The organism is Kushneria phyllosphaerae (genome assembly GCF_900312995.1).
GTDB classification, from domain to species: Bacteria; Pseudomonadota; Gammaproteobacteria; order Pseudomonadales; family Halomonadaceae; genus Kushneria; species Kushneria phyllosphaerae.
On the sequence record NZ_ONZI01000005.1, the window covers coordinates 1 to 52,087 of the forward strand.

68 protein-coding genes, 3 tRNA genes and 1 pseudogene (1 of these 72 cut by a window edge) are annotated in these 52,087 nt (G+C 59.6%); 24 read left to right on the forward strand and 48 right to left on the reverse strand.

Annotated elements, in window-relative coordinates:
- Window positions 1–186: 186 nt before the first annotated feature.
- Window positions 187–1,254 (reverse strand): histidinol-phosphate transaminase, encoded by a 1,068-nt coding sequence (hisC, locus tag KSP9073_RS16100; protein WP_108844007.1) that lies wholly within the window; start codon window positions 1,252–1,254, stop codon window positions 187–189.
- 128 nt (window positions 1,255–1,382) lie between these two features.
- Between hisC and KSP9073_RS16105 the strand changes: the two genes are divergently transcribed.
- From KSP9073_RS16105 to mnmH, 6 genes are all read left to right on the forward strand, one after another.
- Window positions 1,383–2,993: a sulfatase-like hydrolase/transferase gene (locus KSP9073_RS16105; RefSeq protein ID WP_165814285.1), complete on the forward strand. Its 1,611-nt coding sequence runs from the start codon at window positions 1,383–1,385 to the stop codon at window positions 2,991–2,993.
- Window positions 2,994–3,114: 121 nt separating this feature from the next.
- Window positions 3,115–4,224, forward strand: coding sequence for an alkene reductase (locus tag KSP9073_RS16110; protein WP_108844009.1), 1,110 nt, complete (start codon window positions 3,115–3,117; stop codon window positions 4,222–4,224).
- A gap of 127 nt (window positions 4,225–4,351) precedes the next feature.
- Window positions 4,352–4,834: a copper resistance protein NlpE N-terminal domain-containing protein gene (locus KSP9073_RS16115; RefSeq protein WP_108844010.1), complete on the forward strand. Its 483-nt coding sequence runs from the start codon at window positions 4,352–4,354 to the stop codon at window positions 4,832–4,834.
- 98 nt (window positions 4,835–4,932) lie between these two features.
- On the forward strand, window positions 4,933–6,312 hold the full coding sequence (gene radA / locus KSP9073_RS16120) for a DNA repair protein RadA (protein ID WP_108844011.1): 1,380 nt from the start codon (window positions 4,933–4,935) through the stop codon (window positions 6,310–6,312).
- Between the two features lie 101 nt (window positions 6,313–6,413).
- Window positions 6,414–7,451: a selenide, water dikinase SelD gene (selD, locus tag KSP9073_RS16125; RefSeq protein ID WP_108844012.1), complete on the forward strand. Its 1,038-nt coding sequence runs from the start codon at window positions 6,414–6,416 to the stop codon at window positions 7,449–7,451.
- Window positions 7,438–8,559: a tRNA 2-selenouridine(34) synthase MnmH gene (gene mnmH / locus KSP9073_RS16130; protein WP_108844013.1), complete on the forward strand. Its 1,122-nt coding sequence runs from the start codon at window positions 7,438–7,440 to the stop codon at window positions 8,557–8,559. The genes selD and mnmH overlap by 14 nt, the downstream gene beginning before the upstream one ends.
- A gap of 33 nt (window positions 8,560–8,592) precedes the next feature.
- Here mnmH and KSP9073_RS16135 read toward each other — a convergent pair whose 3' ends face one another.
- The gene (locus tag KSP9073_RS16135) at window positions 8,593–9,267 is read right to left on the reverse strand and encodes a type 1 glutamine amidotransferase (RefSeq protein WP_108844113.1); all 675 of its coding nucleotides are present in this window, start codon (window positions 9,265–9,267) and stop codon (window positions 8,593–8,595) included.
- 73 nt (window positions 9,268–9,340) lie between these two features.
- On the opposite strand from KSP9073_RS16135, the gene KSP9073_RS16140 reads away from it, so the two are divergent.
- Together KSP9073_RS16140 and KSP9073_RS16145 are read left to right on the forward strand one after the other, a co-directional pair.
- Window positions 9,341–9,634, forward strand: coding sequence for an MGMT family protein (locus KSP9073_RS16140; protein WP_108844014.1), 294 nt, complete (start codon window positions 9,341–9,343; stop codon window positions 9,632–9,634).
- A gap of 69 nt (window positions 9,635–9,703) precedes the next feature.
- Window positions 9,704–10,318 (forward strand): YjaG family protein, encoded by a 615-nt coding sequence (locus tag KSP9073_RS16145; protein ID WP_243409271.1) that lies wholly within the window; start codon window positions 9,704–9,706, stop codon window positions 10,316–10,318.
- Between the two features lie 49 nt (window positions 10,319–10,367).
- Here the strand turns inward: KSP9073_RS16145 and hisF are convergent, their stop codons facing one another.
- From hisF to hisB, 4 genes are read right to left on the reverse strand one after another with little or no spacing between them, the layout of a single operon-like run.
- Window positions 10,368–11,141: an imidazole glycerol phosphate synthase subunit HisF gene (hisF, locus tag KSP9073_RS16150; protein WP_108844015.1), complete on the reverse strand. Its 774-nt coding sequence runs from the start codon at window positions 11,139–11,141 to the stop codon at window positions 10,368–10,370.
- A 16-nt stretch (window positions 11,142–11,157) separates the two neighbouring features.
- Window positions 11,158–11,904, reverse strand: a complete 747-nt coding sequence (hisA, locus tag KSP9073_RS16155; protein WP_108844016.1) for a 1-(5-phosphoribosyl)-5-[(5-phosphoribosylamino)methylideneamino]imidazole-4-carboxamide isomerase — start codon at window positions 11,902–11,904, stop codon at window positions 11,158–11,160.
- Window positions 11,905–11,949: 45 nt separating this feature from the next.
- Window positions 11,950–12,594, reverse strand: a complete 645-nt coding sequence (gene hisH, locus KSP9073_RS16160) for an imidazole glycerol phosphate synthase subunit HisH (protein WP_108844017.1) — start codon at window positions 12,592–12,594, stop codon at window positions 11,950–11,952.
- Window positions 12,595–12,645: 51 nt separating this feature from the next.
- Entirely contained in the window at window positions 12,646–13,245 is a 600-nt protein-coding gene (gene hisB, locus KSP9073_RS16165) for an imidazoleglycerol-phosphate dehydratase HisB (RefSeq protein WP_108844115.1), read from the reverse strand.
- Window positions 13,246–13,508: 263 nt separating this feature from the next.
- Here hisB and KSP9073_RS16170 point away from each other — a divergent pair, with 263 nt between their 5' ends.
- The 7 genes from KSP9073_RS16170 to KSP9073_RS16200 all read left to right on the forward strand — a co-directional run bounded on the left by KSP9073_RS16170 (window position 13,509) and on the right by KSP9073_RS16200 (window position 18,274).
- Window positions 13,509–15,842, forward strand: a complete 2,334-nt coding sequence (locus KSP9073_RS16170) for an AsmA family protein (RefSeq protein WP_108844018.1) — start codon at window positions 13,509–13,511, stop codon at window positions 15,840–15,842.
- Window positions 15,843–15,917: 75 nt separating this feature from the next.
- Window positions 15,918–17,006, forward strand: coding sequence for an A/G-specific adenine glycosylase (gene mutY / locus KSP9073_RS16175; protein WP_243409272.1), 1,089 nt, complete (start codon window positions 15,918–15,920; stop codon window positions 17,004–17,006).
- Between the two features lie 23 nt (window positions 17,007–17,029).
- Complete coding sequence (locus tag KSP9073_RS16180; protein ID WP_108844020.1) at window positions 17,030–17,299, forward strand: oxidative damage protection protein; 270 nt, start codon at window positions 17,030–17,032, stop codon at window positions 17,297–17,299.
- 76 nt (window positions 17,300–17,375) lie between these two features.
- A tRNA-Phe gene (locus KSP9073_RS16185) sits at window positions 17,376–17,451 on the forward strand.
- A 5-nt stretch (window positions 17,452–17,456) separates the two neighbouring features.
- Window positions 17,457–17,531: transfer RNA gene (locus tag KSP9073_RS16190), tRNA-Gln, on the forward strand.
- A 25-nt stretch (window positions 17,532–17,556) separates the two neighbouring features.
- Window positions 17,557–17,632: transfer RNA gene (locus KSP9073_RS16195), tRNA-Thr, on the forward strand.
- 438 nt (window positions 17,633–18,070) lie between these two features.
- Window positions 18,071–18,274 (forward strand): cold-shock protein, encoded by a 204-nt coding sequence (locus KSP9073_RS16200; protein WP_086620861.1) that lies wholly within the window; start codon window positions 18,071–18,073, stop codon window positions 18,272–18,274.
- Window positions 18,275–18,396: 122 nt separating this feature from the next.
- Here the strand turns inward: KSP9073_RS16200 and KSP9073_RS16205 are convergent, their stop codons facing one another.
- On the reverse strand, window positions 18,397–18,990 hold the full coding sequence (locus KSP9073_RS16205; RefSeq protein ID WP_108844116.1) for a Yip1 family protein: 594 nt from the start codon (window positions 18,988–18,990) through the stop codon (window positions 18,397–18,399).
- A 207-nt stretch (window positions 18,991–19,197) separates the two neighbouring features.
- On the opposite strand from KSP9073_RS16205, the gene KSP9073_RS16210 reads away from it, so the two are divergent.
- A complete protein-coding gene (locus tag KSP9073_RS16210; protein ID WP_108844021.1) occupies window positions 19,198–19,968 on the forward strand; it encodes a hypothetical protein in 771 nt (256 codons plus the stop codon).
- Window positions 19,969–20,014: 46 nt separating this feature from the next.
- On the opposite strand, the gene KSP9073_RS16215 is transcribed toward KSP9073_RS16210, so the two are convergent.
- From KSP9073_RS16215 to KSP9073_RS16270, 15 genes are all read right to left on the reverse strand, one after another.
- Window positions 20,015–20,986 (reverse strand): ATP-grasp fold amidoligase family protein, encoded by a 972-nt coding sequence (locus KSP9073_RS16215; RefSeq protein WP_165814286.1) that lies wholly within the window; start codon window positions 20,984–20,986, stop codon window positions 20,015–20,017.
- Between the two features lie 699 nt (window positions 20,987–21,685).
- Window positions 21,686–22,846, reverse strand: coding sequence for a site-specific integrase (locus KSP9073_RS16220; protein WP_108844023.1), 1,161 nt, complete (start codon window positions 22,844–22,846; stop codon window positions 21,686–21,688).
- Window positions 22,847–22,981: 135 nt separating this feature from the next.
- Window positions 22,982–23,311 carry a hypothetical protein gene (locus KSP9073_RS17535; RefSeq protein ID WP_133241041.1) on the reverse strand — a complete coding sequence of 110 codons (330 nt, stop codon included), beginning with the start codon at window positions 23,309–23,311 and terminating at the stop codon, window positions 22,982–22,984.
- Window positions 23,298–23,519 (reverse strand): hypothetical protein, encoded by a 222-nt coding sequence (locus tag KSP9073_RS16225; RefSeq protein ID WP_108844024.1) that lies wholly within the window; start codon window positions 23,517–23,519, stop codon window positions 23,298–23,300. Before KSP9073_RS16225 ends, KSP9073_RS17535 begins: the two co-directional genes overlap by 14 nt.
- The gene (locus KSP9073_RS16230) at window positions 23,516–23,827 is read right to left on the reverse strand and encodes a hypothetical protein (protein ID WP_108844025.1); all 312 of its coding nucleotides are present in this window, start codon (window positions 23,825–23,827) and stop codon (window positions 23,516–23,518) included. Before KSP9073_RS16230 ends, KSP9073_RS16225 begins: the two co-directional genes overlap by 4 nt.
- 31 nt (window positions 23,828–23,858) lie before the next feature.
- Window positions 23,859–24,032, reverse strand: a complete 174-nt coding sequence (locus tag KSP9073_RS17650) for a hypothetical protein (RefSeq protein WP_165814287.1) — start codon at window positions 24,030–24,032, stop codon at window positions 23,859–23,861.
- Entirely contained in the window at window positions 24,032–24,262 is a 231-nt protein-coding gene (locus KSP9073_RS16235; protein WP_108844026.1) for a TraR/DksA family transcriptional regulator, read from the reverse strand. Before KSP9073_RS16235 ends, KSP9073_RS17650 begins: the two co-directional genes overlap by 1 nt.
- Window positions 24,259–26,244 (reverse strand): replication endonuclease, encoded by a 1,986-nt coding sequence (locus KSP9073_RS16240; RefSeq protein ID WP_108844027.1) that lies wholly within the window; start codon window positions 26,242–26,244, stop codon window positions 24,259–24,261. Before KSP9073_RS16240 ends, KSP9073_RS16235 begins: the two co-directional genes overlap by 4 nt.
- On the reverse strand, window positions 26,241–26,699 hold the full coding sequence (locus tag KSP9073_RS16245) for a hypothetical protein (RefSeq protein ID WP_108844028.1): 459 nt from the start codon (window positions 26,697–26,699) through the stop codon (window positions 26,241–26,243). Before KSP9073_RS16245 ends, KSP9073_RS16240 begins: the two co-directional genes overlap by 4 nt.
- Before the next feature lie 2 nt (window positions 26,700–26,701).
- Window positions 26,702–27,037 (reverse strand): hypothetical protein, encoded by a 336-nt coding sequence (locus KSP9073_RS16250; RefSeq protein WP_108844029.1) that lies wholly within the window; start codon window positions 27,035–27,037, stop codon window positions 26,702–26,704.
- Window positions 27,025–27,252 carry a CBS domain-containing protein gene (locus tag KSP9073_RS16255; protein ID WP_108844030.1) on the reverse strand — a complete coding sequence of 76 codons (228 nt, stop codon included), beginning with the start codon at window positions 27,250–27,252 and terminating at the stop codon, window positions 27,025–27,027. The genes KSP9073_RS16250 and KSP9073_RS16255 overlap by 13 nt, the downstream gene beginning before the upstream one ends.
- Before the next feature lie 3 nt (window positions 27,253–27,255).
- Complete coding sequence (locus tag KSP9073_RS16260; protein ID WP_108844031.1) at window positions 27,256–27,519, reverse strand: Ogr/Delta-like zinc finger protein; 264 nt, start codon at window positions 27,517–27,519, stop codon at window positions 27,256–27,258.
- Entirely contained in the window at window positions 27,519–27,701 is a 183-nt protein-coding gene (locus KSP9073_RS17540; protein WP_133241042.1) for a hypothetical protein, read from the reverse strand. The genes KSP9073_RS16260 and KSP9073_RS17540 overlap by 1 nt, the downstream gene beginning before the upstream one ends.
- 40 nt (window positions 27,702–27,741) lie before the next feature.
- Entirely contained in the window at window positions 27,742–27,969 is a 228-nt protein-coding gene (locus KSP9073_RS16265; protein ID WP_108844032.1) for a hypothetical protein, read from the reverse strand.
- A 21-nt stretch (window positions 27,970–27,990) separates the two neighbouring features.
- Entirely contained in the window at window positions 27,991–28,212 is a 222-nt protein-coding gene (locus KSP9073_RS16270; RefSeq protein WP_108844033.1) for a hypothetical protein, read from the reverse strand.
- A gap of 108 nt (window positions 28,213–28,320) precedes the next feature.
- Between KSP9073_RS16270 and KSP9073_RS16275 the strand changes: the two genes are divergently transcribed.
- From KSP9073_RS16275 to KSP9073_RS16290, 4 genes are all read left to right on the forward strand, one after another.
- The gene (locus KSP9073_RS16275; protein ID WP_133241043.1) at window positions 28,321–29,040 is read left to right on the forward strand and encodes a LexA family transcriptional regulator; all 720 of its coding nucleotides are present in this window, start codon (window positions 28,321–28,323) and stop codon (window positions 29,038–29,040) included.
- Window positions 29,041–29,114: 74 nt separating this feature from the next.
- Entirely contained in the window at window positions 29,115–30,413 is a 1,299-nt protein-coding gene (locus KSP9073_RS16280; protein ID WP_108844035.1) for a hypothetical protein, read from the forward strand.
- Window positions 30,414–30,463: 50 nt separating this feature from the next.
- The gene (locus KSP9073_RS16285; protein ID WP_108844036.1) at window positions 30,464–30,697 is read left to right on the forward strand and encodes a hypothetical protein; all 234 of its coding nucleotides are present in this window, start codon (window positions 30,464–30,466) and stop codon (window positions 30,695–30,697) included.
- A 122-nt stretch (window positions 30,698–30,819) separates the two neighbouring features.
- Complete coding sequence (locus tag KSP9073_RS16290; protein ID WP_108844037.1) at window positions 30,820–31,167, forward strand: S24/S26 family peptidase; 348 nt, start codon at window positions 30,820–30,822, stop codon at window positions 31,165–31,167.
- On the opposite strand, the gene KSP9073_RS16295 is transcribed toward KSP9073_RS16290, so the two are convergent.
- Window positions 31,164–31,484 (reverse strand): ArsR/SmtB family transcription factor, encoded by a 321-nt coding sequence (locus KSP9073_RS16295; RefSeq protein WP_108844038.1) that lies wholly within the window; start codon window positions 31,482–31,484, stop codon window positions 31,164–31,166. The genes KSP9073_RS16290 and KSP9073_RS16295 overlap by 4 nt on opposite strands.
- Window positions 31,485–31,746: 262 nt before the next feature.
- On the opposite strand from KSP9073_RS16295, the gene KSP9073_RS16300 reads away from it, so the two are divergent.
- Both KSP9073_RS16300 and KSP9073_RS16305 read left to right on the forward strand, forming a co-directional pair.
- Window positions 31,747–32,964: a DNA cytosine methyltransferase gene (locus KSP9073_RS16300; protein WP_243409273.1), complete on the forward strand. Its 1,218-nt coding sequence runs from the start codon at window positions 31,747–31,749 to the stop codon at window positions 32,962–32,964.
- A complete protein-coding gene (locus tag KSP9073_RS16305; RefSeq protein WP_108844040.1) occupies window positions 32,964–33,878 on the forward strand; it encodes a NotI family restriction endonuclease in 915 nt (304 codons plus the stop codon). The genes KSP9073_RS16300 and KSP9073_RS16305 overlap by 1 nt, the downstream gene beginning before the upstream one ends.
- 146 nt (window positions 33,879–34,024) lie before the next feature.
- Here the strand turns inward: KSP9073_RS16305 and KSP9073_RS16310 are convergent, their stop codons facing one another.
- The 7 genes from KSP9073_RS16310 to KSP9073_RS16340 form a co-directional block, all read right to left on the reverse strand.
- Complete coding sequence (locus KSP9073_RS16310) at window positions 34,025–35,023, reverse strand: phage late control D family protein (protein WP_108844041.1); 999 nt, start codon at window positions 35,021–35,023, stop codon at window positions 34,025–34,027.
- Window positions 35,020–35,463, reverse strand: a complete 444-nt coding sequence (locus KSP9073_RS16315; protein ID WP_108844042.1) for a phage tail protein — start codon at window positions 35,461–35,463, stop codon at window positions 35,020–35,022. The genes KSP9073_RS16310 and KSP9073_RS16315 overlap by 4 nt, the downstream gene beginning before the upstream one ends.
- 6 nt (window positions 35,464–35,469) lie before the next feature.
- Window positions 35,470–38,145 (reverse strand): phage tail tape measure protein, encoded by a 2,676-nt coding sequence (locus KSP9073_RS16320; protein WP_108844043.1) that lies wholly within the window; start codon window positions 38,143–38,145, stop codon window positions 35,470–35,472.
- Window positions 38,099–38,263, reverse strand: a complete 165-nt coding sequence (locus tag KSP9073_RS17900) for a GpE family phage tail protein (RefSeq protein WP_108844044.1) — start codon at window positions 38,261–38,263, stop codon at window positions 38,099–38,101. The genes KSP9073_RS16320 and KSP9073_RS17900 overlap by 47 nt, the downstream gene beginning before the upstream one ends.
- A 26-nt stretch (window positions 38,264–38,289) precedes the next feature.
- Complete coding sequence (locus tag KSP9073_RS16330) at window positions 38,290–38,601, reverse strand: phage tail assembly protein (protein ID WP_108844045.1); 312 nt, start codon at window positions 38,599–38,601, stop codon at window positions 38,290–38,292.
- A 135-nt stretch (window positions 38,602–38,736) separates the two neighbouring features.
- Window positions 38,737–39,249, reverse strand: a complete 513-nt coding sequence (locus KSP9073_RS16335; RefSeq protein WP_108844046.1) for a phage major tail tube protein — start codon at window positions 39,247–39,249, stop codon at window positions 38,737–38,739.
- 14 nt (window positions 39,250–39,263) lie between these two features.
- Window positions 39,264–40,214 carry a phage tail sheath subtilisin-like domain-containing protein gene (locus tag KSP9073_RS16340; RefSeq protein WP_108844047.1) on the reverse strand — a complete coding sequence of 317 codons (951 nt, stop codon included), beginning with the start codon at window positions 40,212–40,214 and terminating at the stop codon, window positions 39,264–39,266.
- Between the two features lie 125 nt (window positions 40,215–40,339).
- Between KSP9073_RS16340 and KSP9073_RS17545 the strand changes: the two genes are divergently transcribed.
- The gene (locus tag KSP9073_RS17545) at window positions 40,340–40,981 is read left to right on the forward strand and encodes a hypothetical protein (protein ID WP_133241044.1); all 642 of its coding nucleotides are present in this window, start codon (window positions 40,340–40,342) and stop codon (window positions 40,979–40,981) included.
- 39 nt (window positions 40,982–41,020) lie between these two features.
- On the opposite strand, the gene KSP9073_RS16345 is transcribed toward KSP9073_RS17545, so the two are convergent.
- The 18 genes and pseudogenes from KSP9073_RS16345 to KSP9073_RS16425 form a co-directional block, all read right to left on the reverse strand.
- The gene (locus KSP9073_RS16345) at window positions 41,021–41,620 is read right to left on the reverse strand and encodes a hypothetical protein (protein ID WP_108844048.1); all 600 of its coding nucleotides are present in this window, start codon (window positions 41,618–41,620) and stop codon (window positions 41,021–41,023) included.
- A gap of 4 nt (window positions 41,621–41,624) precedes the next feature.
- The gene (locus KSP9073_RS16350; RefSeq protein ID WP_108844049.1) at window positions 41,625–42,731 is read right to left on the reverse strand and encodes a phage tail protein; all 1,107 of its coding nucleotides are present in this window, start codon (window positions 42,729–42,731) and stop codon (window positions 41,625–41,627) included.
- On the reverse strand, window positions 42,728–43,357 hold the full coding sequence (locus KSP9073_RS16355; protein WP_243409274.1) for a phage tail protein I: 630 nt from the start codon (window positions 43,355–43,357) through the stop codon (window positions 42,728–42,730). The genes KSP9073_RS16350 and KSP9073_RS16355 overlap by 4 nt, the downstream gene beginning before the upstream one ends.
- The gene (locus tag KSP9073_RS16360) at window positions 43,347–44,258 is read right to left on the reverse strand and encodes a baseplate assembly protein (protein ID WP_108844051.1); all 912 of its coding nucleotides are present in this window, start codon (window positions 44,256–44,258) and stop codon (window positions 43,347–43,349) included. The genes KSP9073_RS16355 and KSP9073_RS16360 overlap by 11 nt, the downstream gene beginning before the upstream one ends.
- Window positions 44,255–44,605 carry a GPW/gp25 family protein gene (locus tag KSP9073_RS16365; RefSeq protein WP_108844052.1) on the reverse strand — a complete coding sequence of 117 codons (351 nt, stop codon included), beginning with the start codon at window positions 44,603–44,605 and terminating at the stop codon, window positions 44,255–44,257. Before KSP9073_RS16365 ends, KSP9073_RS16360 begins: the two co-directional genes overlap by 4 nt.
- Complete coding sequence (locus KSP9073_RS16370; protein WP_108844053.1) at window positions 44,602–45,147, reverse strand: phage baseplate assembly protein V; 546 nt, start codon at window positions 45,145–45,147, stop codon at window positions 44,602–44,604. Before KSP9073_RS16370 ends, KSP9073_RS16365 begins: the two co-directional genes overlap by 4 nt.
- 86 nt (window positions 45,148–45,233) lie before the next feature.
- Entirely contained in the window at window positions 45,234–45,686 is a 453-nt protein-coding gene (locus tag KSP9073_RS16375; RefSeq protein ID WP_108844054.1) for a phage virion morphogenesis protein, read from the reverse strand.
- The gene (locus KSP9073_RS16380) at window positions 45,679–46,158 is read right to left on the reverse strand and encodes a phage tail protein (RefSeq protein ID WP_108844055.1); all 480 of its coding nucleotides are present in this window, start codon (window positions 46,156–46,158) and stop codon (window positions 45,679–45,681) included. The genes KSP9073_RS16375 and KSP9073_RS16380 overlap by 8 nt, the downstream gene beginning before the upstream one ends.
- Window positions 46,155–46,391, reverse strand: coding sequence for an Rz1-like lysis system protein LysC (gene lysC / locus KSP9073_RS17935; RefSeq protein ID WP_369333037.1), 237 nt, complete (start codon window positions 46,389–46,391; stop codon window positions 46,155–46,157). The genes KSP9073_RS16380 and lysC overlap by 4 nt, the downstream gene beginning before the upstream one ends.
- Window positions 46,285–46,689, reverse strand: a pseudogene (gene lysB / locus KSP9073_RS16385) (Rz-like lysis system protein LysB); the annotation flags it as partial. The pseudogene lysB and the gene lysC, both read right to left, overlap by 107 nt.
- On the reverse strand, window positions 46,686–47,177 hold the full coding sequence (locus KSP9073_RS16390) for a glycoside hydrolase family 108 protein (RefSeq protein WP_108844057.1): 492 nt from the start codon (window positions 47,175–47,177) through the stop codon (window positions 46,686–46,688). The gene KSP9073_RS16390 and the pseudogene lysB, both read right to left, overlap by 4 nt.
- The gene (locus tag KSP9073_RS16395) at window positions 47,174–47,509 is read right to left on the reverse strand and encodes a phage holin family protein (RefSeq protein WP_207771507.1); all 336 of its coding nucleotides are present in this window, start codon (window positions 47,507–47,509) and stop codon (window positions 47,174–47,176) included. The genes KSP9073_RS16390 and KSP9073_RS16395 overlap by 4 nt, the downstream gene beginning before the upstream one ends.
- Entirely contained in the window at window positions 47,506–47,859 is a 354-nt protein-coding gene (locus KSP9073_RS16400) for a putative holin (RefSeq protein ID WP_108844058.1), read from the reverse strand. The genes KSP9073_RS16395 and KSP9073_RS16400 overlap by 4 nt, the downstream gene beginning before the upstream one ends.
- Before the next feature lie 12 nt (window positions 47,860–47,871).
- Window positions 47,872–48,081: a tail protein X gene (locus KSP9073_RS16405; RefSeq protein ID WP_108844059.1), complete on the reverse strand. Its 210-nt coding sequence runs from the start codon at window positions 48,079–48,081 to the stop codon at window positions 47,872–47,874.
- Window positions 48,081–48,551 (reverse strand): head completion/stabilization protein, encoded by a 471-nt coding sequence (locus KSP9073_RS16410; RefSeq protein ID WP_165814288.1) that lies wholly within the window; start codon window positions 48,549–48,551, stop codon window positions 48,081–48,083. The genes KSP9073_RS16405 and KSP9073_RS16410 overlap by 1 nt, the downstream gene beginning before the upstream one ends.
- A gap of 104 nt (window positions 48,552–48,655) precedes the next feature.
- Window positions 48,656–49,390, reverse strand: a complete 735-nt coding sequence (gpM, locus tag KSP9073_RS16415) for a phage terminase small subunit (RefSeq protein ID WP_108844061.1) — start codon at window positions 49,388–49,390, stop codon at window positions 48,656–48,658.
- Complete coding sequence (locus KSP9073_RS16420; RefSeq protein ID WP_108844062.1) at window positions 49,390–50,427, reverse strand: phage major capsid protein, P2 family; 1,038 nt, start codon at window positions 50,425–50,427, stop codon at window positions 49,390–49,392. Before KSP9073_RS16420 ends, gpM begins: the two co-directional genes overlap by 1 nt.
- 14 nt (window positions 50,428–50,441) lie before the next feature.
- On the reverse strand, window positions 50,442–51,260 hold the full coding sequence (locus KSP9073_RS16425) for a GPO family capsid scaffolding protein (RefSeq protein WP_108844063.1): 819 nt from the start codon (window positions 51,258–51,260) through the stop codon (window positions 50,442–50,444).
- Between the two features lie 146 nt (window positions 51,261–51,406).
- Between KSP9073_RS16425 and KSP9073_RS16430 the strand changes: the two genes are divergently transcribed.
- On the forward strand, window positions 51,407–52,087 hold the 5' end (the start) of the coding sequence (locus KSP9073_RS16430; protein ID WP_243409275.1) for a terminase large subunit domain-containing protein. 1,146 nt of this gene lie beyond the right edge of the window; only the first 681 of its 1,827 coding nucleotides appear in the window; it begins with the start codon at window positions 51,407–51,409; its stop codon lies beyond the right edge, outside the window.

Below are 52,087 nucleotides of genomic sequence, written 5' to 3' on the forward strand. Positions count from 1 at the left end.
ACGGCTCCGCGCCGATGGTAGTGTGGGGTCTCCCCATGTGAGAGTAGGTCATCGTCAGGCACCCCTTCCGAACCCCGGTCCTTAACAGGACCGGGGTTCTTTTATGCGCGCCATCCGGCCGCCACGGACCATGGTGCGGCCCCGCCCGCGGTCACTGACGTGACCGGCGGGCGAGGGCTCCCCGCCTCAGGGCGTCTGGTTCATGGCGGCCAGCGCGCCGGTCAGGGCCGTCATCTCCGCCTCGGTACCGATCGAGATGCGCAGCCAGTCCGACAGGCCGGGCGTACCGAAGTGACGTACCAGAATGCCGGCAGCCCGCAGCTGTGCGGCCACGTCGGCCGCCGGGTGCCGGGTGGGTCGGACGAACAGAAAGTTGGCCCGAGAGGGCAGCACGTCGATGTCCAGATCCTTCAACGCCTGGGCTGTAGCCTCACGCGTCTCCATAATGGCGCGGCAACACTCATCGTAGTGCTGCGTATCTTCAAGTGCTGCGATGCCGACTGCACTGGCCAAGGGATCAATGGGGTAGGAATTGAAGGAGTCCTTGATGCGCTCCAGCCCCTCGATCAGTTCTCTTGACCCTATGGCAAACCCGATGCGCATGCCGGCCAGGCTACGGGATTTCGAGAAGGTGCCCGTTACCAGCAGGTTAGGATGATCCTCGACCAGCGGCACGGCGCTTTCGCTGCCAAAGCCATAATAGGCCTCATCAACCAGTACCACGCGCTCGCGCTGTCGTTCCAGCAGTGCCTTGATGTCCTGACGCGAATGCGCATGGCCTGTCGGCGCATTCGGGTTGGCAAAGGCGATGCCGGCATGTCCTTTCTCGGGGAAATGCTCAAGCGGCACTTCCCACCGATCGTTCAGGGCAATCTTTTGCAGTTCGATGCCGTAAAGCTGGCAGTAAACCGGGTAGAAGCTGTAGGTGTACTCCGGTATGGCCAGCGCCTCGCCGTCACGCACGAAAAAGGCACGAAAGGCAAAGGCCAGCACTTCATCAGAACCATTCCCCACAAACACCTGTTCACGCGTGACGTTATAGGTGCGCGCCAGCATGTCGCGCAGCGCCAGTGATTCAGGATCCGGATAGCGTCGCAGCTGCTCACAGGAAAAATGTCTAAGAACGCTTTCCACGCCCCTGGACGGTGGGTAGGGATTCTCGTTGGTGTTGAGCTTGATCATGCGCTGCCGGGGTTGTTCACCGGGCACATAAGGGGTCAGTGCTGCTACTCCAGGGCTCCAGAACGTGCTCATCGCTGCTCTCTGCAAGGGGATAATACGGTGGAATCATGTTGACCCCTGCCCGTGACGTTCGCAAGCCTCGTTCACGTGCCTGGATCTGCTAATCTCGGGGACTTCATGACATGGCGAGGAGCTGGCCGGTGGCTGGAAGCATTAAACGTATCGGTACCATGGGGTTTGCTCTTTTGTTGGGGTATCTCGTGCTGGCACTCCCCAACCAGATCGGTGCGCTCGCCCGAGCCAATGAGTGGTGGCCGCCGATTGAGCTTCCACTCATATTGATGGCGCTATGGGGGCTTCCACGCCGTGTAACACGCTTTTTGTCGCCATTATTGGCGATCGTGCTCGTACTGCTGACACTGCTCAAGATGGCTGACATGGTGGCGCTTCAGGCCTATTGGCGCATTTTTGATCCCATATCGGACTGGCGCCTGCTGGGGCCGGGGTGGAACGTCTTCAGCGGTACGGTAGGCACCGGCAAGGCCTGGCTGTTGGCGGCTGCCCTTGTCGTGGTGCTGCTTCTGATACTGGCCATCATGGTCGTCGGATGGTCGCTGCTGGCGCGTCAGGCGACACCAGGTCGGCCGGTAACCCAGCGCAGGTGGCTCTGGGCCATGGCTTCAGGCGTGCTGCTGGTCTCACTGGCGGGTGGGCTCCGGCACGATGCACCCCGGCTTGCCGACTCCTCACGCCTGATGGCCGAACACGTTACGCAGTCGCGGCAGAATCTTCGCGATCTTGCCGCCCTGAAAGCGCACGCGCGACAGGACCCCGTCGCACAGACGCCCACCGAGCAGCTTCTCACCGGTCTGAAAGGGCATGATGTGCTCTTTGTCTTTATAGAATCCTATGGGCGCACGGCATTGGAGGATGAGCGCTATGCCGGCGTCATGCGTTCGCGCATGGCCGCCATCGACAGCGAGCTAGGGCAGGCCGGGTTTGGCGCTCGCAGTGCCTGGCTTGCCTCGCCGACGGTTGGTGGCCAGAGCTGGCTTGCTCATTCCACGCTTCAATCGGGGCTCTGGATCAACTCTCAGCGGCGCTACAACTGGCTCATGGGAACCGATCGGGTCTCGCTGGCACGTCTTTTCAAGCGCGCCGGCTGGCAAACCATGGCGGTCGAGCCGGCATTGACCCGCGAGTGGCTGGCCAATCGCTACTTCCAATTTGACAGGGTCTATGACGCTCGCAATCTCGGTTATGAAGGCGAGCCCTTCAACTGGATCACCATGCCGGATCAGTACACCTACGCGGCGCTGCAAAGACTGGAGCTTTCTCACAAGTATAGAGCGCCCATCATGGCTGAAATCGCGACCCTGACCAGTCATGCCCCCTGGACGCCCATTCCACCACTGGTGGACTGGGCGCAGGTCGGCAGCGGTCGCATCTTCAACCAGTGGGCCAATGCCGGCGACTCGCCTGATGTGGTCTGGCAGGACAGCGAGCGCGTGCGTACGCAGTATCTCAAATCGGTGGATTATGCCCTTGAGGCACTGGGGTCCTTTGTGGCTCATTACGGCAACGACAACCTCGTCGTGATTGCCATGGGCGATCATCAGCCCGCTTCCCTGATTACCGGGGAGGGTGCCAGCACGGACGTCCCGGTACATGTCATGACCCGCGACAGGCGCATCCTGGATCAGTTTGGTAAATGGGGCTGGCGTCCAGGCATGCTGCCAGCACAGGACAGTGCTCACTGGGGGATGGATGCCCTGCGCCAGCGTCTGGTTGAAGGCTTCGACGCCCCCTGAGCAGGGGAAGAAAGCGATTTTCATCCGGATGACTTGATAAGCAGGCTAACAGTCTCCATGTAGTGGGCTGACTCACATTATTGTTCATTTACCAGAGTCACCGAACACGGAGGTTCTCGCCATGCACGATGTTCTATTCGAGCCGCTTCAGCTGGGCTCATTGGAAATCCCCAATCGGGTCATCATGGCACCGCTGACGCGCGCGCGGACACCGGATCGTATCCCCGGGCGCCTGCAGGAAACCTACTACGGTCAGCGTGCCGGCGCCGGGTTGATCATTGCCGAGGCGACCAATATCTCGCCGACCGCAACCGGCTATGTCTATACCCCGGGTATCTGGACCGATGAGCAGGAAGCCGGCTGGAAGGGCGTGGTAGAAGCCGTACACGCTCGCGGTGGGCGCATCGCGCTGCAGCTCTGGCATGTGGGTCGTGTCTCCAACGAACGCGTTCAGCCCGAAGGTCAGCAGCCGGTCGCCCCCAGCGCCCTGCGCGGTGAAGGCGCCCAGGCTTTCGTGGAGTTCGAGGACGGCAGCTCCGGCCGGGAAGATGCCAGTACGCCGCGCGCGCTGGAAACCGAAGAGATTCCCGGGCTGGTCGAGGATTATCGTCTGGCCGCCGTACGCGCTCGCCGTGCCGGTTTTGACATGATTGAAGTCCATGCCGCCAATGCCTATCTGCTGCAGCAGTTTCTGGCGACCGGCTCCAATCAGCGCACCGACCGCTATGGTGGCTCGATCGAAAATCGCGCTCGTGTCGTGCTTGAGATCGTTGATGCTGTTGCCAGCGTCTTTGGCTATGACCGGGTCGGCATTCGTATCTCACCGTTTATCGAGATCTTCGGGCTCAAGGACGAGGAATCCGAGCAGATGGCCTTTTATCTGGCCGATCAGCTTAATGTCCGTGAACTGGCCTACCTGCACGTCAATGAGCCCGACTGGGCCGGTGGCGACATTCATCTGACCGATGATTTCCGTCGCGCCCTGCGAGCACGCTTTCGTAACGGGGCACTGCTCTTTTGCGGGCACTATACGGCAGAAGGCGAAGTGGACCTGATCGAGCGTGGTATCGGCGATGCGGCCGTCTTCGGTCGTCCCTTTATTGCAAATCCCGATCTGCCCGAGCGCTTTCGTGTGGGCGCCGAACTTGCCGAGCCGGATCCTGACACCTTCTATGGTGGCGATGAGAAGGGCTATACCGATTATCCCTTCCTGGCTGATCAGGCGCGCTAACGGCTGCTGACCCTGCCGTAGTGACTCTAATCTGCATTGGTGTCTTTCCGGTGCCCCCGACGAGCAGCTATGCTAGGGGGCACCGGTCGCTCAAGCGGCCAAAAAACATGCATCAGGAGTAAGCTTCATGCAGATGAAAACGTTGCTGGCCGGTTCGGCACTGATGGCGCTACTGGCAGGCTGTGCCGGCACCGGCGGTGAGCAGCAGGGTACCGATGCCACGGGCACAACGGCCTCGTCCTCGCAGGCCCAGACCGACACGCGTACCTACACCGGCACGCTGCCGTGTCGTAACTGCAGCGGGATCGCACTGACGGTCAATCTGCAGGGCGATGAGAAGGCCACTAACCCGCAGGATCGTACGTTCGAGCTGGAAGCGCAGTATCAGAACCATCCGCAGAATCCGCCGACGGAAACCTACAGCGGTAACTGGGACGTGATCAGCGGCATGCAGGATGACCCGTCGGCCACCGTGTATGAGCTGACACCTTCCGGTGAAGGTCAGGTCTACTATTTCGAGCGCGTCAACGACTCCACGCTCGAACTGGTGGATCCGCAGCTGCGTCGTTTCGAAAACGGCCAGACCCTGCGACTGACTCGCAAGCAGTAAGGTCAGGCATGCTGCCCCCTTGGGCAGTGTTGAACAGAGGGCGGCGCCAGGCCGCCCTTTTTCATGTCTGAAATCATCAGAGCGGACGGACAGGCAGCATGGCAAAAGCCAGGAGTGCATTTGTATGCACCGAATGCGGTGCCGAGTATTCCAAGTGGCAGGGACAGTGCAGCAGCTGCCGCGAATGGAACACCTTGACCGAGATACGTCTTTCGAGCGCCTCCCGACCCGGCAGCAATACCGGGACCAGTGCGGCTCGCCAGGGGTATGCCGGCGGCGCCAGCGTGACGCTGACCGATCTTTCAAAGGTCGATCTGAGCGAGCTGCCGCGCTTTTCAACCACCTACGACGAATTTGATCGCGTACTGGGGGGCGGGCTGGTGCCCGGTGGCGCCATTTTGCTGGGCGGTGATCCAGGCGCCGGCAAGTCCACACTGCTGTTGCAGACGGCCTGTCATCTCGCTCAGCAACACCGCGTGGTCTATGTCACTGGTGAGGAGTCGCTGTCGCAGGTGGCCATGCGCGCCCATCGTTTATCGCTGCCCACGCAGGGGCTTTCCATGCTGGCAGAAACCAGTGTGGAAACCATCCTTGGCATGGCCGAGCGGGAAAAGCCGGCGGTGCTGATCATCGACTCCATTCAGACCATGCATCTGGAGGACGTCTCATCGGCCCCCGGTGGCGTCGCGCAGGTACGGGAATCGGCGGCAGCCCTGACCCGCTTTGCCAAGCAGACCGGCACGGTATTGATGCTGGTAGGGCACGTCACCAAGGATGGCGCTCTGGCGGGCCCGCGCGTTCTGGAGCACATGATCGATGCCTCGCTGTTGCTCGAAGGCAGCTCCGATTCGCGTTTTCGCACCCTGCGTGGACAGAAGAACCGCTTTGGCGCGGTCAACGAGCTGGGTGTCTTCGCCATGCTGGAGCAGGGGCTGCGGGAAGTGAAAAACCCCAGCGCCATCTTTCTTTCCCGTGGCGAGGAGATGGCGCCCGGCAGTCTGGTCATGGTGGTCTGGGAAGGGACCCGACCCCTGCTGGTGGAAGTTCAGGCGCTGCTGGATGAATCGGCGCTGGGCAACCCGCGTCGCGTAGCCGTTGGCTTTGATGCTCAGCGTCTGGCCATGCTTCTGGCGGTACTGCACCGCCACGGGGGCCTGTTTACCGGCGATCAGGATGTCTTCGTTAACGTGGTTGGCGGGATGAAGGTGCTGGAGACCAGTGCCGATCTGGCCGTACTGCTGGCCGTGGTCTCGAGTCTACAAAACCGCTCGCTGCCCCGTGAACTGGTCGTGTTCGGTGAGGTCGGTCTTTCCGGTGAAATTCGTCCGGTACCCAGCGGTCAGGAACGTATTGTCGAGGCCTCCAAACATGGCTTTACTCGTGCCATTGTTCCGCGCGGCAATGCGCCCAAAAAACCACCCGCCGGCATGGAAGTGATCGCCGTGGACCGGCTTTCGGAGGCGCTTGAGGCCATCTGATTAAACGGGACGTACGGTAATGACTGGCCGAAACGCCGGCGGCGGTGCCACAGTGAAGGTGGCACCATGGAGTATACTGAAGATCAAAAAGGGAACCGCTCATGACACAGATTCGCCTTACCCAATACAGTCACGGGGCCGGCTGTGGGTGCAAGATTGCACCGGATGTACTGGATAGCATGCTGAAAAATGCAGGTCCCGGTGCCTTCAGCGACAAGCTGATCGTCGGCAATCAGGACCGGGAAGATGCTGCCGTCTATGACCTGGGCGATGGTCAGGGTCTGATTGCCACAACCGACTTTTTCATGCCCATCGTGGATGACCCCTTTGATTTTGGGCGCATTGCCGCGACCAATGCCATCAGCGATGTCTTTGCCATGGGGGGACGTCCCATCATGGCGCTGGGCATTCTGGGATGGCCGATCGACAAGCTCTCGCCCTCGATTGCCGGTGAAGTGCTGGCCGGCGCCCAGTCAGTGTGCCGCGAGCTTGGGCTGGCGCTGGCCGGTGGGCACTCCATTGATGCTCCGGAGCCCATCTTTGGCCTGGCCGTGAACGGACTGGTCCCGCTTGAGCATTTAAAGCGCAACAATAGCGCCCGGCCCGGCGACCGTCTTTATCTGACCAAGCCGCTGGGCGTAGGCATCCTGACCACGGCTGAAAAGCGTGGGCTGCTGGCGCCGGAACACCATGGGCTGGCACGAGACATCATGCTGCGCACCAATGCCATCGGACAGAAACTGGCGACCGTCTCGGGCGTGCATGCCATGACCGACGTGACAGGCTTTGGCCTGGCCGGACATCTGGGTGAAATCTGTACGGCCAGTAATGTGGCCGCCCGGATCGATTTCAGACGCCTGCCGCGTATTCCCGAGGCAGATGGTTATCTTCGCCAGGGCGCGGTGCCCGGCGGCACGGAGCGTAATCACCATGCCATGGGTAAGCTGATGCCGGCCATGGATGACTATCACTGGCAGTGGCTGTGTGATCCGCAGACGTCCGGCGGTCTGGTGCTGGCCGTCGATCCTGCCTATGAAGATGATGTCGAGCGTATTGGCCGTGAGCATGGGTTGACGCTTGAGGCCTTTGGTGAATGCATCACTCGAGAGGGCGAAGCGGTCTTCCATGTCCAGCAATAAACAGGGCGATCAGCTCGTTCCAACCCTTGATCAGCTGAAAGGTTCCTCGCTGCTGATTGATGTGCGCGCCCCGGTCGAGTTTGCCCAGGGGGCGCTGCCGGGCGCCATCAACCTGCCGCTGATGGATGACGATGAGCGGGCTCGAGTCGGCACCTGCTACCGGCAAAAGGGCAGCGATGCAGCGCTTAAGCTGGGCCATCAGCTGGTCAGTGGTGCCCTGCGCGAGAGCCGCATCACGGCCTGGCGAGAGGCTCTGGCTCGCCATCCCGATGCGCTGATCTACTGCGCGCGCGGTGGCCAGCGCTCAGGCATTGCCCAGCAATGGCTGGCGGAAGAAGGGCTCGAGGTGGCGCGTCTCAAGGGCGGATTCAAGGCCGCTCGACAAACGCTGATGAGGGTCACCGAGCAGGCGGCCAGTGCGCCGTCACTGGTCATCGCCGGGCTGACCGGCTGTGCCAAGACCGACATGATCAAGGCCCTGGATAGCGGTATCGATCTGGAAGGGCATGCACGCCACAAGGGATCGAGCTTTGGTCGACAGCCCGGGCAGCCGCCCACGCAGATCAATTTTGAACACGCACTCGCCATGGATCTGGCCAATCACCATGCGCCCCATGTCTTTGAAGACGAGTCCCGGCGTATCGGTAGCGTCGAGATCCCGCTGCCGCTCTGGCAGGGCCTTTGCGCCGCCCCCAGGGTGCTGATCGAGATGCCGCTGGAGTGGCGGCTGGCCCAGATTCGTCGTGACTATATCGATGATTTATGGACGCAGTATCGACAGTCCTATGGCCCGTGGCTGGGCTGGTCGCTGATGCGTCGCCAGCTGGTCAGCGCCCTGATTCGCCTGAAAAAACGGCTGGGCAGTGCGCGCCTTGAGCGGTTATTGCAGCTTCAGCAGCAGGCCTTTGAGGCTCACGTCACCACGGATGACAGCCAGGCCCATGATGGCTGGCTATCCCCGCTGTTGAGTGAGTACTACGACCCCATGTATCACTACCAGCTGCGTCAAAGCGAGCAGCGTCCGGCCTTTACCGGGACATGGCAGGAAGTGCTGGCGTTCGTGCGAGAGGCTGTTGATCAGCAGCGTCAAAGCGGCGATGGCGAGTGAGCGCTCAGCGAGCGTCTGCTTGTCCAAACCGTGCTAAAGACGCAGCCAGTCGATCATGATCCGGTCCAGCACGGCGGCCTGTTGTGCAAAGCGGCGACTGTCTTCGAGCATCTCGTCGCGCGACTGCACCCATGGCCCGGGCGTTGCCAGACTTCGAGGCTCACGTTCGATAATGTCCCGGACCCATTCCTGCGTGGCTTCCAGATGACAATGCATGGCCACGACCCGGGCGCCATCCCAGGTAAATCCCTGCAGGGGGCTGGCCTCGCTGGCACCGATCGAAATGGCACCTTCCGGCAGGCCGAAGATGCGCCGATGCCAGAGAAAGGCCTCAAAGCGCTCCGGCAGGTCCAGGTCACCCTGCTCGTTGCGGCGGACGGCATGCCAGCCAAACTCGCCATGGGTGTTCAGGGAGACGATGGCGCCCAGTGCTTCGGCAATCAACTCTGCGCCGTAGCCCAGTCCCATGATCGGCTTTGAACTTTTAAGAGTTCGCTCGACAAGATGCTGTTCACGCTTGCTCCAGCCATGCGCAACGATCTGTTCGGGTCCGCCCAGAACGATCAGGGCATCAAAATCGCCGGGCCTGGGCGGTACTTCATCGGCGTAGAGGCGACACACGTTGAAGCTATGGCCCATGCTGGTCAGCCAGTCCGCCAGGCGGGCCGGTCCAAAATGAGGCGCATGCTGTAAAAAATAGATATGCATGATAGGGCCATGATGGATAACGATAATTTGATCACTCAGCATACACCGATATGGACAGGCACCGGGAAGCCCCATGCGTGACGAGATACGACAGCAGGCCACCACCATCATTGCCCGCATTCCTGAAGGGCGGGTGACTACCTATGGCGCGATCGCCAAAATGACGGAAGGCGCTACGCCACGCTCGATCGGTGCCCTGCTGCGTTTGCTGCCGGAAGGGCATACGCTGCCCTGGCATCGCGTCGTGGCCGCCGGTGGCCGACTTGCAGACCATGGCGGCGCCAGTGAGCAGCGCGAGCTCCTGAGTGCAGAAGGCGTGATGTTCGATGCCCATGGGCGTATTCCCGCGCGTTTTTTCTGGCCCTGATGGCAGGGCATGCCCCCGCCGGGGTGTCACAACCCCGGCATGATTGATTTCGAACAGGGAGAACCAGCGATGCCCACCATGATCGCAGCGGGTTTTGAAAAGCGTCTGAGGGCGCTGTCACCACGTCAGGCACTGGCGTTCATGGCGACATTGAGCGAGCGGTTGATGCCCAATTATCGCCTCTATGCCGAGATCGGCGAGGCGGGGGATACCCATGGCGTGACCAGCCTACTGGCGCTGGTATGGGAAAGTCTGGGTGTGCGCGATGCCCGCATCGATTTCGAGCGCCAGGGTGAAAAGCTCGTGGCCTGTGAGCCACCGGAAGAGGATGACAGCTTCGGGGCGCGTATTGCCCGTGATCTCACCTTGGCCCTTTCTGCCTGTGTGGATGTACTGTCAGGTCCGGCAGGTGAGGCGCCGGTCGATGTCAGTCGATTGTCCATCGGCGGCATCGAGCGCTTTATCGAGATGAGCGCCGGGGACGACATCCATGATGATGTCGAACGCGAAGCGCTGATTGAGGGGCACGAATTGATGAGCGATGAGCGGTCATTTCAGCTGGTGGTGCTGGAAACCGTCGAAACGCAGACGCTGGACCGCGAAGGGCTTCGTGAACTGAAAGCGCTTGGAAAAAACGAGGGTTTCAGCAATCTGGGGCTGACGGCCGACGAAGCTGGTGACTGACAGGAAAGGCAGGCAGCGTCGAGTGGTGACGCTGCCTGCCGAGCCGGGATCAAAGGCGCATTTCAATGCCTTGGTCGGCCATGTATTGCTTGGCCTGCTCGATGGTGTATTCACCAAAGTGAAAGATACTGGCGGCCAGCACGGCATCGGCGCCGCCTTCCTTCACCCCGGCCACCAGATGATCCAGATTGCCTACTCCACCCGAGGCGATCACCGGCACTGACACGGCGTCACTGATGGCCCGTGTAACGCCCAGATCAAAGCCTTCCCGGGTGCCGTCACGGTCCATGCTGGTCACCAGCAGCTCACCGGCGCCGTATTCCACCATCTTGCGGGACCACGCCACGGCATCGAGCCCGGTCGGCTTGCGCCCGCCATGAGTGAAAATCTCCCAGCGTGGTGGTTCGCCATCCTCGCTGACCCGCTTGGCATCGATGGCCACGACAATGCACTGGCTCCCAAAACGCTGGGACGCCTCATACACAAAGTCGGGGTCGGTGACGGCAGCCGTATTGATCGAGACCTTGTCGGCGCCGGCATTGAGCAGCGCGCGGATATTATCGCAGCTGCGAATACCGCCCCCCACGGTCAGCGGAATGAACACCTCACCGGCAATCCGGCTGACCATATCCAGCGTGGTGCCGCGCGCCTCATGGCTGGCGGTAATATCGAGAAAGGTAATCTCGTCGGCATTTTGTTCGTTGTAACGCCGTGCCACCTCGACCGGATCGCCGGCATCCCGGATGCCCAGAAAATTGACGCCCTTGACCACGCGGCCACGGTCCACGTCCAGACAGGGGATAATGCGTTTTGCCAGTGTCATGTGCTTCTCCGGGTCATCAGCCGCGCTGTGCTTCGATGGTGTCGCACAGGGTCTGGGCCTCGGCCAGGTCAAGCCGGCCTTCGTAAATGGCCCGTCCGGTAATGGCGCCGACAATGCCGGCCGCCGAGACATCCGCCAGCTTCTGGACATCTTCGATATCGGTGACGCCACCGGAGGCGATCACCGGTACGCCGCCATGGCTGGCCATCTCGACGGTGGATTCAACGTTGACGCCGTTCATCATGCCATCGCGTGAAATGTCGGTATAAATAATGGCGCTGACGCCATCTTCTGCAAAATGGCGGGCTAGGTCCACTGCACGCATGGTGGAGACTTCTGCCCAGCCGTCGGTGGCCACATAGCCATCCCGTGCATCGAGGCCGACCATGATATGGCCGGGAAATTCGCGACACATCTGGCGGACAAAGTCCGGGTCGCGTACGGCCTGGGTGCCGATGATGACCCAGCTGACGCCGGCATCGAGATAGCTCTGGATCACCTCTCGGGTGCGGATGCCGCCACCGATCTGGATGGGCAGGTCCGGGAAGCGGGCGGCAATGGCCCTGACCGCTTCTTCGTTGACCGGGCGGCCCTCGAAGGCACCGTTGAGATCGACCAGGTGCAGGCGTCTCGCGCCCTCATCCACCCAGCGCTGTGCCATGGCCACCGGGTCTTCACCATAGGTGGTCGAGTCTTCCATACGGCCCTGCTTGAGGCGAACACACTGACCGTCTTTCAGGTCGATGGCGGGGATGACCAGCATGGGGATTCCTTATCCTTGTCGTGAAATGTCCTGGGCGCGGGAAAGTCAGGGCGACCAGGCCACAAAGTTTGCCAGCAGTCTGAGACCGGCCTCGGCACTCTTTTCCGGATGAAACTGTACGGCAAAGACGGCGTCACGGCCGGTGGCCACATGGGCGCGGCTGCCGGCGTAATCGGTATAGCCCATCGCGTGGGCATCGTCTTCGGCCTGAACGAAATAGCTGTGCACGAAGTAGAACCGCTCGCCGGTCAGAATACCTTCCCACAGAGGGTGCATATGGTGCTGATGAACGCGGTTCCACCCCATGTGCGGCACCTTGAGCCGCTGACCCTGCTCATCAAGTGCCTGGTCATTAAAGCGCGTGACTCGTCCGGGCATATAGCCCAGGCAGCGCACGCCGCCGTTTTCCTCGCTTTTATCCATCAGCATTTGCTGACCGACGCAGATACCCAGCAGGGGCTTGCTGGCATCTTTCAGGAGTTCCTTGACCAGGCCGGTCAGCTCGGTACGCTCAAGTTCTCCCATGCAGTCACGGATGGCGCCCTGGCCTGGCAGGACCACGCGCGAGGCCCCCTTGATCGCGCGAGCATCGCGCGTGATGGTGACGCGTTCATCGGGGCTGACGTGCTCGATGGCCTTGGCCACCGAGTGCAGGTTGCCCATGCCGTAATCGATGATGGCAATCGTCATGCTGAACACACTCCTTGCCGAGCGGCATCACGCCGATCGGATGGTGTTGGGTTACAGGCTGCCCTTGGTCGAGGCAATACGCCCCGCCATGCGCTCATCCGGAGACACGGCCATGCGCAGGGCGCGCCCGAAGGCCTTGAAAATGGTTTCGACCTGATGGTGCGCGTTATCGCCTTTCAGGTTGTCGATATGGACGGTTGCCCGGGCATGGCTGGCAAACCCCTGAAAGAACTCGGACACCAGCTGGGTCTCGAAGGCGCCGATGGTATCTCGCGTGAACTCGGCGTTCATGAAAAGCCCCGGGCGGCCGGAAAAATCGATCACCACGCGTGACAGTGCCTCATCCAGCGGGACATAGGCGTGACCGTAGCGATGGATGCCACGCTTGTCGCCCAGCGCCTCGGCAAAGGCCTGGCCCAGAGTAATGCCGGTATCCTCGACCGTATGATGATCGTCAATATGGCGGTCGCCGTCGGCATCGATGGTCAGGTCGATCATCCCATGACGTGCGATCTGATCGAGCATGTGCTCGAAAAAGGGCACGCCGGTATCGGCTTTGAGCTCGCCCTGGCCGTCAAGGTCAAGCGAGACAATGATGCGTGTTTCGCTGGTATGCCGTGAAATACTGGCGCGTCGCGGCGACTGGGTCATGAAGGCTCCCTGCAAAAAGAAGATCATCGCCTCAAGGGCGTAATGGATCACAACGATATCAAAACCGGGTCACGCCCGCGCGGCCCGATGGACCAAAGCGTTGTTGCCGGGCGTGCGAGTGCTTGCGCCGGCGAGCCATTATAGAGAAGGGCAGTGACCATCCGCTACACTAACGCCCGCAACGCACGGGCGGGTTTCCAACATGCTTCTGGAACCTGCCGATGACGTGATCAGGTGGCACAGGGTCTTTGGGAGAGTATTCAATGAAAGCGTTGTTCAGGATAGTACTGGCGGCGATGGGGGTGCTGGGGCTGCTGGCCGTGGCCGTGGTGATTTATGCGACGACCTTTCTCGATCCCAACGACCTCAAGCCCAGGCTTGCCGATGCCGTGCGTGAGCACACGGGGCTTGAGTTGTCCCTGAACGGCCCGCTGTCCTGGACGTTCTACCCCCGCATCGGCGTTACCGTGGAAGACGCCTCGGCGCGTCTTCCCAATCAAAAGACGGGAGAGCCGCCCTTTGCTGCATTCAAACAGGCCGAAGCGCGTCTGCGCTTTGCCCCACTTTTGAGTGGCAATATTGAAGTCGATGGTTTCACGCTGGATGGTCTTCGTCTCAATCTTGAGCGTGACGCGCAGGGGCGTGGCAACTGGGAAACGTTGATCGATACCGCCGCGCATCAGGACAATGTCCCGTCAGCCTCGCCCTCCCGGCGGCCGCAGCGCGTTACGACCGCCGGTGATCGACCCCTTGCCATGGATATCGCCAGCATCCAGGTTCGTGATGGCCAGGTGCATTTTGAAGATCATGAGCACCATCGCGACATCACGCTGTCTTCCTTGGCCCTGCAGGCCTCCAACGTGACTTCCGGAGGGAGCTTTCCGCTGGAACTGTCCTTTGCCCTTGAAGGCACTCGACCGGAAATGTCCGGTAATGTCAGTTTGAAAAGCCAGGCCAACCTCAATCTGAACAGCGCCCTTTACACCCTCGATAACCTGGCTTTGAGGGGGGCAATGCATCTGCCGAACCTGGATGACGCCCATGATCAGAGCTTTAATTTTAATGTCTCAAGACTGGCTGCAGATTTGAGTCAGCAGCGCTACAGCTTTGACAAGGCGGTCCTTGATGGCACCTTCTACCTGCCGTCGCTGGGTGAGCACGCCCTGCCACTGAGCGGCGAGGCCAGTGGTGAGGTGTCGCTTGAGGACAATCATGCGGCACTGACGTCGTTTGCGCTCAACAGCGGCCAGTGGCTGCGCCTGACCGGTAGCGGGGATGCGCGCAATCTGCAGGATGATCTGCACTGGCAGGGGCAGATCGATATGGCGCCTGCAGATCTTCGCAGCTGGCTGGAACGGCTGGGAAAACTGCCGGCCACGGCAGATGCTCAGGCGTTTCAGCGAGTCGGTATCTCTTCGAAGGTCGAGGGGGATACACATTCAGCGCGGTTTGCGGATCTGGCCATCAATATTGATGATACGACCCTTGAAGGAACGGCATCGCTGGGAATGGATACTCCCCGCCTGCATGCCGATCTCACGGGTGATTCCCTGGATCTTGATCGCTATCTGCCGCCGAAAGCCAAGCAAGCGTCTCCTACTGACGATGCGCCGCAGCCCGTGGACAGTGACGCAGCGCAGGGCACAGACGCTGAAAACGCCTCCGGTGAAAAAGCACTGGCGCTGGCCCGCTCGCTGGATCTTGCCCTGAATCTACGCCTTGAGGCGCTCAAGGCACGCGCGCTTCATCTTGAAAACGTGTCACTGCAGGCGCGAGGCAGTGATGGGCACTACCGTCTCACAAGCCTTGACGCCGATCTCTACGACGGAACGCTCAAGACCAGTGGTGCCATGAACGTTGGCGCGTCATCGCCGTCATTATCCCTTGAGCCGACGCTGACCGGTGTGGCGCTTCAACCCCTGTTGCAGGATGTGCTGGGGCGTGATGACCTTTTTCGCGGCACGCTTAATGCCCGGGCGACGCTGTCCTCTACGCCTGGAGAGGACAATTCCCTGCTGGCCCACCTTGATGGCAAGGCAGCGCTCGAGATTGCTGATGGCGCCATACTGGGCATCAATCTGCCGGGACAGCTGTGTACCACGGCGGCCATGCTGCAGGGCAATAGCACCTCGCACGAGTGGGGCAGCGATACCGAGTTCGATCAGTTCGCCGCCAACTTCGATATTGTCGACGGTGTCATTCAAAATGATGATTTGAAAGTGGCCCTGCCAGGGATCGATATTGCCGGCAGTGGCCAGGTGGATCTAAAGGCGCAGACTCTGGATATGGCGCTGGCGGCTCGGCTGGCCAATACCGCCGACACCCAGGGGTGTCCGGTCAGCGCAACGCTGAGCCGCATACAGCTGCCGCTGCACTGTTCGGGGGATCTGGGGGATGCTCCGGCCCAGTGGTGTCGTTTCGACACAGATGCCTTTCGCGCCATTTTGCAAAAGACTGTCGCCAGCGAAGGGCAGCAGACGCTGCGCGAACATCTGGACCGTCAGCTGGAGGGCAGGCTTGGACAACGCATCGAGGAAAAACTGGGGGAGGATTCCGGTAGTAATCTTCGAAATGCCATCAAGGGGCTTTTCCAGTAACCACGTCACAGGGCCGGCGTCCCGATGAGCGGGCGCCGGTACTTCCGAGTTTTATATCCGGGCGAGAGCCAATTCGTGAGTACTTTTATCGAGGCCCCGCAGCCGCTGGATGCCGAGTATTTTCGCACCCGGTTGCTGGGCTGGTTTGATCAATATGGCCGTACCCATCTGCCCTGGCAGCAGGGCCGAAGCCCTTACCGTGTCTGGGTGTCAGAGATCATGCTGCAGCAGACACAGGTGGCCACCGTCATTGGCTATTTCGAACGTTTCATGCAGCGCTTTCCGGATGTGGCCGCGCTGGCAGCGGCCGAGCAGGATGAGGTGCTGCATCTCTGGACCGGGCTTGGCTATTACGCGCGTGCTCGCAACCTGCATCGCGCGGCCAAATGTGTGGTGCATGAGCACAATGGCGCATTCCCGGTCGAAAGCGTCGCGGCGCTGAGTGCGCTGCCGGGCATCGGCCGTTCGACGGCCGGGGCCATCATCGCGCAAGCCACCGGCAAGCGGGCTCCCATTCTGGATGGCAACGTCAAGCGGGTACTGACGCGCCTTCATGGTGTCGAGGGCTGGCCTGGTCGGCCGGAGGTGGAGCGAAGGCTCTGGCAGCTGGCTGAACACTATACGCCTCAATGGCGCTGTGCTGACTTCACTCAGGCCATGATGGATATGGGGGCTACCCTGTGCACTCGAAGACGCCCCAGCTGCCTCCTGTGCCCCTTTGAAGCGGACTGTGTGGCTCATGCCAGGGGGGAAGAGCAGCGCTTTCCCGAGTCAAAGCCGAAAAAGGAAAAGCCGGTGCGCAAGACCATGATGCTGATGCTGCGCGATGAGAATGGTCACGTGCTGCTTGAGCAGCGCCCTTCAAGCGGTTTATGGGGTGGCCTGTGGGGGTTGCCCCAGTTTGATGACGGCGGGGCTCTGGACGCCTGGCTGGCCCGGGAAATGCCGGGCAGTGAAGTACAAGGACGGTGGTCATCCTTTGTGCATGTCTTTACGCATTTTCGACTTGAGATCACGCCGGTTCAGGCGCATCTGTCACGGCAGGGGGACCAGCCCGCTGCATCAGGATGGCGATGGTATGATCCTGACCAACCCGACAGCATCGGGCTGGCAGCACCGGTCAAGGCGCTGCTTGAATCCCTGTCATCATTCACGCTCCTTTGAGAGCGCTTACATAAGGTATTTCAATGACTCGTACAGTGTTTTGCCGCAAGTACCAGCAGGAGCTCGAAGGGCTTCAGATGCCGCCGCTGCCGGGCGCCAAAGGCCAGGACATTTATGACAACGTTTCCAAAAAGGCTTGGGAGGAGTGGCAGGCACTTCAGACGCGCTTGATCAATGAAAAGCGTCTCAACATGCTTGACCCCGAGACTCGCGATTATCTGATGACGCAGATGACGCAATTTTTCAACAACGAACAAACCGACAGCGCTGAAGGCTACGTACCGCCCTCTTAATAAGTTTTTGAAATAATATTGAGAAAGGTGTTGACCCAAGAAGAGGTTTTCGATTTAATACGCAGCCGTTGGCAGCGGCCAGATAGCTCAGTCGGTAGAGCAGGGGATTGAAAATCCCCGTGTCGGCGGTTCGATTCCGTCTCTGGCCACCATCTGCTGGGGTATAGCCAAGTGGTAAGGCACCGGTTTTTGGTATCGGCATTCCCAGGTTCGAGTCCTGGTACCCCAGCCACTTCATTCTGCTTGCAGATGAATATGCCGGCTTAGCTCAGTTGGTAGAGCAACTGACTTGTAATCAGTAGGTCGAGGGTTCGACTCCTTCAGCCGGCACCATTTCGAATTGTTTCAAACGCAATTCGAAAAAAGAAACCGCCTTAATGGCGGTTTTTTTATATGCAAAAATTACTGACAGATCGCGATTGCATCCGTCTGTGATGCCTGTCGAGCTGAGTTACTCAGCATGCCCTCCGGCTTGGCCGTTATTGCATGATCAGGATGCCAAGCACTTTGCTTCCTGCATTCCAAATATCTGGCTTTTAGGTTGACCTGTTTTTTTGCGTTATATGAAATGTTCACTATGTATGTATCGCATACCCCCTACCAAAGGGTTACTTGACCCGGCAAGGCGATAGGTGCACTATGATCCAAGGTGGTGAACAAGGCAGTATATCGTCAGTTGTAATCGATCCTGTCGAGAGCATATGAATGGCTATCTTGTTTTTGCCCGCAGTGGGCTAACCATCATTAATTTATTGCACAGGTATCAAAAGCATGGCAACTGGCACAGTTAAGTGGTTCAACGATAGCAAAGGCTTCGGTTTCATCTCTCCTGACGACGGTGGCGACGATTTGTTCGCACACTTCTCCGAGATCCAGGCAGAAGGTTTCAAGTCGCTGCAGGAAGGCCAAAAGGTCTCCTTCAACGTCACTCAGGGTAAAAAAGGTCTGCAGGCTTCTGCAATCCGCCCCGAGTAATTCGGTAGATTAAATTCTGCTGTAAAGGGAGCTGCCATTGGCAGCTCCCTTTTTATTTGCCTCCATCCTTTGTATTTATCCTGATTGCGTACCCGCTGACCAACTATTTTATGCCTGTCGGCTTAGTAGACGAGGTGTGCGCCGTATCCCCATAGCAACACGGTGATGGCGAGAAGCACTTCAAGCACCAATACACCAATGCCCAGCGTCGAGCTCGAGACAATAAAGCCTTCCTTGCGATCAATGCCCAGAAACCCAGGTATGCCCAGATAGAGCAGGTAGCCGGTATAGCAAAGCCCTGCCACGCCTGCCAGTACGCACAGCCATATCATTGGGTACAGAGCGACCAGACCGGCCAGAAACATGGGCGTCGCGACATATCCGGCAAAAACGATGCAACGGTTCAGGTCGGGATGGACGGAGTATCGTTGCGCCATGCGATGAATGACAAGCCCCATCAGGGCGATGGCCCCCAGAATGGCGAGATAGAACAGAACGGCCAGCTGTAATGCGCTGATGGTTGAAAGAGTGACGACAGCTGAGCGTCCGAAATCCCAACCAACGGTAGTCGTACCAATGAACGCGCAGACCACGGGAACGGCTGCCAATAATAGAACATGGCTGGCATACATGTGTGTTGCGCTTTCGTGCTCACCTTCAATGTTCTTCCATTCTCGGTGAGGATGAGCCATCAGGCCCCAGACATGATGAATCATGATGCACTCCCCGGACCGCTTGAGGTCCATAACAGTGTTGATGTCACTGACGAACGAGCCATGCTTCATACAGTTGGCCGCCGGAATGGGGTCAGCTGTCTAGTACTATAGTGTGCATTGCTTCTCGGTGTGCCGGTTGCAGACATCTATTGGTCGATAGGCGCACTTGACCGGGCGGCGGATCACTTTTTAGGCCAGGCTTGTCTGATGCAGATGATGGCCTGCCAGGCAGGTTGCGGCGGCGGCCGGGTGTATCTTTTTCAGGGGGTGGTGGTGATTTATTTTTTGAGTGACTTGTGGAACTGGATACAGGAAAACGCCACGGTCTTTAGCGGCCTGACCAGTGTGGGTATGCTTTTAATCTGGGGCGTTTATCTGCAGCTGTTGCTGCATAACTTTCGCATGCAGCGCCGTCCACAGATCATTATCAATCACGGCTATGGTCGAGGGATCGATTCACGCTGCATCGTCAGCAACATGAGCCAGTCTGCCGTGTTTGTCGATAGCATTATCGTCAAGCTTGAAACCAGTGATGACCAGTACGTTACTGACGTGACCGATACTGTAGACGAGCAGGGGGAGGGCGGCAGCGATGTCGACATGAAAGAGCTGCGTCAGGTGACGCGGCAGGGGCCTCTGGGATCAGGCGAGTACATGAACGCAGGCACCTTTCGAACGCTGCTTCAGAAAGTAGCCAGTGAGCATGGCATCAGCGTTGACGACAGCTGTCGTCCAACCGGTGAGATAGGATTCAGTAGCATCGAGATTCGTCTGATCATGATCTTTGGTGCCGAGACAAGCCCGATAGGGGCCAGTCGCCGCTTCAACATGAAATACGATGACGCTAAAAAGCTGAGTCTGGTTCCTGAAACAATCGGCACGCAGCAGTTGGGCAAACGTCGTCAGCGGCTCAAGGTTCGCCGGTGGCAGCGTGATCTTCGAATGCCCCTTGATTCGGGTGGCCAGCAGGAGGGGTAGGCCCTGACATGGCAACCGGGAGTTGCCATGTCAGGGAGGGGCGGGTCTAGATGTCGAACAGAGCGCCCCACTGATGATCGGTTTCGCGATCCTTGAACTTTGTCAGTCCAGCCGTCGGCGTAAAGGTCATCTCGCCAAAATAAATGGCGTCACCCACCAGGTAAAAATCCACCCGAACGTAAGAGAAGCCGTTGGCAAGCTTGAGTGCCAGCTCGAGCGCTTCATCAAGTTGTTGTGGACGGGGCATGGCCTGCCCTGTACTGACTTCGGGTCGGCGAATTTCTACCAGTTCCCAGTCCTGATTGTAAAAATCGACCTTGTAGTTGGTAAAACGGTCGTGCGTCACTTCGATGAAAACGACCGGGTCTTCGCCTTCACGCTGGAAGCAGTGGAACTTGAAGTCCTTGGGAATGTTGCCAAGATCGTCCAGAAGCAGCTTTTCAAAAATCAGGCGAGGTTTGATATCCCGATAGTGCGCTTCCCGACAAACATCATAAAAATCCTGTCCCAGCCAGTGCTGTCCCAGATTGTAGATCTGGGGGAAGGGATGGTCGGCCTTGTCGCGTACAAGCAGGTTATACCCAAAGCCATGATTGGCTTTCATGACAAAGCTTTCCGGTAGTGCTGAATAGGTGGCCGGTGTCGGCTCGGACTCTATTGCATAGCAGGGCACCAGATACTGTTCGCCGATGGTATGCGCCACATAATCACGGGCTGCAATCTTGTCACTCAGAACGGAATAAATGGGCTGAGGATTAATCTTGCGATAGCAGATTTTTTCGTTAAAGGTGCGCGGGTTTTTCAAATCCGGAAATTCGCCGAACACTCGTCGATAACGAAGTGCCGTATGCCACTTGTCGGGCAGAACATTCATGATGCTGCGACGTGCCAGGCGCAGGTATTCACCGATGCGGTCCTTTTTCTCCACATCGACAGTCCTGCTGTCCTGCTTCTTCATTTGAGGCTCCGATTCAGCCGTCAGCGAGTCGGCAAACAGGTTTTTTACGGCCCTGGGCATATGCCCTCCTTCATTCTTGGATACCCTGCGATACAGCTGCCCATTGGGTCGGACTGTTGTATCGGATGATGTCCTTGTTGGCCATGAATAACCTTGCCGGTTAACGAGTGAAAAAATCTCGCTGAACCGCTTATGAAGGTTGTCGTAGAGTTTTTCAGTGTGAGCTGAAAAATGGTACGGCGCCATCCATGGAAAACATCATTCCGATAAGTATTGGCTGCGACAGCATCATATTGGCAGCGTGTTCACCACCGGGATGTGCCGAAGTGGTGTTACAGGTCATTTTGTGTATCTTTTGTTACTTCGTGCATAATTACCGCTGCCAGCTAGGGTAATTAAAAAAACATATTAATGATCCGCGACATTTAATCGTGTGGCGCGGCCGAACCGGTAGGCTGGAACGCGCAAAGTGGCGATCCTCGCACGTTTTAAATGTATCCAAAGCATCAGGCCGGGTTTGGTACATTGTTTTCGGCAGGATGATGTGGATGGAATAGACACTTTTATGGATAAGGTATTAAAAATTCTGTTCTACGTTTAAATATATTAAATTTATATATAGTTATTATTGGTAGTTAAGCCGCTAATCAAAAGTCATTGAACAAAAAAAGCCGCCCTTTGCGGGGCGGCCTTTTTGATGTTTGGTGGAGGCGGGGGGAGTTGAACCCCCGTCACAGCCACATATAACAATAGGTTACGTCACTTGTTGCCGTCAAGCTGCCAGAACATGTCGATTGCCTTTGCCCCTGCCTGATGACTGGTCGACGGCACCCACTGTGAGTAGATCTGTGCAGTCAGCACTACGCTTGTGTGCCCCATCTGACGCGATACCCATGCGATAGGCTCGCCAGCGCTGATCATCATCGAGGCATATGTATGCCGTGTCTGGTATTGGCGACGGTAGCGCACATCAGCACAATTTAGAGCGTGTCTCCAAAGCGTTTTCCGGATTGCCTGGTCGCCCGTCCAGGGCTCGCCGGTGCGAGGATTCAGGAACACGCGCCCGCTATCATGGTGATCGCTGAACAGCTTCTGCTGCTTGAGTGCATCCAGCGCAGCCGGCAGTAGATCAATTTCTCTTATACCCGCTGCCGTTTTTGGTGTCTCGGCTCTACCACGCGATGCTTGGGTGATTCCCCTCGAGATTCGCGCCTTTCTTCGGACCGTATCGACATCATCCCACTCAAGCGCGACCAGCTCCGACGTTCGCAGTCCCGTCCAGAAAGCGAACTGAATCAGCGGCCGTCCTTCTTCGGATAGATGCTTGAGAATGGCCGTCTGTTCTTCAGGGGTGAACGGGTCGATATCATTGGTGCGGTTTGTAACAGCGTCCTGACGCTGATAGTGCCAGCCGGCCAGTGGATTGGTCGCGATCAGCTCATCGTACATGGCATCGGTGAGAGCAGTGCGCAACGGACTGAGCAGGTTCGAGATCCGCTTATTCGTGCAGGCCAGCGATGCCGCCCAGTCACGGGCATGGGATCGCTTGAACTCGGCCAGCATCAGATGCCCGAATGCGGGGATCAGTTTTCCCTCGATGGCCTTGCGATACCCATCATAGGTGCTGGTTTTGAGGGTAGGGCGCTTGTGCTCGAGCCACTGGCGCAGATAATTGTCGAGGCGATCCTGCCGGATAAACTTGCGGGCATTTTTGCTACCGGGGAATGTCACGGCGTAATCGAACGTGCCAGCTTCGATAGCGTCGATGATCGCGGCGCGATGACGCGCCGCTTTTTTCAGATTAGCGGGGGAGGGCTTGAGCTTGAGACGTTCCCGGCACCGGACGCCCTGATACTGGAAGTCGATCTGTATTGTCGTTTCCGAGGCGACGCGCACCCCGTCATACTGCTGGTCACCCACTCTCTATATCCTTGCAGTGAAATCAGTATCCGACCATCGGGTGCCTTGAACACCTCCTGCCCCATGCGCCACTGGCCACGTTTGATCTTGGACCGGACGGCTTCCTCGCTATAGCCCGTTTCCGCGGCGAACTTCTCAATGGTCAGGTGATCGATCGCGAGCATCGGCGCCCCCATATTCTGCTGATTTTTTTCGCGTCTTCCAGGCACTGAAACGGTCCGAAATAGTGCGAAGCGTCGCCCTTGCTTGAGGGCTGCCATCTATCTCTCGCCGGCTTTCAACGCCGCACGCCCGGCAGATCCAGTCGCGGGCGTCCTGCTCGTTGTGGGTGCCATCTGCCACATCTGCGCCGAACTTGGATCGTGCCCTCTGATCGAGATAAAGGCCGAACATCGGATCGCGGCAGAGAATGCCGGCAGCGCGAGCGGCACCGCCGCCGCGCTTCTGGTTATCAGTGTTTGGCACCGCTTCCTCCTTCGGCCTCACCTGTCAGCCACTGCGCCGCCGGGATCAGGCGCGACAGCTCAAAGGCCCTGACCGCGTCCGGCTCGCTCTTGCGCAGCTCGATCATGCGCCCGGTGACGGTGGCCAGCAGGGTGAGCCGGACCGATTCGGGGATGCTCCGGGCCCCCGGAGCGGTATCCGCTTTCTGGGTTTGCTGTTCGTGGCTCATGCGCCACCTCCGATGGCATCGTTTTTGTCGAGCGGACGGGACGCCAGCGCGCGGGACGGTTTCAGCAGGCGGCCGGCCTCGTCTCGGACCGGACAGGCGATGTTACGGCAGTACATGACAGCATCACGTTCTGCCAATTCCGGGCTGGTCGCCCGAACGTATACGCGTCGACGCTCGACGATCTGACGGGCTTTGGCACGGTAGCCGACCGTCACAACATACGGCCACGATCGGGTCGGATCGGTGCGCAGCGGGTGGTTTTCGCTCAAGCGCTGGATGTGAACAGGCATCATGACTGCGCCGTTCATGCCGCCTCCTGTCTCGAGTTCCTGAATAGTCCTACCCACGACGCACCCCCTTTTCGACAGCCGCCAAACGATTGGCCATGCGGGTGTATTCGTCATACTGCACCGCCAGTTCATCGCTGGCCGATGTGCGGCCCAGCAGGTAGGCCATGCGCAGGGTGACGATGGCCAGCAAGGTGAGCAGGGCAAAAATGATCAGCTGTTCCATTACCGGATTCCTTTTGACTTGTGTTCGTTGACCGACTGGCAGTCGACGCAGGTGGCCACGCCCGGCAGGGCGTCGCGGCGCCTTTGCGGGATCGGCTCGTCGCAGTCCGCGCAGTGAGTCAGGCTTGGCGTGGTCGCCATGCGGGCACGGTTGGCCAGCGCGGCATCCAGTCGGCGTTGGGTGTTCTCGGCAGCAATATCGAGGTTGTCGGCCACGGTCGGTCCTCTCATCTCAGTTCAGGGGGTAGATATTCAGGGGTGCGTTGCCACGCGGGTGGTGGCTGGATGCTTTCCCGGTGCCGGCGCTCGAGATCGGCGAGCGCCTGCTGGGTTTCTTCGTGCTCGATCTGCGCCAGTTCCTGCTCGGCGCGGTACTCGGTGCTGTTAATCCACTCCCGATACCGCTTTGCCTGGAGGGCATCGGTGTGGGGATCGGCTGCGCGCGGCGTCACGTCGGGCGTACAGTTATTCACACAAGTCCAAGGGTCGTCGGCTGCGCCTCCTCCATAAGACCCTTTTTGGCTGAAGTCATAAGCGCTGTTGCGCGACTTCTGGCGCATGGTCCAGCTGTAAAAACGAGTCAAATACTCGGCACCTTTCACCAGCAGGCCGTAGGTGATCTCGACACGCTCGCCGTACCCGCCACGGGCAAAGGGGGCTTCGTCGGCCTGCAGCTCGCGACTGGTATCCATGCGCCACTCGCGCCACGGCTTGATCGGCTGATCCTTGCGCGGCGTCAGCGGCCCGCCCATCAGGCGCAGGAACTGATCCCATGCCCCGGCATTGCACGCGGTGCGCACCTTGTTCATGAATTCGATGATCGAGCGGCCCGGATTGGTCGCGGCTTCCCATGCGGCCAGTTGCTCGGCCTGCTGCTCGGTCATGCGGCGAACCTCACGCCAGACCGTCACGCTGGGCAGCCCGACAAACTGAAACTGACGAATGCCCCACACGGCGGCCCATGCCTCAACGCGCGGCGCACTGCTGGCCATTTCCCTGCCGTACTCGTCGAGATCGACAAACTGCTGACCGTTGATGTTTTTCGAGACGTATTTGGCGACATACCCGGCAGCGGTGCCGCGCGAGTAGTCGATAAACTTGGCCTGAAAGCGATTCTTTTGGGCGCCCGGCTCGTCGGGCGTGTCGGCCAGCGCATACTCGGCCATCACCTCATTGACCCGCTCGACGTGGTCAGCATGTGCCCACATCAGCATGTGCCAGTGTGGCGTGCCGTCATGGTGCGGCTCAGCCACGCGCACGCCATAAATGCCGATACCCTCGCGGGCCAGCGCGGCGCGAATGCGCGCCCAGACGCCGGTCAGATAGTGCTGACCATCACGGGGCGTGTTGTGCTCGTAGTTCGGGTTACGGGTGCAGCTTTTGGCGCGGATCGGGTGGAACCGGCTCGGGCAGGTCAGGGTGTAGAACACACCGACGTGACCCAGCCGACGGGCTTCGGCCTCGGTCTCGCGAATGCGCAGCATCAGCTCGGCGCGGCGGTTATCGGGATTGGCCAGTCCCAGCTCGGAAAGCTCGGCCAGCGTGTAGTTCTGGCCGTGCTGGTTGATCGCCTCGATGGCATCGAGCATCGCGTGGTTGCGTAATTTTTGAGACGCCCGACGTGCCACGGTAGTGTTCGAGCAGTAGATGCCGGCGCGGTGATGCACATTGCCCAGCTCGCGCTCGAGCTGCTCAAGGCGACGACCGGCCAACACGCGCAGCTTGCGGCGCCACCACTTGGCGTCCTCAAGGCGAGCCAGCTGGACACGGATCGGCAGCTTGCCGTCCGGCGGATCAATCTCGTGCTTTTCGACGCGTTCCAGCCCGAGCGCCAGCGCGGCCTCGGCGGCGTCCAGCTCGGAACCGCCATTGCGATTGGCCGCGCCGACCTGCTCATCATGCTGACGCTTGATCGCCATGGCCTGCGCTTCGGCGTGATTGCAGATGCCCTCATCGTCATGCGTGACCCGGAACGGCCCGACGTGCAGGCGCTTGCAGACCCTTGCCAGATACTGATTCCCGGCGGCGTTACCGTCCCGGCGCGCCACGACCAGAAACGCTTTCGCGAGCTGTTCGGCGTAGGCCGGATAGCGCTCGAAATAGAGCACGTCGCGCATCTGGACACAGCTCATCTCGCTGATCTTGAGCTGGTCCCGAGGCCCGGGCTTTCCGGGCGCACCAAAGGCGCGAGTTTGTTCGATAGCGCTGGTCATTCTGCGTTTGCCTCGATCAGTGCCAGATAGTGCTGCGCGGCGGCAATGTCGCCGGCCTCAAGGGCCAGCCGAGCACTTGCGGCAAGCGCCTGGGAGGGATGCGACTCGCTGCGCAATCCATCGCGCAGGCGACTGGCGTAAGAACTCATACGGTGAATGGCGGCGCGGATGGCCTCGCGGGCCTTGGGGGTCATCCACTCAATCGGGGTGCGGGTGAGGTTGTCGGCGATGCGATCCGGCGTGCGCTCGTTCGCTGGAATCTCATTGATCGGGCGCAGCGGTACCAGATGCTGGGCCGCCGAGCGCAGCACCACGGCGCGCTCGGCAGGCTGCATATCAGCCCAGACCTCGGCCAGATCGCGGTTTTCGGTGCGCCGGCGCAGCTCGTCCCGCACGATGAGAAAATCGGCGCGCGGGTCGACAACGTCGGGACGGATAGCGTGAACGCTGGCCATGGTTATGCCCTCGCTGCCTGGACGCCGCGAATGTCAGCATTCTGGCGCTCGGCGAAACCGATCAGGTCGTTGACGGTGAGCGCCATGCGCCGGCCATCCGGGTGTTTGACGACCACGACATAGGAGGTCGTCGATTCGACGTCGATCGCAGCGCGCTTGTTGAAGCTTTCCAGCTCAGCCATGGCCTGCACGGCCATGACGCTGGCATCGCGCGGATCATGGGCGTGCGCGCTGATCAGGTGCGACGTGCATTGGTTGATGGCATCACCGCGATGAACACTGCGCGGCAGGCTCAAAATGAAGGCGGTCGCCGGATTGGTTTGGTCTAGTGCGTGCATGACACACCTCCCTGTGCGTTGAGCTGGTCATAGGCGTAGGCGGCGTGCTGCATGGCCTCGTCGGCGCGCAGGCGGCCATGCTCGACGAGATGCTGACGACAGGCCGACACCATTTGATGCGGGCTGCGATAGCGCGGCTGATTGCGCAAAAACGCTTGCGCGGCGTCCTGCACGCTGTCGCTGGGGTCGATCTGGTAATACGGGTCGATTTTCATCACTTAACTCCTGAACAGATCCTCGGGCGGCTTGGGCACAACCACATAGGGAATGTGCTCGGCCAGCCGGCCCTCGTATTGGCTATTGGGCATACCGCTGGGGCTGAGGGTTTTGGTCACGACCATTTCTCCCTCACCGCTCCAGCCGCATACCGGTGTCTGGCACTGCAGATACGCGACGCGGTAGTCGCTGTGCAGCTGCTTCGAGGTCCGCACGCGGCACGGGCCACCGCAATGAGGACAGGTCCATCCCCAGTTGGATGACATCAGCGCCTCCCTGTCGGGCGAGGCCCGCGCGGCATTCCCAGACGCCCCACGCCTTTTCGCAAATGGCGCCGCAGCACGAACTCGGCGGCCTGATCCAGCGTTTCCAACCCCTGCTGCTGGCGTACCGCTTCAAGCACGCGGCGGTCGCCATCGTTCGGGGACATTTCAACTTGTCTTGTCATGAGTACCTCGCGAGGTCCTGAGAGGGCGTCCCGTCGGCACTTAATGGAGATTTGCGACTGGCTTGAAATCCATCATGCTGACGGTGTCGAACTCCTGCTGACTGGCAACGCCGAGCAGATCCAGCGCCGCGCGCATGACCAGCTCGCGCACCAGCGTGGCTTTTTCGGTGCCGGTATAGGCGACCAATGCTTCGATGAGGTCGTCCTCGAACTGGTCAAGATTGATACCGACACGGGCGGACTTGAGACGGGCGCGATCCCTGATCATGGTTTTGATTCCTTTTGATAGTTAGTGACTGACGGGGGCAGAGTTGGATTCTGATTCGGCGCGGTAAGCTTCCATGCCCTTGAGACAAAACATCCGGGCCTGAGCAGACAGAGAGCGCATCTCTTCACCTGCAATCACTTCGAGGTTGGTGCGTTCGTCTTTTTTGAGCTGGAGCCAGATGGGCTTGGCATTGCAGCCATTGGGTACTCGCGTCACACGAGTCGGGGTCTTGGATTCACTCATCGTGTATGATTTCCATTGGTTAACTATGGCAACACACACATGTTCGTTCACGTATTGTGAATCTGTCAATAGCGATTCGTGTATCGGTACACATTTGGATATGCGTTGATGAAAAAGGAACAGATCAGCCTAGCGACTGTTAAGAGGATGGCGACCACCTCAGCGGTCATTGACAGGATGAAAAGCCGGCTAGGTATCACTTATAACAAAGAGTTAGCTGATGCCCTTGGTGTCAGTACGGGTGCTATTGGCAACTGGAAGGCACGCGGCACTATTCCAATAGATGAGTGTCTCGCATTTTGTGAATCACACAACGTGTCTCTAGATTGGTTGGTTAGGGGACGAGGACCAGAGGAATCGTTTACTAATGCAATAGATTCACTTGCAACTGCGGTTGAATTAAATGAATACATTTCCCGCTATTCGCAGATCCTTATCTATGACATTGAAGCCTCTGCGGGCAGCGGTCGTTTGTTCGATGATGAGCTGGTCGAAACCACTATCCAGTTCGATACCGAGCAGCTGCAGCGCGACGGGCTGGACCCGGCGCAGGTGGTGGGCGTGCGTGTTCGCGGGGATTCGATGGGGGAGACGCTGCACGACGGCGACCGCGTCCTGGTGGATCGCAGCAGCCGGACACCGGATGGCGTGTTCCTGCTGCGCATGGATGACGGCCTACGGATCAAGAGAGTGCAGCGCGTGGCCGGCGGCGGCTGGATGCTGATCAGTGATAACGCGCGTTACCAGCCCGAGCTGGTCGATCCGCTTTCTAACCAGAACGTCGAGATTATCGGCGAGTGCGTCATGCGCATCGGGCGAATCGCGTAATACTATCGCGTCAGGTTTCGTAACACTGTGTTAATGGGATATTCTCAGCGTCTAATACAACGCTGGGGATCATCATGTTTGTGGGAATTGGCTTCATCATCTGCATGATTCTGGCCGCTATTATCGGGGTCAGGGTTGGACGCAATCGGCGCGCCAACGGTAAGGGCGCCATTTTCAGCTTTGTGACGGGAGCCTTCGGTGCTGTGGTCGCGGGCATTCTTCTGTTAATCGCCCTTGCCATCATCGATATCAGCATCAATGGCAGCGACAGAGAAACAGAAGCATCCGAGCCCGCCGTCAGTGAACAGTCATCGTCACCCGATACGTCTGATGACACCTCGAATACTTCCGAGTCTGCGGCTGCCACTAACGATGGCCCCAAGCAGTTCGATGATGTCATTGCTATGGCTGAAGATTTCAACGACTACCCGCCTGAGTTCAACGAGTTTTCCGTCGTCGATTCCGACCCCCTGCATATCCAGCTTTTGCCGACCGTTGTCGAGGGCGATCTTAACGAGGTTGTTCACGACACCAACTGGCGCGCGGCACTTTACGGGGCTTATAACACCTTCATCCACACCGATGCCGATCATGTCATCGTGGATGCCATTCCGAGGCAGTACGCCAGCCTGATGGATCGTGACTCCCCCGAACTGCTGGATGATCAAAAAATCACCCTGAATCTGAGCCGTGATGAGGCGCTGGAAGTCGTTCAGTCTCTGATTGACGTGGACAGCCTGGAAGGCCTTAAGGCTCGCGACCCGGAGTGGGACTTTTACGGCTGGACGGAGGACTGGAACAGCATTTACTACACCGAGGGAGATCCGGGCCTCGATGCTTTCATCGATGCGCTTGAACCATATACCCAGGGTGGGGAAATCTCGACCAATCCCACTTCTGCCGAAAGCGCCAAAAGCGCTGAAATCGAGGCGGGTAGCGATCTGGGCTTTGATGCCAAAACCTTTGCCAGCCGTTTCAATTCTGCCATGGCCGATCTGGGCCAGCCCTACCGCGCAGAGGGCAATGTCGATAATAGTGGCGTGCAGGGTGTCTTTCAGGAGATGTTCAGCGAACACCTGGCCGTGACCGGCACGGTCAAACCCGAATCCGGCGCGGTGAATGGCGTCATCTTTATGGGCACCGGCGATGGCACGCAAGAATCCGGAGCACGCGTCATGGTCGTGGCATCCGGCGTCGTGGCCGCCACTCAGCCGGATATGAGCGTCCAGAACGCGTTCGACGTGGTGATGTCGTTGCTGCAATCCTACGACGGCGGCGAAGCTGTCTCGAATACCCTTAATGGCGTGAAATATACCTACCAGCGCAGCGATATGATCGGCAACATGTTGTCGGTCGATTCCGCCGAGAGCTGATTATCAGGCCGCCCCATGGGGCGGCTTTTTCACGCAGTACTGAGGCCGCCATGTTCTGGGAAATCGGATATACCCTCTGCACCGTGCTAACGATCACCGTTGCCGTGTACGTCATGCGCGATCAGCGCGGCAGGGGCCGGGGCGCCATCGCCGGCTTTGCGGCAGGCCTTGTTGCCGGCGGCATTACAATGGTTGTCCTGTTGGTTGCGCTGGTCATGCTGGCCACGCCCGACAGCCGGATTGAGACGGTCGAGCCTATCACCGAGCAACGGCCAGCCACGTAACCGATCTGCAGACAGCAAAAGCCGCCTACATCGGGCGGCTTTTTTGTAATTGGATGTAACACCTGCTGCTAATCTTGGGTTATCTTGACTGTACGTACATACAGTAAGGAGAAGGCGACCCCATGCACGCGCAATATCTCGGCCCCGTCGATTGCCGCCCCGATCCATCCCTGATGTTTCTCGACCTGCACCGCTACCCACCTACCTGTTACCTGATGCGCGCGGGCGAGGATGCCGGCGTGGGCGGCCCGGTGACCGAGGGCGATGTACTAATCGTCGATGAGGCGCGCCACCCCACCCATGGCGATCTCGCCGTGATCATGATCGACGGCGTGCGCGAGGTGTTCCAGACGCTGCGCGTTGGCCCGCAGTTCCGATATCAGCCGGTGGGTGGTGGTGCGAGCCGACGGATCACGCCGGATCTGGTGCTGGGCGTGGTGGTCAGTCTGGTGCGTCGCTGTGCGGTCTAGCCGAACAGCTCTGCCACGGACTGCGGCAATGATGCGCCCTGGCTTTTCCGGAACGAATAGTAGATGCGCTGCGACTCGCGGCGGGTATCGACGAGCCCGGCATCACGTAGCACCTTGAGATTCTGCGACAGCGCCGACTGCCCAAGAGCGATCCATTCATTGATCTGCCCCACCTGCATTTCACCCTCGGCGGCCAATATCTTGAGCACTCGGTATCTATCCGGATGCGCCATGGCTCTGAATATTGTCACTTCGTGATCATGCTGACCATCGATAGCGGAATGATCATCGAGGATAAAAATGGTTCTGGCATTCATGACGGCGTCCAATTCATACGGAATGACTGATGTATCGGCGGAAAGCGTAAGTCATTGAGAGCGGGGGCCATGTGATGCTTTCTGATTCTTATATGTCAATGGATTGCAATGTTTGCTCTGGAAGCTTGGTCACTTTCGCTCTGATGGAATGTAGAATGCGCGCCAATCCGTATTTTTATAGCTAGGCGTTGCAAGCAGTTTGGCTTGTAGCCTAATCTACAACTTTTACTGTTTTTTCTTACAGTGTTTGAGGCAGCCTAGAGTGACGCACAACACACTTACCATGATTGACCTTTTTGCCGGAGCCGGTGGGCTTTCTGAGGGATTGAGAGAAGCTGGCTTCAAAAGCTTATATGCGAATGAGGTTATGCGTCGTTATTCCGAGACCTATGCCGCGAACCACAAGGAAACTGTTGTTGATCAGCGTGACATCCGTGAAGTCGACGCAAAGGTGGTTCGAGCCGGGCTAGGTATCGAAAAAGGAGAGCTGGATCTTATTGCAGGAGGGCCGCCTTGTCAGGGGTTTTCGATCAATGCTCCGAAACGGTCCTCTGAAGATCAGCGTAATCACCTGTTTAAAGAATATCTGCGTTTTGTAGATGAGTTTTTGCCTAAAGCAGTATTGATTGAAAATGTCCCTGGTCTGGTTTCTTTTGAAGGTGGTTCGACACTGCAAGCTATTTTAACTTCTTTGGAAGACCACGGTTACAATGCCGATGTAAAAATACTTTATGCGCCGCATTACGGTGTGCCACAAACACGCTGGCGCACTATTGTTATCGGCATGCGTGATAAAGAAGCTCTCAGTGGAGTATTTCCTGAGCCAGTGAGATATGGGCCTTTACGTGTCAATTTTACTTCAAGTTTTGCAGGCAGAAATATTGTCGCTTTTCCAAATAAACTTGAACTTGAATTGAATCCGTTTTTAACAGTAAAAGATGCTATCGATGATTTACCAATAATAGAAAATGGAGGTGTCTGTAGTGAGAGCCAAGGCTACAGAACAGAGCCTCAAAATGAATTTCAATTAGTCATGAGAGCAGGGTCTCAGTGCATTTTAAACCATGAGACACCTCGTCTCAGCAAGGTTAATACTGAAAGAATGAAGCATATCCCTCCTGGAGGAAATTGGACGGATATACCTTTCGATCTATTGCCTAAAGGTATGCAACGTGCACGTCGGTCTGATCATACAAAGAGATATGGAAGAGTTGATCCCGATGGTTTGGCATCCACGATTCTGACCAAATGTGACCCTCACTGGGGTGCATATTTTCATTATAACCAAGATCGTATTTTTTCGGTAAGGGAAGCTGCCAGAATACAAACATTTCCAGACAGCTTTCGCTTTATTGGCTCGCGTATTGAGCAGTATGAACAAGTAGGAAATGCTGTGCCTCCCTTATTGGCTGCAGCGATAGGGAAGTCTCTCGCTGAGGCTTTGGGTTACCAAACAGAGGCATTAATTAAGGTGGTTTAATGGCTTCAACGATTTGGGAATTTTTTGGGTATCGTAGCACCGATACCTCACAGACAGCTTTACAAGCATCGGAACAAGCCCGATGTCCTTTCATCGATGAACCTTGTGAAAAGACCATCAATGTAAATAATGAACGTAAGCGCTCCGGTGTTTGCACTATAAAGCCTACAACCTCTGAACCTGTAATTTGCTGTCCTATCCGGCTATATGCTGATGGCTATCAAATTTTAAGGGATGTTGCAGATAAAGCTTTTTCGAAAGGTTTGCCCCTGATCAACGGACGGAAAGCACTAGAATATTCCTCTAAAGAAGGAGCTAAATGTGTAGCTGTCTTTGGGCAACGCTGGGGAGGGGAGCTGAGACTGCCTCAAAAATCTGGTAAAGGGGGTTACTTCGTTGATTGGGTACTGGCTTTGATCGATGCCAATGGGCAATTGGAGGAGTTCGTAGCGATCGAAGTCCAGACTATCGATACAACCGGAAATTACCGCGAAGGTGTACTCGAGCTTGAATCCGAAAGGCAAATTATAAAAACATCCGCTGGTCTAAACTGGGAAAATGTTAGCAAAAGAATATTGCCTCAGATTATTTATAAAGGACAGGTGCTACAGCGGGAAGATCTTTGCCGCAAAGGGTTGTTTTTCATTTGCCCTGCACCAGTTTACAGCAGAATTCTTGACAGGCTTGGTGGTCAAAGTGGTTTGGCTGAATATTCTCTTCAGCCGGCTTCTATAACCTTTATGTCCTATCATCATTCTGAGAGTGATTGTCATGATGGACAGTTCGTTCCAATCGAATTGGATGAGTCAAGATCGACCACTGTATATAAGGTGCAAGAGGCTTTTAATAATGTTACTTTGCCAGATAGAAATGTGTATGAATCAGCTATACGTAAAGCTTTAGGTTTCAAGTAACTGGTCTAATGTATGCGTTAATAAAGTGCTTTTTAGTGGCCTGATTTATTTGCACTAAATACAAAATGCAGGCGTGCATAATTATAGAGGTTTTTGCTCGATTTAAATCGATAAGTTTATCTGCTTTATATACCTGAGCTGCTTTCTTATGCTGACTGCGTCTCGCATTTTATTTTCGTGCCATACCCCGAGTCATTCAGCGAGTCCTCGACCTCTGTCACCAGCCAGCCGGTGCCGTCGATCTGCGGCTTCCAGCCGCGCAGGGTGATGGGCGTTTCGGGGGTGATGTCGGCGCGCCCGTGGGCCATCGTCAGCTCGAACTCGGCGGTGCCACGCTGGATGCGTCGCAGCTCCGACTTTGCGGCCTCTAGCGCATCCGCCTCGCTAGCGTAAGTGGCGCGCAGATCCTTGAACTTTTCCCCCTCGCCGGCGATGACCACCTGCCTTTTTCCACCGGCTTTGTCGTTCCAGAACGCTTTAACACCGCTGTAGCTGTCGCGATCCGTTTGATTGTAGCGGTGCTGGTCGCCGTCGCGGCGGGTGAGGGTGACGCCGGGCAGGGCGAGGCCGCTGGCTGTTAGTGCCTCGCCGGCGAGGGTAAACAGCATCCGTTCGGATTTGACGGCGGCGATGGCGTCATAGCGCTGGCCGAGACGTGTCAAAAAATTGAGGTCCGACTCATCGGTCTGGTCGATGTGCCCCACACGGATGCCGCGCAGGGTATCGCCGATCACCGGCGACAGTTCGTGGCGCTGGGCGATGGTGTCGACGATGTCGCCCAGGGTGATGTCATGCCAGCTTTGGCTGCGCTTGCCGGGCAGCAGGTTGCGCATGTCGGCGGCGCGGGCGCGGATGGTGAGCCGGTCAGGCGATCCGCTGTGCTCGATCTCATCGACCACAAAAATGCCCCGGTCGAGCAGGCCCTCATCCTGCCAGCCGATAGACACGGTGAGCTTTGCGCCCTTGGACGGCAGTTCGAGCTGTCCGTCATGGTCGGTCAGGGCGAGATCGAGCTGGTCGGCCTCCTGCCCGCGCTGGCTTGTGATGCGCAGATTGATCAGGCGGCCATTGATGCGCGGGGTGATGTCCTGCCCGGCGATGGTGATGCGGTAGCTGGGCCGGCGATAGGTGGGCTGCTCTCTCATACGAACGCCCCGACCAGCCGGGCGCCGGTGTAGAGGGTCAGATCCCCGATCATGTCGGTGCGCTCGTCATCGACGTGTTCCAGCGTGAGGCTGAACTCGATTTTCGCGGCGGCACCATCCCGGTAGAGCGTGCTGCTGGTTTCATCGACGCCGGTCACTACCCATAGGCCGTACTGGCGCCCGGTACCCTCGACCAGTGGCCACGCCCGACCCTGATCAGCCATGTCGCGAATCTCATCTAGATCCACACGGCCACCCGTGAACTCGGGCAGCAGGGTGCCCGACAGGGTAATGGTGTCGGCACCGGGGCCGAGATACTGATAGGCGGGCCGGTCGCCGACGCGGGACTGGCTGGCGTGGCGCCATTCGGTGCGGCGCTGCAGCTCCTGATACGGCACGCTACTGGTCTGAAACACGAATATGCCCAAGGCCATCAGCATGGTGACTTACTCCTGATCGTACATGGATGAACGGCGGCGGGCGCCCTGATCGCGTTGCGCCTGCGCCAGTGCGCGCTGCACCTCCTGCGCGACGTATTGGGCGAGCTGTCGCTCATCCATACCGGGTGATGCGGTGATGTGGATGTCGCCCAGGGTGATGCTCTGATCGACGCGCTGCTGACCACCGCCGGCGGCGAGCGGGGGCCGGGTATCAAAGCGGATCGGCTCGCTGGGTGAGATCGACGGCATGGCCGCTGCCGGCAGGGCCATGGCGCCGAGGGCAAGCCCGGCACCGGCAGCGCGCACGCGGCTGGCAATATCGGTGACGCTCTTGGCCGGGTCATCACGCTGGCGCTCAAGGCCGAGGGTCAGGCCGTCGACGGTGTGGCCACCAAGGGCGGCGAACACGCGCGAGGGTGAGTGAATATCCAGCTTGTCCTTGAACCAGCCCGTCACGCTGTCAGCGATACCGACCACGCTATTTTTCAGCTCGCCGAGCTTGCCAAACAGGCCGCCAATCAGGCCGTCGATGATCGTGCCGCCGAGTGACTTGAACTGATCGGGCACCTCAATGCCGAGCGCCGAGAGCGCGCTGGTGATGCCCCGTTGCAGCAGCCCCAGCGGCGACCAGTCGAGCAGCAGCCGCGAAATGCCAGCGATACCCCCATCAAACGCGGCTTTCACGTCCTGCCATCGCTGACTGAACCATTCGCTGATCGCGCCCCAATTCTTGTAGATGAGATACGCGGCACCGGCGAGAGCGGCGACGGCAGCGACGATGCCGAGAATGATCCATGTCATCGGATTGGCCAGCAGGGCCAGACCGGCCTTGCCGATAGAGGTGGCCATGAACAGGAACCCGCGACTGATGGCCAGCAACCCCTTACCCAAGGCGGGCAGAATCTTGCTGGTCAGTGAGTAGATTTTGCCGCCGAGGCCGCCGGTTTTAACGCCCAGCATGTTGAGCCCCAGACGCACGGTGACGATGGGGCCGAGCAGCGAGGCCATCATGATGGTGAAAGCACCACCTGCCGCGACCAGACCGGCAGTGACGGCGGCGACCTTGGCAATGGTGCCGGCGAGCTTGGGGTTTTCCTTGATCCAGTTGCCGACGGCTCGGGTGATGTCGGTGATCGATTGGATGAGATCGCGTAGGGCGCCATCGTTGGTATCGGTGATGCTTATACCGACTTCCTCCCACGCCGAGCGCAGGTTTTTGAGATCGCCGCCGATGTTGTCGGCCATGACGCTGGCCATCTCGGCGTTTTCACCATATGACTTGCTCAGGTTGTCGATCAGCTTATCCAGCTGGCCGCTGCTCATCTGATTGACCAGTTCGGCCATGCCGCTGCCGGCCTCGGCACCAAACAGCTCTTGCAGCGCGGCCTTGCGCTGGACGTTGCCCATGCCCTCCGTGGCTTTATTGATGTCGCGCAGGATCTCCGGCATCGGGCGCATGTTGCCCTCGGCATCGGCGACCTTGAGGCCCAGATCATCCATGACGGCGGATGCTGCCTTGGTCGGCTTGGTCAGGCGATCCATCATGGCGCGCATGGTGGTGCCGGCCTGACTGCCCTGAATACCGATATTTCCCAGCAGGCCAGCCATGGCGCCTGCTTCTTCCAGCGTCAGACCCAGATCGGACCCGGCGCCGAGGTATTTCATGGTTTCGCCGAGCATTTCCAGATCAACGTTCGCGCGACTGGCCGTACCGGATAGCACGTCAGCGACGCGCTGCATGCCGCCGGCGGCCTCGACATCGATCTTGAACCCGCCGGCGATGTTGGAGGCGATATCGGCAGTGCGGCCCAGCTCGGTGTTATTGGCCAGCGCGAGGTTCAGAACGTCACGCATCGACGACTGGATGGCCTCGGCGCTCATGCCGGCGCGCAGCAGGAATTCCTGACCGCTGCCGACCTCACCCGGGCTAAATGCAGTCGAGCCGCCGAGGTCGCGGGACTGCTGTTTAAGGGCCTTGAAGCGCTCATCGTCGGCAGAGAATCGGCCTACCGCCTGAACGGTGCTCATCTGCTCGCCCCAGCCTACCCCCGGGGCGAGCTGGCGCAGTCCAGCAACAAGAGCAGCGCCGCCGGTGGCCAGCCCGGTAAAGCCGGCGCTGCGCATTGTATTGGCTCGCCCGAGGCCACGCTGGTAGCGATCCGCCGCTGCCGCTGCCTTTTTCTGAGCAGCGGTAACGTCGGCCATCTTGCGCTTTTGGGCGTCGAGGGCGGTATTGGCCTGCCGGATCTGACCGGCGAGGCGTTTCTCGCTGCCGCTCAGATCGTCGGTACTGACGCCGCCCTGCTTGAGGCTGGTGCGCAGCTGGCCGAGGCGCCGGCGCTGGTCGCCGAGGGTGGTATTGAGGCGCTCGACCTCGTGCTGGGCCTTGAGGAATTTCTGCTGGAATTGCTGCGTCGGGGCGGCGGTGTTCTTGAGTTCGGTACGCAGGTTGCGCATGCGCTCCTGCGCGCGGGCGAGCGCCTCGCTGTTATCGCGGGTGGCGCTTTTCAATTTGCGAAACGAAGAGAGGTCTTTCTGCTGGCGTTCGAGGCTGCGCAGCTGATCGCGGCTGGCCTTGAGCGCCTGCGCGGTTTTATCGCTGCCCTGGGTAATTTTCTTGAGTGGGCCGGTGGCTTTATCGACTGCGTTGAGCAGCACCTGCAGCTTGAGATCGCGCGCCATGGGAGTCCTCGGGATTGGATCGCTTACGGGCGCGCTCGCGCCAGTCCATCAGTTCACGGATCGAGAAATCCGCGCAGTCGGCGGGGGTCCAGTGGAACACGATGGCCAGATCTGCCATCGCGTCCTCGACACTGCTGGGGAGGTTTATGCGGCCTCGCCCTTGGCCCGCTTCGTCAGCAAAAAACCGGCGATTTCCCCGCCACACTGAACGAGGTCTGCCGGGTCCATGTTGCGCACTTCGTGCTCGGTGAGGCTGGGCGCTGACAGGCGCGGGATGAGCTTGATCAGTGCATCGGTCTGCAGCTGCAGCACGTCACTGAGATTGACGCCGCGCAGCTCGCCAGCGGTGGGCTTGCGCAGGGTGAGGCTGTCGATGGTCTGCTCGCCGCGTTTGACGGGGCTATCCAGCTCGATGGCATCAGAGACGTGGGCGGTGGTGGTGGCCTTGCTGGTCATGTCGTTACCTTTTCGTGGGCTTGGGTAGGGTGGTGGGCCGGTCTGGCCTTTTACTCACCCGTCCGGGTTGGTGACTGCTGCGCGGCTGACTGTTATCGAGACAGGCCGCGCAGATGATCAGAATCAGAAGAAGCATCAGGTGCCGAGGGCGCGGCGGCGCTTGGCCAGCCGGTCCTCGCCGTTGACCTTGAACACGCCGTTCGGGATGTCGTTCTCGATGACGGTGCGCCCGTCGATCACGAGTTTGTAATAGCTGAGCGTGGTGGTGATGCTGTGTTCGGTGTTCTCACCGGATTGGGCGTCGCCCATATCGATCTCGGTGTGACGGCCACGCATGACGACTTCGACGGCGACCACTTCGTCGACGTCATCGCGCTCGTAGCTGCCTGTCATGCGCAGCAGATCCGCGTCCAGGCGTGAGCTGCCGTAGTTATCGAAGATCGACTCGATCAGGCCGCCGACGGTCCACTGGCAGGTCATGAGGCCGTCCTGCCCCATGTCGATGCCGACGGTGCCGTCCATGCCGCCGCCGCGCCATTCTTCAATTTTGCGGGTGAGGGTGGGCAACGTGACGGACTGAACCTGACCCTGATACGAATTACCGTTACCGAACAGGTTCATGCCCTTGAGCTTTTTGGGTAGTGCCATGGTTTATCTCCTGTTCAGCCGGCGTTCACGCGGTCGGCGAAATCGGCGAGGTATGAGTCGGTGATGCGCTGCTGAAATCCGAGATCTTCCATTGGCGGCATCGGGGTGTAGTCGTAATCGATGCGCAGCTTGCCGGCCTTGAGTGAGGCCTGGTCGTTCAGCTCCTCATTCAGCCAGGCGGTGCCGTCGACGATCAGGCCGAGGCTTTTATATTCAGAAATCTTGGCGTTGACCCCCTCGATGATGTCGCGGGCGAGGCTGGCGTGCAGGGGCTTATCGACGGCCCACATATGAGCCTCGGCAATCGTGTCGGCGAGGATCTGCGCGGTGCGGGTGTAGTTTTCGAACGCGAACAGGGACGTCGGCCCGGCGCAGGTGCGCGAGCCCCAGAACCGGAACCCATCGCGCTGGATCAGCGTGGTGACGTCGGCGGCGTTGAGGATGCCGGCGTCGGTGTTGGGGTTCTGGAGACTCCAGAACACGTCGGCACTGATGCCGGTGACGCCGTTGACGGCCACATTACTGAGGGTTTTGTGCCAGCCGGTCTCGCTGTCGATCTTGGCGCGCAGGCCGACAGCGCAGGCGACAGCGCTGATCGTCATGGTCTCAGCGGCGGCAGTGTCGAACGCCTCGAACTCGGGCCAGATGATCATCAGCTCGCGGGCGCCGAACTGATCGCGGTAGGCGGTCACGTCCGAGATCGTGGTGCAGTCGTGGGCGTAGCTGTAGACGAACGCGCGCAGATCCTGCGCGATGCTGACCAGCGCGATGGTGACGGCCTGATTGTCCAGACCCGGCGCGCCGAGGATGCGCGGGGTGACGCCGAGCGAGGCGCTGGCCGAGAGCAGCGCCTGCGCGCCGGTGCAGACGATGCCGATGACGGCGGTCGAAACAGTGCGGATAACGCGGGTGCCGTCGTTGACTTCAACGACGCGCACGCCGTGGTGGTATTGGTCGAGTGCCATGATGTGTCCTGATCAGGAAGCGGGCAGAATCGGTTCAGGGCTTCATGGTGTGGCGGGATTCAAGCGGGGGCGAGCGGTTGCCGTTGTAAAAGCGAGGGTTACAAGTTAACGGGAAAGGTGTGGATATGGCGCTCTATAAACATTTGGAAAGTGTGCATGCTGATGCATTGATCAGAAAAGGTTCTATCCGTATAGGCACACTTTACGAATATCGAGATCAAGAGAAGCATGGGGAAGGTGTTTTAGATGAAGAGGAGGGGGTTGTTAGGACCCATGCCAAAAGGTCAGGTTATTTCGATGAAACCAACGTAGATGCATTCATGAGTAATTTTGTGAGTGTGGGGGATGGAGGGTCTGTTTATATAGGAAATGCTGATCTAACTTTAAGTGAAAGCTGTTCAAGCTCATGGATTTATTGTGTTTCTGAGTCCGAAGATAAAAGTGTTTCCACTGGATTGTCTAGTAACTACGATGCATGTGTCGAGTTGGTGGACCCTGACAGGTTTTCTAGGGAAATAAAGAAATTTTTGTCTAGAAAGTTTGGATGCGTAAGGATAGAAAAAAGTGACTGGCTTAAATGTCAGTATGTTGGTCGGGATCTTGAAGAAAATCATCGGTTAAGAGATGTGCCATTTTTGTTGAAAGAAGCGATCTTTTCTCACCAAAAAGAAGTCAGAGTATTATTCTTGCCTAAGAGAGAGATTGAAATAAAACCGCTGATAGTGAGTATTCCTAATCTTAAAAAATATGTGCGAAGGATCTTTTAAAAAGCCCGGCACAGGCGGGCTTTTGACGATGAGGCGGGTTTAATTGTCGGTTTGCTCCTGTATGGCCAGCGCTTCGAGCTGATCGATAAAGGGCCGGGCGGCTTCCATCATGTCGGCATCATCACCAGCGTCACGGATCGCGGCTTTACCGGCGAGGCGAATACGGCGCACGTCCTGTAATAGCTCTTGCACCCGCGCGGCGGCCTCAGCGATCTGCTGTGCGGCGGCCTCGACGGTCAACCCCTCGGCAGCGGCATAGCTCCGGATGGCATCGGGCACCTCGCCCTCGGGATTGGTGCGGTACTCGATCAGTGCCTGGGCGACCAGTTGATACTCGGCATCGAGATACTGCCCGACTGATCGGTCGGATGCGCGGATGCGGTCGGCGGTGGCGTCGAGCCAGTTGATGGCAGCTGCTTTGCGAGCATCGACCGGGTCAGGATCGAGGGCGACCCAGCAGGGTAGGCCCTCATCGCTTGAGCCTCGGCGCATGCCCGCCGGCGAATCGCCGACAAACTCTTCGTAGGTTGCTTTATCAACCTCTCGGGCATCATCCGGCCACGTCCCCGCCGCTTCGTATCTGCCGCGCATGGTCGACGGATACAGCATGTTTCGTTCGGCGCTGTAAAAATATTTCATGTCATCAATACCCGATTGCCCACCAGTTAAATGTCATTTCGTTGCTGGCTGATCCCGTTAACCCGATTTGAGATCGGCTAACGTTAATTGCACCCGTACTGCGATCGTTGATGGTTCCACCAATAATCTGTCTGTATGTTGCAAATGGAACCAAAAATGAATTGGGGAATTCTATCGGGAGGGTCACAACCTGACCGGCTGCGGGATTTGAGACACCCACCACGCCCCATTGGAGAATCCCTCCGCTGAGCCATTTTGGCAGCGCAATATATCCATTGGTGCTTAGTCGATACGCTACTCCGAATTTCATCTTGTCGGCCGTGACGACCCGCCCCTCAGCACCGAGATCAATCTCGGACTGCGTACCCACGTTCAGCCTGGCTGCACTACCCAATGCTGCGAGCGCTCCCTGCACGGTTTTGACCGCCTCACCGAACACCGAGAGCACGCTATCAAGCGCGATCTGGCCGGCCTTGTGTGCGACTTCCTCCTGCCGATGTTCATCCAGCTGGGCTTTACCACCTGCCGGGGTCTGCGCGGCCTTGGCTTCCTCGCCCTTTTTCGATTCGACCAGCGTGGCAAAGCGCATCATGCCGCCGCTTTTGGTATCGGCGGCGGGGTGGTTGCGGCTTTTGGCGTGCGCATCGAGCTGGTCATCGACGTATTTGCGCGAGGCCATGACCACGCTGGGGTCGATCCGCAATGTCACCGCGCTGGTGTCGGTGACTTCCATCACAAAACGGATGGTTTGCGTGCGGGCGCTGCCTTCCGAGAGCTGGGGTTTGTAGGTCTCGGGGTAGTTGCCGTAGGCGATCAGGTTGCCGTCGGTGTCATAGAGGCCGACCTCGCGGATTGTCCAGCCGCCGACGTCGGCGGGCAGCACCTGTTCGACCACGGTCCAGTTCGGGTTTTTGTCATCGACCGATGTCTGGTTGATCGGGCCGCGACGCACCTCATTGACCAGGCGCGTGACGTTGGCATCGGGGGTGGGCAGTTTGCCGCCGCCGTCGCCGATGGCAAGTTCGGCAATGGTCAGGGGCTCACCGTAGGCGATGGCATTGGCCAGCAGGCCCTGCCCGGTCTTGGTCGGCAGTGTAAAAAATTGGCTCATGGGCGTTCACTCATGGGGTAGATGGTGGTGGTGTCGAATGCCTCGACCGTGGCGGCGAGATAGATCAGGCCACGGGAGGTGATGAATTCGGGGGCGTAGGGGTAGACGGTGGTGGTGTCGCCATCGTGGGTGGCCATGCCGATGTAGATTTTGCCGCGTGTCTCGCCGAGCAGATCGAGGCCGATGATGTGGCGGGTCAGCGGTTTGGCGTCGAATACCAGCCGGGTCAGCTCGGTGTACATCTCGTCGGTGATGCCGGTGTCCAGCACGCCGATGCGCAGGGCGAACGTGCCCGGAGTACCTTCCGGCACCATTTGCCACCATTCCTCGACTTCCAGCAGATAACCGAGCGGCTCGACCACACGCCGCAGGGCGCTGATCGTGCCTTTGTGGGAGTGGACATAGAACGCGGATCGAACGACGCCGCGCTTGGCGCTCTCGCTCCATGTCGTATCCCAGCGATCCACGCTGAATGCCCACGCCAAATAGGGCAGCAGGTGCAGCGGGCAGTCATCGGGGCTCATGAGCGTGCGCAGCGGTACCGGCACGCGCTCCAGATCCGCGAGCGCGTCGGCGGCGAGGCGTTCGAGCGTGGTGGCGTTGGGCGGCAGCAACTTACTCATCATTGCCCCCAATCGTCAGCGTGACGCCGGTGCAGTGCGATGCCTGGCTGTCATCGAGCACGACATCAGCGGCGGGGCTTTGCAGCTCGACGCGCTGGACGCCCTCGACGTGCAGGGCGGCGTAGACCGCCGACAGGCGGATATCGCGCCCGAGCCGGCGCTGCTCGGCGACGTAGGCTGATGCCTTGGCGCGTGATGCGGCGAGGATTGGCTCCTGCTCGGGGCCGGGGTAGAGATAGAGCGTGGCTTCGATGGCGTAGTCGACGATAGTGGCCGACTGGACGGTGAGCCGGTCGCCGACAGGGCGCACGTCCTCAGCGGATAGTGCGGCCTCGACGATGTCGAGCAGATCCGGCGTGGCCTCGCCGGTGCCGAGCTGCGACAGCACGGTGACAACGGCCACGCAGGGGCTGGGACTGACGGCGGTGGCATCGGACACCCGGCCATCAGCGCTCAGGGCGTGGAACACGTAGGCGCCGGTCGGGCCGGCCACGCTCAAACCTTCGAACGCTCGCTGCGCGCGCAGGCGCAGTCGGGTGTCGCTCTCATACGTGGGCGGTACTGGCGGTACGGCGTCAGGATCACCGGGGTCGATCATCAGGCGCTCGACGCTGAAATTGGCGGCAAGCTGATCGAGATCCGCGCCGGTGGCGAATGCCAGCATGTTGGCGCGGGCGGCTTCGTTGACGCGCTGGCGCAGCACGCGCTCGCGCCAGACGCTTTCCTGCAGCAGCTTGTTGAGTGGTTCGGATTCGAGCGCCAGCTTTGCCCTGACATCGGCGCGCTCGTCTTCGGGATAGAGCGAGATCAGGTGTTCCTTGCGCTCGGCGAGCAGGGCCTCCTCGTCGATGACCTCGACGATGGCCGGCGCGGGCAGCCGGGATAGATCGATGGGGCTACTCATGCATCACCTCGCAGGGACACGGTCATGTCGATGTTTTCCCCGGTGTCGAGGCGCCGCCCGGTGATGGTCAGCAGCAGACGCCCCGGGCGATCGGTGTCGACGGTGCGCTGCACTTGCATGACGCGCAGACGCGGCTCCCATTTCATGAGCGCGACGACAGTGGCCGAGTAGGCGCGCAAGGCGGTGGCGCCGGTCAGCGGCTGGTCGATGAGATCCGGCAGCAGGCTGCCGTATTCGCGTCGCATGACACGCGAGCCAATCGGGGTCGTGAGAATGTCGCCGACGCTCTGGCGAATATGCTCGTCGCCGGACAGCGGCGCGCCGGTGGTGCGATTCATGCCGCTCATGCCGGTGGCCCTGATTTATCCGAGCCGGATTTAACGCCGGTCGTTTCGTGATGGACCGCGCTGATGCCGGCAGCAATGACATCGACAGGCGTGGTAATGACCTCGGTGACGTGCAGGGGCCCCTTGATCGTGACCGGGCCGGTGACGGTGACGCCGGCAGGGGCGGTAATGGCTGCCGAGCCGGGCAGATCCGCGCGCAGGTGTTGGCCAGCGTGGTCGTACTCGATCACGGCGCCGTCGGGCATATCCCATCGGGTCAGGTTCGGGTCATCGGTCGGGGCCGGATTGGCATTGCTGTTGATCGCGCCCAGCACCACGGCCCCGGCCAGCTCGCCGCCGGGGGCGAGCAGCAGCACCTGTTCGCCGACCGTCGGCGGGTTCCACGTTTGGGTTCTGCCGGCGCGGGTCTCGCACCATGGCAGCCATTCGGTCAGCAGATCGCCGGTGGTGACGCGAACGCGCGCGGCGGCGTGATCGATCTCGGCAACGGTGCCGAGTCTGATCATGTTCTGCATGAGGCGGGCGAGTTCGACGGGATGCATCAAAGCTCCGGGCGGTAAACGGGTATGCGGCTATCGTCGGCAGGTGTGGTACTTGATGCGAGCGGCGGGCGTTGTAAAAGCGGGCGTTACAGCCCGCTGTTGAGGTGATCGAGCAGCGAGTCGCGCAACACGGTGCGGTCGTGGTCGGTAAAGCCGATCAGCTCGCGCTGCTCGTACTGGACGCGGGGTCCGTTGATCGCGACGCGGTCGCGCAGACCAAACTGGTGCGTTTTTGCGATGCTGGCCACCTGCCCGAAAAAGCCGACCTCGGCACCGCTGGCACTGGTGCGCACGCGCAGGTATTTGGCGGTGCGCAGCTTGCCGAACATGGCCTTTCTTCTGATGGCGCCCTTTTGGTCCTGCGACTTGCGCGGGGCGTAGCGGGTGCCGTCGGGATTTTTCTGGGCCTTGATGCGTTCGCGCTGTGAGCGGCGCAGGTCGGTGGCGACCACGCGGGCGAGGCGCCTGCGCTCTTTGGCATCGAGCTTGGCCAGCAGTGGCGCGACCCAATCCTCCAAGCGTTCGATATTGTCAGCCATCGGTACCCTCCGGCTCGACGTAGTCGCTCAGATGCCGGTCGTTTGCCATGAGCTGCCAACGGCGCGGGCCGCAGGTCTCGATGTCAAAGCGGGGCATGCGGTGGCTGATGTCGAGTCTTCCGGTGTCGCAGTCCTTTTTGGCGACGACGCGCTCGGTGAGCTGGACGCGCAGGGCGAGATCGACGGCATCATTGTTGAGGATCTCGGCCTCGAACCTGATCGCCTCGGCGGGCACCAGATCGGGCTGGTAGACGCCGAGCCAGTCGAGCAGCGGGATCATGACGGTGTCGATGTCGTCGGCGAAATCGGTCAGCACGATCTGCGCAGTGAACGTGTAGCCGTGGGAGAGGTTCGGCCCGGGGGCAAATTCGATGGCGCCGTCCTCGACGAACGTCAGCAGCTGATCGGGATCGCGCTGCAGATGCGGCACGGCGTCGATCAGGTGCTGGCGCAGGGCGGTCAGTTTTTTCATGGTGCGTCCTCATGACAGGCGATGACGGCGTCGACCTCGGCGGCGCAGCTTGCCCAGGCGGCCTCGGTTCGTTCGAGCTGCAGGTGCAGTTCGCCGTTATTGGTCGGATGACTGGCCGGCAGGGTGCAGGCCGTCGGCGTTGCGCACTGATTGACGATAAGCGTCGGCGCCGGTGACGGCGGGGCGCTGGCGCAGCCGGATAACAGCGTCAGGCAGGCGAGTGTCGGCCCAATCTTTCGTGTCGGTATCATCACGCTGAATCTCTTTGATCTGTTCGAGGCGGTTTGATGCAGTGCGGGCCAGCTCGGTCTGCTGTTCGGCGAGCGCCCGGCGCTGGGACTCGAGCCGCCGGGCGTTATCCCAGAGCGCATCGATGACGACCTGGTGGCGCTGGTTTTCCTGCAGGGCGGTGTCACGTTCCTGCGCGATCTGGTCGGCGCGGGCATTGGCGGCATTGCCGCGCTGCCAGAGCGCCCAGCCGCCGATCGTGAGGCCGGCGATCAGGGCGCCGATGATGATCAGTCGGTTCATGTGTCGCCCACCGCGTAGCGCAGGTTTTCGGCGACGCGGCGCGACCAGCCCTTGCCGAACGTTTCCCACGTTGATAGGCGGGTATAAAACGCCTGCCGCTCGGCGTTGAGCAGCACGATCAGGGCCAGCGGGTCATGGGCGTTGATGGCCGCGAGCGTGACGGGGCCGACAATGCCGTCATCAGCGACGGCAGCGGCGCGCTGCAGCATGCGGATGGCGTTGCCGATGCCGCTGTTTACGGCGATGTCGAACAGCTGATAGCCGATGGCGCCGTGGTACTGATCGCACTTGGCGCGCAGCCAGTAGCCGGTCAGGTAGATCTCGCGGGCACGGTCACGGGTTAGGTCGCGCATGTCGCCGTGATAGCCGGCCTCCCGCACTGTGCGCTGGGTGATGCCCCATTTGGTGGCGCCGCCCGGGTCATCCGGGTGGTTGACGTAGCCGCCTTCGTGACCGATCAGGCGCTCGAATGCTTTTTCGAATGTCATGCGTTGACCCTCACGATGTGGGCGACGTTGCCGCGGGCGCGGTAGACCAGCACGGCGCAGACGCCGAGCAGAATCACAAACGACCAGCTGATGGGCAGGGCGATATAACGCCCGGCCAGAATCTGGATGGCGAGCGTGCCGCTACCCACGAACAGGCCATAGGCCAGCCACGAAATGCGCCGCCGGAAACGGGCGCCATGGCGGCGGTAGGTGAGCAGCCGGCCGCAGATGGCCAGCGCGATGATGAGCGTGAGGATGGTGGGCAGCTGCTGGGGCTGCACCATCATCCATGCGTAGTCCTCGGGCAGGGGCAGCAGGAAAAACGGGGTCATTTTCGGCCTCCCGGAAATAGTCGGCTGACATCGAGGCTTTTCACGCCCTCGATCACGCGCAGCGAGAACGTGACGACGGCCACTGCGGTGAGAAACGCAGGCAGGGCGGTGGTGTCCCAGCTGGGGTAGAAATGCCGGGCGAGCGTCGGCCCCACCAGATACCCCATCAGGATCGAGATCAGCAGATAGATCAGGCGCTCGACGATTGACAGCTCGCGGGCTGATACGACGAACAGCGAGGCGCCGGCGAATGCGCCGATCAGGGCGCTGACGTCCAGCCCGATCATGAGGCTGGCCAGCGTGAGCCCGGCGGTACCGGCGGCGACTGCGGTGGTGGATGGTTCGGCCATAGTGGTCTCGGATCAGTCCCAGAGCTGCACGCGGGCGCGGCTCGGTTGTGTGTTGATGTCCGGCAGCGTGACGGCGGTGCCCATGGGCAGGATCGGGCCGAGGTCGCATAGACCGGGGTTGGCTTTAAACACGCGCTCGATGACGCCATCGGTGCGCCCGTAATGTCGGTAGCAAATGTGATCGAGGGTGTCGTTTTGCTGGGCGCGCACGGTTCTGGCCATCAGATCAGCTCGACCGTGACGTGGGACCGATCCATGATCTCGCTGATCGCCCAGGACGCATCGCGTCGATAGCTTTCGCCGGCGTACTCTTGCAGATCGCCCCGGTCGCGAGTGCTGGCCGTGGCGTCGTAATCGCGGTACGCCTCGGCGATGGCGGCATGGGCGGTGGCGTAGACGGCGCGGCGGTAGAGGGCGAGATAGATGCCGGGCGGTTGCCAGCTTGGGGTCGGTACGTCCTGCGCCTGCTGATGGCCGGCGTCGATCTGTTTTGCCTGCCAGTGACGCAGCACGCGGTTGACGGTGGCCATGGCAGTCAGCAGGGCATCCTGCACGCGAGGTGGCGTTACCGTGCCGTCGAGGCGACGGGCGTCGCGAAACTCGGCGGGATCGATGGTCGGCCAAAAGCCGTTATTGATGATGGGATCGGCGGCGCGGGCGCTGGCGTTGCCGGTCGGGGCGAAACTGCTCATTGCGGCACCTCGTGGATTCAATACAGGGGGTGGACGGTGATGCGGCGATAGGCACATGGCCCTGCGTTGTCACCGTGCCCCCTGGACGTCGCGGGTCGACTCGGTTAGCCCGGCTGGGCGTTGTTGGGTTGGGGATCCGGCTGATCCGGCTGATCCGGCTGGGCTGCCTGATCCTGTTGGCTGGCTTCTTCTGCCTGCTTTTTGAGCGTCTTCTCGATTTTCTCGATGTCCTTTTTCACCCCGACACGGTCATTGAGTTCAAAGGCGCGCTGGTAGTGGGTCAGGGCGTCGGCCATGTCACCGCGAGCGCGGTGGCCGTTGCCGATGGCCTTGTGCAGCTTGGCGCGAATCTGGTCGTGCATGTCGCGGCCATCGATCAGATCATTGATCTCGATCAGAGCTTCGAGCAGCGAATCATCGTCATCGCCCAGGGCGAGCGCCTGATCGGCGGATTCCTCGGCGAGGATGGCCGGCGTTGAGCGCTGGAACTGCTCGCCGGGATCGAGCTGGTGCTGCATGGCGTAGCGGGCAATCGGCAGGGCGCCGGTGATATCGCCGACATCGATGCGCCACAGCATGATGCGCATCAGCACCTCATCCTCGGCGCCGCGCCCGGCTTCCAGCACGCCGTCGATGTACTCGGCGTAGTTGGGCAGGATCGAGCGCTTGATCTCGATCTTGCGCTCGACCGACTGGACGCTTTTCAGTCGGCGGTAGTCCTCGAACAGCTGGGCTTGCATCAGGTGGTAGGCGTCGCCCTGCATGACCTGATCGCCGGCATCCGCCGCCGCTTGCGCGGCGGTGATGCGCTCGTAATGTTTACGTAGCGGACTGGTCATCAGGCACCTGTCGAGCTGTCAGCGGTTTCGGCTTCGGGCACATCGGAGTGCGTGATGTTCTCGATCAGGCAGCCAAAGCCGTAATCCTCGATGACGTAAGCCTCGTTCGATGACTCGAAGTTCTGGACGGCCTTGCGCTCGGGCTTGTCTTTCAGATAGCGGCGGCGTGAACCTTCCTGCCAGTAGATCGCAAGGTTATCCAGCGAGGTGATGAAAATTGCGCCGTCAGGTACGAACGGCACCTGCATGGCGTTCAGACCGCCGATCCGCTTCTGGGACATGATCACATCCAGCGCCTGCGATTCGGTCGGCTGCTCCCAGCGGTTGACCATGGGCAGGTACTTGTCGGTCATGAGACGACGACCCACCAGCGCGACGAGATCAGTACTGTCCTGGTACCACGGATCGATCAGCGAGCTGACGGCATCGAACACCAGCGCATCAAGGTTCTGGTATTCGCGGCCCTTGCCGATGGTGACGTCGGCGGCATCACTGAACACGCGCGCGGGCGCGTTGTTGCGGTACTGCTGCAGCCACCCGACATTAAGATCCTGCAGCAGCGGGTACTTGGTGCGGTCGGTCTGCTTGGCAGCGTGGGTACCATTAAAGCCAACCATGATGCGATCCAGCGCCTGCTGGCGAAGGATGGCGTCGCGCACACGGGCCTGAAAATCGGGGAATTTGGCCCACTGGTCGAGTTTGGCCCACTTGATTGCCGTATCGAACTCGGTCGATTTGCACTCGTAGTCGTGTTTTTCCAGACCGGTGGGATCGATGGGGTTACGGTCGCGCTGATCGACATCGGTACGTGCAGCAATAGGACCAGTGATTGTCAGTCCCAGCTTTTGGCCTACCAGATCGCGAACGCCGACCATGTTGATGCGGCTCAGGAACTCGCTCGACTCCTGGATTTTGGTTTCGAGCGTTTGCTGCACGCTCGGGTCGATGTCGAACGAGGTAAAGGCGGTCTCGGCACCGCTCAGCGTGGCGACGCGCGCGGCGTATTGGTTGAGCTTTTTGCGGGTATCGTTGCGCATGTTATGGGCGTCTCTTAACAGTCAGTTTCGATGGTGCCGTCGCTGCCGGTTGCCGGTGTTCGCGACTGATGGCGTGGCGTCAGGTCGAGCCGGTTATAAAGCTCGTCATGGGCGGTCTGGAGCTGGTCGTGCTTTGCCTGCAGCGCATTGAACTGATCGGCGCTGGGGCGCTTTTCCAGCTCGGTGCGCAGGTCGGCGTTTTCCTGCACGAACAGGGCCATGGTCTGCTCGATGTCATCGCGCAGTGCGGCGAAGTCGCTGCCGGTCTTTTTGCGGTGCTGACTGAACATCGTTTTGACGCGCTCGGCGAGGGACGGGCCCTGATCAGGCTCCGGGGCGGGATCGCTGAAATCGAGATCGGTCTCGACGGATACGGAAAAGAGGTTTTCAGCGCGCTGCTTGCGCCCGGCCAGCGGTGAGTCAGACCCGGCGCCGGCGCTGAACTGCAGCATGGATGTCCCCAGACTCGCGGGGGAGTCGGTGACGGCCAGACCGACCAGATACGCCTCGCCGGTACCGGCGAAATCCGGGTCCACTTCCATCGACGTGTAAACCTTCTGGCGCTTTTCGTTCAGCGCTTTCAGCTCGTCGGTCGGGTCGATATCCGCGAGCAGCTGGAGCTTGCCGTCGCTGTTTTTCTCGGTTTTGAGCCCCACAACATCGCCGTAGGCCTTGAAGGGGCTATCCGGCAGCAGACCCCTGATGTGTTCCAGATTGACGCGGCAGCCGTAGCGCTGCGGGTCGAAGTTTTTCGCCATCTGCGTCAGCCAATCGGCGGTGATAGTCCGACCGTCGGTGGTGGCGCCTTCGGTGGCGATACGTTGATAGGCCATTGATCGATCCTCGGGAACTTTGTGGGCACTGTATGGGCGTCAGGTTCCGCGCAGATCGCCGCCGGCTCAACGCGCTGGCGTTGTAAAAGTGGGCGTTACAAGCCCTGCCCCGATATAGGCACCCGGCACGTCGGTACGCTGGCCGCATGACAACCGACGGCCAGACCATGACTGCAAACCCCCTGAATCCCGCTGAAATCGATGCGACGCTGGACAGCCCAGACGCCGCGAAACTATCCGCGCGTCACCTGTATTGGATGGGGTGGCGCGTTGGGCGTATTGCCGAGTTTTTGAACCTCTCCCCGAACACCATCAGCAGCTGGAAAGCCCGCGACGAATGGGACAAGGCCACGTCTACCCAGCGCGTTGAGGGCGCATTAGAGGCCCGGCTGGTGATGCTGATCTCGAAGGAGGCGAAAGAAGGGCGCGACTTCAAGGAGATCGACCTGCTGGGTCGACAGATCGAGCGGCTGGCCCGGGTTCACAAGTTCGAGAGCACCGGGAAAGAGGGCGACCTCAATCCGAACATCGAGCGGCGCAATGCCGGCGAGAAGCGCAAGCCGGCGCGCAATGATGTCGGCGATGAGGGCGTGATCCAGATCGTCGAAGCGTTCGAAGCGTCGCTGTTCGAGTACCAGCGGCACTGGTACCGGGCCGGCCAGCATGAGCGCATCCGCAACCTGCTCAAGTCGCGCCAGATCGGCGCGACGTGGTTCTTTGCCCGTGAGGCCATCGCCGATGCGGTGGAGACGGGCAAAAACAAGATCTTTATGTCGGCCTCAAAAGCCCAGGCGCACATTTTCCGTAACTACATCGTGCAGTTCGTG

Excerpts from the sequence above, each read along its gene's own strand:
- hisC (WP_108844007.1), bottom strand. The coding sequence starts at position 1,254 with ATGAGCACGTTCTGGAGCCCTGGAGTAGCAGCACTGACCCCTTATGTG.
- KSP9073_RS16110 (WP_108844009.1), top strand. The coding sequence starts at position 3,115 with ATGCACGATGTTCTATTCGAGCCGCTTCAGCTGGGCTCATTGGAAATC.
- KSP9073_RS16115 (WP_108844010.1), top strand. The coding sequence starts at position 4,352 with ATGCAGATGAAAACGTTGCTGGCCGGTTCGGCACTGATGGCGCTACTG.
- radA (WP_108844011.1), top strand. The coding sequence starts at position 4,933 with ATGGCAAAAGCCAGGAGTGCATTTGTATGCACCGAATGCGGTGCCGAG.
- selD (WP_108844012.1), top strand. The coding sequence starts at position 6,414 with ATGACACAGATTCGCCTTACCCAATACAGTCACGGGGCCGGCTGTGGG.
- mnmH (WP_108844013.1), top strand. The coding sequence starts at position 7,438 with ATGTCCAGCAATAAACAGGGCGATCAGCTCGTTCCAACCCTTGATCAG.
- KSP9073_RS16135 (WP_108844113.1), bottom strand. The coding sequence starts at position 9,267 with ATGCATATCTATTTTTTACAGCATGCGCCTCATTTTGGACCGGCCCGC.
- KSP9073_RS16140 (WP_108844014.1), top strand. The coding sequence starts at position 9,341 with ATGCGTGACGAGATACGACAGCAGGCCACCACCATCATTGCCCGCATT.
- KSP9073_RS16145 (WP_243409271.1), top strand. The coding sequence starts at position 9,704 with ATGCCCACCATGATCGCAGCGGGTTTTGAAAAGCGTCTGAGGGCGCTG.
- hisF (WP_108844015.1), bottom strand. The coding sequence starts at position 11,141 with ATGACACTGGCAAAACGCATTATCCCCTGTCTGGACGTGGACCGTGGC.
- hisA (WP_108844016.1), bottom strand. The coding sequence starts at position 11,904 with ATGCTGGTCATCCCCGCCATCGACCTGAAAGACGGTCAGTGTGTTCGC.
- hisH (WP_108844017.1), bottom strand. The coding sequence starts at position 12,594 with ATGACGATTGCCATCATCGATTACGGCATGGGCAACCTGCACTCGGTG.
- hisB (WP_108844115.1), bottom strand. The coding sequence starts at position 13,245 with ATGACCCAGTCGCCGCGACGCGCCAGTATTTCACGGCATACCAGCGAA.
- KSP9073_RS16170 (WP_108844018.1), top strand. The coding sequence starts at position 13,509 with ATGAAAGCGTTGTTCAGGATAGTACTGGCGGCGATGGGGGTGCTGGGG.
- KSP9073_RS16180 (WP_108844020.1), top strand. The coding sequence starts at position 17,030 with ATGACTCGTACAGTGTTTTGCCGCAAGTACCAGCAGGAGCTCGAAGGG.
- KSP9073_RS16200 (WP_086620861.1), top strand. The coding sequence starts at position 18,071 with ATGGCAACTGGCACAGTTAAGTGGTTCAACGATAGCAAAGGCTTCGGT.
- KSP9073_RS16205 (WP_108844116.1), bottom strand. The coding sequence starts at position 18,990 with ATGATTCATCATGTCTGGGGCCTGATGGCTCATCCTCACCGAGAATGG.
- KSP9073_RS16210 (WP_108844021.1), top strand. The coding sequence starts at position 19,198 with ATGCAGATGATGGCCTGCCAGGCAGGTTGCGGCGGCGGCCGGGTGTAT.
- KSP9073_RS16215 (WP_165814286.1), bottom strand. The coding sequence starts at position 20,986 with ATGCCCAGGGCCGTAAAAAACCTGTTTGCCGACTCGCTGACGGCTGAA.
- KSP9073_RS16225 (WP_108844024.1), bottom strand. The coding sequence starts at position 23,519 with ATGAGCCACGAACAGCAAACCCAGAAAGCGGATACCGCTCCGGGGGCC.
- KSP9073_RS16230 (WP_108844025.1), bottom strand. The coding sequence starts at position 23,827 with ATGAACGGCGCAGTCATGATGCCTGTTCACATCCAGCGCTTGAGCGAA.
- KSP9073_RS17650 (WP_165814287.1), bottom strand. The coding sequence starts at position 24,032 with ATGGAACAGCTGATCATTTTTGCCCTGCTCACCTTGCTGGCCATCGTC.
- KSP9073_RS16235 (WP_108844026.1), bottom strand. The coding sequence starts at position 24,262 with ATGAGAGGACCGACCGTGGCCGACAACCTCGATATTGCTGCCGAGAAC.
- KSP9073_RS16240 (WP_108844027.1), bottom strand. The coding sequence starts at position 26,244 with ATGACCAGCGCTATCGAACAAACTCGCGCCTTTGGTGCGCCCGGAAAG.
- KSP9073_RS16245 (WP_108844028.1), bottom strand. The coding sequence starts at position 26,699 with ATGGCCAGCGTTCACGCTATCCGTCCCGACGTTGTCGACCCGCGCGCC.
- KSP9073_RS16250 (WP_108844029.1), bottom strand. The coding sequence starts at position 27,037 with ATGCACGCACTAGACCAAACCAATCCGGCGACCGCCTTCATTTTGAGC.
- KSP9073_RS16255 (WP_108844030.1), bottom strand. The coding sequence starts at position 27,252 with ATGAAAATCGACCCGTATTACCAGATCGACCCCAGCGACAGCGTGCAG.
- KSP9073_RS16260 (WP_108844031.1), bottom strand. The coding sequence starts at position 27,519 with ATGTCATCCAACTGGGGATGGACCTGTCCTCATTGCGGTGGCCCGTGC.
- KSP9073_RS17540 (WP_133241042.1), bottom strand. The coding sequence starts at position 27,701 with ATGACAAGACAAGTTGAAATGTCCCCGAACGATGGCGACCGCCGCGTG.
- KSP9073_RS16265 (WP_108844032.1), bottom strand. The coding sequence starts at position 27,969 with ATGATCAGGGATCGCGCCCGTCTCAAGTCCGCCCGTGTCGGTATCAAT.
- KSP9073_RS16270 (WP_108844033.1), bottom strand. The coding sequence starts at position 28,212 with ATGAGTGAATCCAAGACCCCGACTCGTGTGACGCGAGTACCCAATGGC.
- KSP9073_RS16275 (WP_133241043.1), top strand. The coding sequence starts at position 28,321 with ATGAAAAAGGAACAGATCAGCCTAGCGACTGTTAAGAGGATGGCGACC.
- KSP9073_RS16280 (WP_108844035.1), top strand. The coding sequence starts at position 29,115 with ATGTTTGTGGGAATTGGCTTCATCATCTGCATGATTCTGGCCGCTATT.
- KSP9073_RS16285 (WP_108844036.1), top strand. The coding sequence starts at position 30,464 with ATGTTCTGGGAAATCGGATATACCCTCTGCACCGTGCTAACGATCACC.
- KSP9073_RS16290 (WP_108844037.1), top strand. The coding sequence starts at position 30,820 with ATGCACGCGCAATATCTCGGCCCCGTCGATTGCCGCCCCGATCCATCC.
- KSP9073_RS16295 (WP_108844038.1), bottom strand. The coding sequence starts at position 31,484 with ATGAATGCCAGAACCATTTTTATCCTCGATGATCATTCCGCTATCGAT.
- KSP9073_RS16305 (WP_108844040.1), top strand. The coding sequence starts at position 32,964 with ATGGCTTCAACGATTTGGGAATTTTTTGGGTATCGTAGCACCGATACC.
- KSP9073_RS16310 (WP_108844041.1), bottom strand. The coding sequence starts at position 35,023 with ATGAGAGAGCAGCCCACCTATCGCCGGCCCAGCTACCGCATCACCATC.
- KSP9073_RS16315 (WP_108844042.1), bottom strand. The coding sequence starts at position 35,463 with ATGCTGATGGCCTTGGGCATATTCGTGTTTCAGACCAGTAGCGTGCCG.
- KSP9073_RS16320 (WP_108844043.1), bottom strand. The coding sequence starts at position 38,145 with ATGGCGCGCGATCTCAAGCTGCAGGTGCTGCTCAACGCAGTCGATAAA.
- KSP9073_RS17900 (WP_108844044.1), bottom strand. The coding sequence starts at position 38,263 with ATGGCAGATCTGGCCATCGTGTTCCACTGGACCCCCGCCGACTGCGCG.
- KSP9073_RS16330 (WP_108844045.1), bottom strand. The coding sequence starts at position 38,601 with ATGACCAGCAAGGCCACCACCACCGCCCACGTCTCTGATGCCATCGAG.
- KSP9073_RS16335 (WP_108844046.1), bottom strand. The coding sequence starts at position 39,249 with ATGGCACTACCCAAAAAGCTCAAGGGCATGAACCTGTTCGGTAACGGT.
- KSP9073_RS16340 (WP_108844047.1), bottom strand. The coding sequence starts at position 40,214 with ATGGCACTCGACCAATACCACCACGGCGTGCGCGTCGTTGAAGTCAAC.
- KSP9073_RS17545 (WP_133241044.1), top strand. The coding sequence starts at position 40,340 with ATGGCGCTCTATAAACATTTGGAAAGTGTGCATGCTGATGCATTGATC.
- KSP9073_RS16345 (WP_108844048.1), bottom strand. The coding sequence starts at position 41,620 with ATGAAATATTTTTACAGCGCCGAACGAAACATGCTGTATCCGTCGACC.
- KSP9073_RS16350 (WP_108844049.1), bottom strand. The coding sequence starts at position 42,731 with ATGAGCCAATTTTTTACACTGCCGACCAAGACCGGGCAGGGCCTGCTG.
- KSP9073_RS16355 (WP_243409274.1), bottom strand. The coding sequence starts at position 43,357 with ATGATGAGTAAGTTGCTGCCGCCCAACGCCACCACGCTCGAACGCCTC.
- KSP9073_RS16360 (WP_108844051.1), bottom strand. The coding sequence starts at position 44,258 with ATGAGTAGCCCCATCGATCTATCCCGGCTGCCCGCGCCGGCCATCGTC.
- KSP9073_RS16365 (WP_108844052.1), bottom strand. The coding sequence starts at position 44,605 with ATGAGCGGCATGAATCGCACCACCGGCGCGCCGCTGTCCGGCGACGAG.
- KSP9073_RS16370 (WP_108844053.1), bottom strand. The coding sequence starts at position 45,147 with ATGCATCCCGTCGAACTCGCCCGCCTCATGCAGAACATGATCAGACTC.
- KSP9073_RS16375 (WP_108844054.1), bottom strand. The coding sequence starts at position 45,686 with ATGGCTGACAATATCGAACGCTTGGAGGATTGGGTCGCGCCACTGCTG.
- KSP9073_RS16380 (WP_108844055.1), bottom strand. The coding sequence starts at position 46,158 with ATGAAAAAACTGACCGCCCTGCGCCAGCACCTGATCGACGCCGTGCCG.
- KSP9073_RS16390 (WP_108844057.1), bottom strand. The coding sequence starts at position 47,177 with ATGACATTCGAAAAAGCATTCGAGCGCCTGATCGGTCACGAAGGCGGC.
- KSP9073_RS16395 (WP_207771507.1), bottom strand. The coding sequence starts at position 47,509 with ATGACCCCGTTTTTCCTGCTGCCCCTGCCCGAGGACTACGCATGGATG.
- KSP9073_RS16400 (WP_108844058.1), bottom strand. The coding sequence starts at position 47,859 with ATGGCCGAACCATCCACCACCGCAGTCGCCGCCGGTACCGCCGGGCTC.
- KSP9073_RS16405 (WP_108844059.1), bottom strand. The coding sequence starts at position 48,081 with ATGGCCAGAACCGTGCGCGCCCAGCAAAACGACACCCTCGATCACATT.
- KSP9073_RS16410 (WP_165814288.1), bottom strand. The coding sequence starts at position 48,551 with ATGAGCAGTTTCGCCCCGACCGGCAACGCCAGCGCCCGCGCCGCCGAT.
- gpM (WP_108844061.1), bottom strand. The coding sequence starts at position 49,390 with ATGACCAGTCCGCTACGTAAACATTACGAGCGCATCACCGCCGCGCAA.
- KSP9073_RS16420 (WP_108844062.1), bottom strand. The coding sequence starts at position 50,427 with ATGCGCAACGATACCCGCAAAAAGCTCAACCAATACGCCGCGCGCGTC.
- KSP9073_RS16425 (WP_108844063.1), bottom strand. The coding sequence starts at position 51,260 with ATGGCCTATCAACGTATCGCCACCGAAGGCGCCACCACCGACGGTCGG.